This window comes from Marinobacter algicola DG893, assembly GCF_000170835.1.
In the GTDB taxonomy this organism is placed as follows: Bacteria; Pseudomonadota; Gammaproteobacteria; order Pseudomonadales; family Oleiphilaceae; genus Marinobacter; species Marinobacter algicola.
Map to the genome: position 1 here is coordinate 57,672 of NZ_ABCP01000007.1, position 57,671 is coordinate 115,342.

A 57,671-nucleotide genomic window follows, 5' to 3' on the forward strand; every position below is an offset into this window, starting at 1 on the left:
GCTTCAACCCACGTTATCGCGGACCCGACCCGAACACGCAAATTGCTACTGCACGCCAAGGAAATTGCCAAAATCGTTGGCAAGGTTAACCAGGCGGGCCACACCTGCATCCCCCTGGCCATGTACTGGAAGAAGAACAAGGTGAAGTGCGAAATTGCCCTGGTGAAAGGCAAGAAACTCTTCGACAAACGCGCCACCGAGAAAGAACGGGACTGGAACCGCCAGAAACAACGCATCCTCCGCGAAACCAACGTCTGATCCGCTGGCCGGGCCCCGCGCCCGGCATCCTCTCCCCGCAACTTATGTCGCATCTGCATCCTCTTTTAGCCCCTCCCTGATCGGCCTATACTCGATCCTTTACCCCAATCCGCAAACGGACAGCGGCTACCCAGGGACAGACGGGAACCAAAGGGAGCAAGTGATGACACGCCGACAAACACCCATGTCCGCAGTAGATCGCTCGTGGCTACGCATGGAATGCCCCGAGAACCCCATGATGATTTCAGCGGTGCTGGTGTTTGATCAGCCCATCGCCCTCAAGCGCCTCAAACGTACGCTCGACGAACGCTTTCTCACCTTCCGGCGCTTTCGACAGCGCGTCGTCACCGAAGGTGACCGCGCGTACTGGCAGGACGACCCGCTCTTTCATATCGACAACCATATTCATGTTCTTGCCTTGCCCGGCGATGGTGGCAAACAGGAACTGCAAACACTGACCAGCGACCTGACCAGTACCTCACTGGATTTCCGGCGCCCGCTCTGGCAAATCCACTACATCGAGAACTATCAGGGTGGCTGCGCCCTTCTGGTTCGCATCCATCACTGCATTGCCGACGGCATTTCACTGGTGCGTGTGCTGCTCTCACTGACCGACAATTCACCGGAACCAAGGCTCAGCCGTGTATCAACATCCAGCCATACCAAGTCCCACGCGCCTCAGGGCCTACGCCAGCTCGCCAGCCGGGCTTTGCACAATGGACAAACCGCCATCGACCAGGCAGGGCTGTTTCTCAAGTCCATCCGCAACGACCCGGGCTACCCGTTCAAACTGGCCACCACCGCTGGCAACATCACCGTTGACCTGCTCAAGCTCGGCCTGGCCCCAGCGGAACCAGACACCTGCCTGAAAACACCCCTGAGCGGTCGCAAGCATGTCGCCTGGGCCGATCCCCTAAGCCTGGCCGAAGTAAAGGTATGTGCCAGGGCTCTGCGCGGCACTGCCAACGATGTGCTGTTGTGTGCCGCAGCCGGGGCCTTACAAAGGCACTTTATCGCCACGGGAGAAGCCACACCGGAGTGCGGCATTCGCGTGGCCGTGCCGTTCAACCTGCGCCCGATGCGGCAACCCATCGAAACCCTGGGCAATCAGTTCGGGCTGGTACTGGTCACCCTGCCCGTGGAAGAAACCGACCCGATCATGCGGTTCCGCCAGGTTCAGGAAAACATGAACCGCCTCAAACGCTCCTACCAGGCCCAGGTAACCTACAGCCTGCTGGATCTGTTCGGGCGCGGCCCGGATGTCCTTGAGCGACGGGCTCTCTCCATGCTCAGCAACAAAGCCTCTGCGGTACTCACTAACGTGCCGGGCCCAAAAAAACCTGTATATTTGGCGGGAGCAAAGCTCACCCAACCCATGTTCTGGGTGCCCCAGAGCGGCAATATCGGCATCGGTTTGAGCATTTTCAGCTACGCCGGCACGGTGCAGTTTGGCATCACCATCGACAAGAACATCAAGGCCGACCCCGCAAACGTGATGGGGCATTTTCGCGAAAGCTTTGCCGAACTCCTGGACGCTGCGTTGCACAACAACGAACAGAACACCGCCCGGGCCGCCAGTTGATAGGTACAACTGACCACCTGACACCACAAAACAAAACCAGGAAAACCTTGAAGTTGGCGGAACCAGCCACATATACTGTCGGTAAGGGGACGACATGGCTTCGACGCCGGTGGCGAACCCTTGGGTGCATGTCGAGATGGCAGCCAATCTCGTTAATCCAAAGCTGCAACGCAATAGTCGCAAACGACGAAAACTACGCACTAGCAGCGTAAGCTGCTAGTCGTCCTGACCGGGTCGCCCGTAGCCCGGAAGCAACATCTCAGGACGTCATCGCTTACGGGATGCTCCGTTTTCCAGAGTTCACTGGCTAACGGCTAAGATTTAAAGAACTCGGTTCTTGCACCCTGGCTCTCGGGTCGCTTGAACTTAAATCAATAGAGAGACGCTAAACATGTAGACCTCAAGGCTGAGTACTGGCGGACGCGGGTTCAATTCCCGCCGTCTCCACCAAATGCTTTACTGTCAATGAGTTAGCACACCAAGGCCAGTTTGGTACATCAATCTGGTACAAGGTCCTAACTCATGGCAGCCTCCCAACTCTCTTCTTACGTACTTCAACGACCCTCAGGCTTTTACTTCCGCAAGGCAGTTCCTTATCCTTGGCGCGCAATCTTGGGCAGAGAAATCAAGCGCCCGTTGCACGTAGATAGTCAACAATCCGCGATCAGAACAGCTCGTTCTCTTGAGGCTCGTCTGCGAAGAATGCTGAGCCCTGCAACACTCAGGAGTCTCCAATTGTCACTCAGCCATAACCAAATCAAGACTCTGGTTAAAAACTGGATTACGAGAGAGCTAGAAGAGTTCGAGAATGACCTCATTTCAACTGGGGCAATGACTCGCGATGATCTCGTCGACGCACTCGACAACCAAGGCAACTTCCTGATCGAAGCTCGTGAGAGGTTAGGATACCGTGACACCCAAAGAGCCAGAGAAAAGGCTCAAGAGGCCCTCAGAGCAGAGAGCATGGACCTATCCCACGCCACAGAGCCTCAGGTCTTGAACGCTTTCCTGCATGGGGAGGTCGAGCTGTGTGAGTTATCCGAGAAGCTTCTACGCTCTGGAACAACAGGAGGGGAGATTAAACGAGTTGGTCCAATTGAAGATCAAGTCTTCGATACAAAACCAACCATGGAACGTATCGCTACCCAATCGTTGCCCGAACTTATTTCACGCTTCATGAATGAACAAAGGGCAGAGCTACGGGACAGAACCATTCGAGAGTATGAGACATCTCTGAACGTGCTGAATGAGCTCTGGGACTATGGGCCGTTAACATCAATTTCCCGCGACACCGCCATACAGCTTCGAGACTCTATCCTTGAGTATCCAGTGAACCGACTAAAGGGCCGGAACGCTCAGCTCAGCATCACAGAAATCAAAAAGAAAGACTGGAAGCCAATCAGTAAGACTACGGCAAACAAGCACTACACCCGCTGGTCACACTTCATGTCCTGGTGTGTCGAGTGCGAGATCATCACCAAGAATCATCTTCAAGGTAAAGCACCCAAGGCCTCTCGAAGCACCCGACGCTCTTGGGAACCCCAGGAACTAAGCAAACTCTTTGGACACCTCGCTAATCAAACATATAGAGAAAGTCAGTCATGGAAGTATTGGTTACCCGTCTTGGGTCTTTCAACAGGCGCTCGCATTGAAGAGCTGTGTGGCATCGAAAGCCGAGACGTAAAGACTGATGGATCGAACCATTGGTACTTAAATATTGTTGATAGTGAAGTCAGAAGACTGAAAAACGAGACCAGTATCCGCAAGGTTCCCATACATGAGCAGGTCATAGAGCTAGGTTTCTTGGAATTTGCCCAGAGGAGGCACGAGGGGCTCTTGTTCCCAGAGCTTGAGCAATATTCCTCAGACTCTCTTAGCCATGAGCCCTCCAAGTGGTTCGGTCGCCTGAAGTCAAAACTCGGCTTTGGGAGAGAACTCGTGTTCCACTCTTTTCGCCACCTCGTCCGAGAGCTGCTGCATGAGGCGAATACCCCCGACTCCTGCATTAAGGAAATCCTTGGCCACGACCAGAATGACGTCACATTCGGCACTTACGGAAAGATTAAACCAGACACTCTAAAGCGGCATATCGACGCGCTACCTTTGGAGCCGTACCTAGCCGAAACAAGGGGTTATCAATCGCGGAGTTGAAATCAAAAGGACAGGGAAGGAAGAGACAAGCCCGCTATGAGACTTGCCGATCCTATCCCCTGGGGTTCCTACAGATTAGGTGCCCCGTTATTGACGGTAGGTTATGTGACCTGCACCCAACTTTCTAATCCATCCTGATCTTAGTAATGTTCATCACCAGAGAGGACGATGAACATGAAGAAGCGATTCACCGAAGAACAGATCATTCCCATTCTCAAGGAAGCCGAGGCCGGCCTTCCGGTCAAAGAGCTGTGCCGGAAGTACAACATCTCGGATGCCACCTTCTACACCTGGCGCAAGAAGTATGGCGGCCTGGAAGTCTCAGAAGCCCGTCGCCTGAAAGCCCTTGAGGAAGAGAACGCCCGGCTCAAGAAGTTGCTGGCCGAGTCCATGCTGGATACAGAAGCCCTGAAGGCCGCCCTCAACCGAAAGTACTAACCGTCGGGAACAAGCGCGAGGCTGTGCGCACCATGCTGTCGGAGACGACGATATCCGAGCGCAAAGCCTGTTCACTCGTCGGGTTATCCCGCGCAACGATGCGATATCAGTCTCAGCGCTCTCCAGAGGAGCGTGAGCTGACAGAGCGCATCAAAGCCATTGCGTTCGAGCGCCGCCGGTTCGGGTACCGGCGTGTTCACCAGTTGCTGCGTCGTGAGGGTGCTGAGGTGAATCACAAGAAGGTTTATCGACTTTACCGAGAGGCCGGCCTGGCCGTCCGCAAACGCAAGCGCCGTAAAGGTGTGATGGTCGAACGGCAGCCATTGGTGTTGCCTGGTGCGCCGAACCACACGTGGTCCATGGACTTTGTGATGGATTCCTTGGCCAACGGCCGCAGGATCAAATGCCTGACGATTGTGGATGACTTCACGAAGGAGTGCCTCGACATTCCCGTGGCCATGGGCATTTCAGGTGAACAGGTCGCCCGCACCTTGGATGGTATAGCGGCCTTCCGAGGCTACCCGAAGGCCGTTAGAACCGACCAGGGGCCGGAATTCACTGGCAGAGCGCTCGATCAATGGGCATACCGCCATGGCGTTGAACTGAAGCTGATTCAGCCCGGAAAGCCGATGCAGAATGGTTACGTCGAGAGCTTTAACGGAAAATTCCGGGATGAGTGCCTGAATGAACACTGGTTCCGGGACCTTGCTCATGCCCGGGAGAAAATCAGTAACTGGCGATTGGACTACAATGAGCAGCGTCCGCATTCATCCCTGGGGTATCAGACACCCCTGGAATTTGCCTCCGCTCTCCGACTTGGAAAAACAGATTCAAAAGTAACGGACATTACTAGGGAGCAGTTGGATTAAACACTGGGGGCAGGTCATGTCCACACAGGAAAACCGAGCGAACAAATTTAGAACGGTCATATTCGGGGAGAGCATGAGTCCCGAAGCGCACTTGGTCAGAACAGCATGGTTTCGAGCAGCCATAGTAGTGCCACTTACCTTGGCCGCGATAGTGGCATGGATTTTCACTTCAGATTCCAAACTATTCTGGAGCTTCACGCCCGATGGAATGAATCATTTTCTCAATCTATTCAAGCTTCCAATTGGCATAGCCAGCCTAGCCCTACCTATAACCGCCGTTGTGGCCGCAAATCATCGATCCATGCAAACAGCAAAACAGATTCAAGAGCAGAACTCCCAGAATATTTTCTCAAATCATCTAGAACATAGGCGATTCTTCGGAAGATTTATAGAAGAGAGGAAACCGTTTGGAAATGAGAACATAGAGGTTGCCACCCTATATGAAAGACTTTTCCCGGAGGCTTCAGAAGGTAACCTGAAGCCCGATAATCCGCTGCTAGATGACATCTTCCAGAAAGTTGACGAAGCAGTATGTGAAGCTATGGAAGCATCAATAGACGAGTTTTCGACAACGAACTTCAAGATATCGCGAAATCGGCTGCTAAAGCTGACCAAGATGGCAGCCCAGGCGGACCAAGTCATAGCGGGTTTTCTAACACCTTGGAAACGTATCGACGTGACAGACGAATCAGATGACCACCTAGGAGTTGTTGGAGAAATTAATACCAAGTATGCCGCTGTAGCGATTGGTCTGGAAAAATGTGCCAACTTCCATAGATATCACTACGAATCCAAGAATTTTGAGAGAATTTCAATAAACTCCAAAGCGATAACAGCTCAGTACCAAGAACTCATAAATGTACATGTTCTGTTCAAAGATCTCATGAGGATAATAAATGAATATCTGGGCGAATCAGGTTCGTTGAAAAACCCAAATCCGAATAATAGAGAAAGGTTTCAGGAGAGGCTAAAGCAGCTGGATCATAGCATGAACATTAACAATCAAGATTTATCTCACATGGCTTTAATACTAAACAATCATCTAACACAAGCTCATGCTCTAGAGATTTTTCGACACGCGCCAGAGAGCTGGCAACAAGAGATCGCCTTGGTATAGACACCGTTAGAATTAGTGCACGCATAGAGTTAGAACCTGGGGCCTTTCTCGCATTCGATATTGAGGTGTGCATCCGATAAATGGGCATATCTCATTGTCATGCCTATGGAAGAGTGGCCGAGTATCTTTTGCAGTGATGAACATTACTAATGATCGCGATGGATTAGAAAGTTGGGGGCAGGTCAAGTTTACTGTTCCAGGTGATGGTTTTCAGAGGACTTGCCTTAAGGTCATCTGACAGAAAACCTACACGACGGTTGCTGATTACGTCTGGTCCGCTACGATCTTTTCACCCTCCCCCGCTTTCTCTAGGTTCGCTGGTGACTTTATTGGTTCTACTGACAATGGTTCCCTGATGCTGGTTTTCAGCAGGTATTGGAGTGGGCTAATCTCCAACTTCCGCTCCCTCTTCCCAAGAAGCAATCTCTGCATCCCACGAGCGCATTGTCCTTGCGAAGTGCCAAATGCTAAATACGACGGAAATCAAGAGAACAATGGTCAATACGCGACTAAAACCCCAAAGAATAAAGAGAAATCCAACTATGGTTAGAGTTATCGCTAATCCAGCAACTCCTTCAGTCCTCTTGTAGTGGTCAACTAATCCCGGACAGTATTTTAAGGTTTTCCTCAGCGGCAACGGGCGAAATGCCGTCGTTGAATACGTGAGGTCGCTGCCGGTTGTAGTAGTCCATCAGATAGCCACCCACATCTTTTTTGGCCTCGGGCAGGTTCCGATATCCGAGAGCCGGTATCCATTCAGATTTCAGGCTCCGGAACAGTCTTTCCATCGGTGCGTTGTCCCAGCAGTTCCCACGTCGGCTCATGCTTTGTGTCATTCGATAGCGCCAGAGCGTCTGACGGAACTTACGGCTGGCATACTGACTTCCTTGATCTGAGTGGAACATGACCTTTTCTGGTTGACCACGCTGTTCCCAGGCGTGATCCAGCGCTTTGACCACCAAATCGGCATCGGGACTGGATGACATCGCCCAACCAACGACGCGTCGGGCATACAAATCCAGGACGACAGCCAGATAGCTCCACCGCTGGCCGCTCCATACATAGGTGATGTCACCACACCACGCCTGATTCGGCCGATCTACCGTAAACTCACGAGCCAGATGGTTCGGGATATCCGGTCGCTCAACAGTCGCCTGCTTGTAGGCGTGAGGACCCGGCTGCTTACAGATCAGCCCCAGCTCACTCATCAATCGTCGAACCTTGAAGCGCCCGATGACAACGCCGTCGTCATTGAGCATGCCCTTGATCGTTCTACTGCCGGCAGAGCTACGACTCTTGGTGAATAGACGGTTTACCTGAGTCTTCAGGGCCAGACGCTCAACATCCACGTGCTTCCGCCGTTGGCGGTACTCGTAATAGCTGGAACGGCCGATATCAAACGCATTGCAGACCATTTCAACAGGCATTTGCTCACTCAACTGGTCTATCAGCGCGTACGATTCATGTCGTCCGACATCAAGAGAGCGGTAGCCTTTTTTAGTATGTCTTTCTCCTGTTCAAGGCGCTTGCAGCGGGCTTCCAGCTCCTGAATACGGCGCTGCTCCGGGGTTAACGCCTTGCCCTTCGGGGTGACACCGTCACGCTCCTCGGTCAGCTGGTTAACCCAGCGCCGGATAGCGCTTTCACCAATTCCCAGGGACACGCTCGCCTGGGGAATCGTGTAACCCTGGTCCAGCACCAGGCTGGCTGCTTCCTGTTTGAACTCAGGAGAAAAAGAACGTCGCTTTCTGGTCATCAGACACCTCGTTTATGGTGGCGATATTACCACCTACGTTGGTGTCCGGAATCATTGAACCACTACATCTGATACCCAACGATGGGCACACGCTCAGTGTCAAGGATCCTGATTGAAAGTAGGTAACCAACGATTCCAACAGGTATAGAGGATGCCAGCATACTTAAGCCAAATAAACTCCAGACGGTTACGGACTTTATACTGCCTTGAATAACTAGGATAAGGATGGCAATTGCAAAAGCTACACAGCCAGTTAACACGTTCTTTTGCTCTTGCTGAATGGATTTATTAAGCGGTTTATACATCTCGCTTTTTTTCATGAACGTCTTCCAACCATTAGCTTCGAATACGCGTTGGGGCCAAGTTGCTCGGCTTTAGATCCCTACCGCAAGCCAACCAACCTAACCGTTCGCCCTTTTCCCTTCACCACTCCCGGGATCATGGTGGTTATCATCGTCCAGAGCCCGCATGTCTGCAGACTTCTCACGCAGAATGCGGCGCTTTTCAGCATCCGCAAAGCGCTTGAGAACCTGTCGGATCAGTGGCTGATAACCAATGCCGTTGATTTCCGCGATCATCTTGAAGTCTTCGATGAGTGACTTTTGCAGCCGGATTGAAATAGGCTGCAGTCCGGCTGCATCATTCAACGCGGCATCATCGACCTCTTTTGAAACCCGAACAAACTCTTCATCTTGCCCCAGTGAACCGTCTTCCCAGGCTTCCGGAGCTCCTACTATTTTCCCTGCCATGCTGCATGCTCCACGTCGCACTCGCTCTTCTGATTCTTTCTCTGCGATTCTGTTCAATTAAAATGCGTATTTGCGATAGATAGCGTCTTCTTTCTGATTGGGGCCATATGCGGTTTTCAGCAATATGTCTCCATTCTTGAGAATGAAGACCACCTTAAGACGACGCCCATAATCGGTTTCAGCAATGAACCATTGAGAAGGCGGATCTGTCTTGTGGTCTTCCCTAGCATCTTCCAGCAGACCGCCCTCACGGTTCGCAAAACACTGCTGAACCTCTTCCAGGCTGACACCATGCTTCTCAGCCAATTTCTGCTTCACTGCAGATGAATATTTCAGAGTCATCGCATCCCTCGAGACTTTTGTATATACAAAGTATATACGCTGACAAGCGTCTCATCAATTGACGAACCGATTCCTTGAGCTCAGGGGCTTTTTTCGTTATCAGACTCTCGAACTTCCACAGGCTTGGTCGCATGCCCATCTTCAACCACAGGCTCACCGGTCACCGACCGCACCAGCCTTCCCATGTAGCGCAGCGTGAAGAAGTTCAGGGCACTCAGGGCTATGGCAATCTCGAGGTGATGGTAGGCCACTGCCACGCCGATGGCGCCGCAGTTCCAGATGCTGGCGGCGGTGGCGGTGCCGATTACACGGCTGTCGTCCTTGAGGATGGCGCCGCCGCCAATGAAGCCGATGCCAGTGACGATGCCTTGCAATACGCGGCCCTGTTCGCCCGGGGAGTCGATAACGGCGCGGCCAACGAGCATAAAGCCGCATGAGACCACGGCCACCAGCGGAAAGGTTCTCAGGCCAATCCTCGGGCCTTGCTCTTCCCGGTCGAAACCGATGGGGAACGCCAGCAAGTAGGCAATGGCCATCAACAGCAGGTGGTTGAGGGTGAGCATCCAGTCAACGTTGAGCAAGTCTGCCATGGGGATTTCCGAGTGTTGAAGTTTTTGTTATCGCTTGATCGAGATTAGTACTGGTCTGTAAAGGCTTCAATCCTTTCCGCTGCTGTTCGGCCACAATCGCTGTTTTCCGACTAGTGGGAATGGTAGGTTTTAAAGGCCGGATTTGGCAGACGTTACCCTGATTCGAGGAAGAGCCCTATCTATGCGCAATAATGGCGATCCTACCAACATGCAACAACTGCTGGAGCAGATTCGTGAGTCGGCGGCCGGGGCCACGCGAGTGTCGGTGCACGATATCCTCAATGGTGTGGGGGAACGTTCGTTCGGACCCGTAGTGCTCGTCGCTGGGCTGATCACCCTGGCGCCATTGATTGGCGACATTCCCGGTGTTCCAACCATTCTGGGGCTGGTGGTTCTGCTGACACTGGGGCAACTGTTGTTCCACAGACGCACCATCTGGATACCCTCATGGATTTCCCAGCGCTCCGTACCTCAGGACAAGCTCTTGAAAGGGCTGGACTGGCTGCAAAAACCGGCTCGCTTTCTGGATCGCTGGACCGGACCGCGCCTGGTGTTTCTGGCGGACGGGCCAGGGCTCTATATGATGGCCATTATCTGCATGCTGGTGGCTCTGGCCATGCCGGCGATGGAGGTGGTGCCCTTTAGCGCCAATGGCGGCGGCGCTGCGTTGACGGCCTTCGGGCTGGCAATCGTCGCGAGGGACGGGTTGTTGGCGATAGTCGCAACGTCGCTCACGCTGGTGACCGGCTGGCTTGTGGTTACCGGGCTGGCAGGGTAATGCTGGAGGCGTAAAAAGGAGCCGTCCGTTGGCCCAAAGATGCAGTGGAGCAGGAGCTCCTATAGTCGCTTTCAGGGACTAACACATCTTCAGTACACCAGATCAATATGACAGTTCTATGACCTTGGGTTATCACTCACTTCCATGAAGTTCTTCAAAAAATGCCCGGGTACGCTCCGTGATTTCCTCCAGTTTGGCGTCCCAAGTGCGCTTGTAGCTTTTGAAGGTATCGTCACTCAGGCGCGAGAAACGCGCTCCCGCCTCGGCTAAAGCGCGAGAACTGTCGGCAAAGGCATCGAAGTCCGGCTTATCCAGCCTGTCGCTGCTTCGATTGAGGTCCGCCGCGGTTCGCTGCAGGGCACCTCGCTCTCTCTCCGGTGCCTGCTGGTTGTCTTCCAGCGCCTCTTCGATGGATTTCTCCAACTCTTCCATCAGCCCCTGCAGGGCTTGGCCGTATTTTTCCATGGCCTGCTCTGCCCGGCGTTGGGTCTGGTCAGAATACGCCTCAAATTCGCGGGCAATGGCGTCCATCTGGCGAGAGAGGTCGTCGGAGGACTGTCCGAAGCTGGCCGTCAAGCGCTCGCCCAGACGGTTCATTTCTCCGATTAGACCTGCAAACGGAGACGGATTCATAATCGCCTCCCCGGTGCGGTCGTAGTCCACCAGCCAGTCGCCACCCCGCTCCACGAGGTAGGTATTTACTTCCCGGCGCTCGCCGGGGACACCGTCTTCAACGGGCAAGCGGGTTACAATCGTCGCTTCGCGATCGTCAATGACCACCCGACCAAAATCGGGAACGATGTCAGACCAGTCCTGGGCATAGCTATCGAAGTCAGAGACGGCGGCCAGCGTCGATAGCTCGACAACGGTATCAGCGTCTTTCTCGGACATGGCCTGCCAGAATTCGGCAGCCACTTCCTGCGGTGTTTCCGGCTTGCTGCACCCGGTCACCACAACGACTGCCAGCGTTAGTGCCACCACTCTGAACCACGAGTAACTCATTCGCCCATCCTCAATCAATGTTCAATATTTGGCGAATGATACTATAGGCCTCAGAGGTTACAGGTCAGGTTTACCAATTCTTCATCAAACACACGGCGGTTTTCGCTGTAGTCCACGGGTACGTCGATCAAGTGTACACCCCCCGAGGTCAGTGCGTTTTTAAGCGTCGGCCGAAGGTCTTCGGTGCGAGTGATTCGATGGCCGGCGGCACCGTAGGCATCGGCGTATTTCACGAAGTCCGGGTTGTTGTAATCCAGCCCGAAGTTCTCGAAGCCTTCCTGGGCCTGCTTCCATTTGATCATGCCATAGGCATTGTCGTTGATGATAAGTATCACCAGATTCAGCTTCAGCCGCACAGCGGTTTCCAGCTCCTGGCTGTTCATCATGAAGCCACCATCGCCGCACACCGCCATCACCTTGAGGTGCGGGTATAGCATGGCCGCCATCATGGCGCTGGGCAGGCCTGCGCCCATGGAGGCCAGGGCATTGTCGAGCAGTACGGTGTTGTTGTCGTAAGCCGGGTAGTTGCGGGCAAACCAGAGTTTGTACATGCCATTGTCGAGCGCGATGATGCCGTCGTCCGGCATGACTTGGCGTACGTCGTTGACGATGCGCTGGGGAATGACCGGGAAACGGCCATCGTCTGCTTTGTCGGCCATATGGCGGTCCACAGAAGCCTTCACTTCCATAAACCGGCGGAAGTCGTGTGAAGAGCACTGGCCACATTGTTCAGCCAGGTATTCGACACTGTTGGCAATGTCGCCCACCACTTCGTGCTGGGGAAAATAGACCGGGTCCACATCGGCGGCACTGAAGTTCACGTGGATAACCTGTTTGCCGCCGGGATGCATGAAAAAGGGTGGCTTCTCAACCACATCGTGCCCGACGTTGATCACCAGGTCAGCGTGGTCAATGGCGCAGTGCACAAAGTCACCGGCCGAGAGTGCCGCATTCCCCAGGTAGCGGGTGTGGCGTTCATCCACTACGCCCTTGCCCATCTGGGTGGTGAAGAAGGGAATGCCGGTCACGTTGACCAGGTGGATCAGGGCCTGGGAAACCCGTTTTCGGTTAGCACCGGCGCCAATCATGATCAGCGGATACCTGGCTTTACTGATCATGTCGCAGGCAATGTCCAGGCTCTTGGTACTGGCAGTGGGCCGGCGGGCGTCACTGGGTTGGAAGATATGGGTGTCGCTCTCCGCCACCTCGGAGGCGATGTCTTCAGGCAATTCCAGATGGACGGCACCCGGGCGCTCTTCCGAGGCCAACCGGAAGGCTTCCCTCACTTTGGCGGGGATCGTATTGGCGTTGCTGATCTGGCGGGTGTACTTGGTGAGCGGCCGCATCAGATCCACCACGTCCAGAATCTGAAACAGTCCCTGCTTGGAGGATTTAATGGGTTTCTGCCCGGAAATCATCATCATTGGCATGCCGCCAAGCTGAGCATAGGCGGCGGCTGTTACCAGATTGGTGGCACCGGGGCCCAGGGTCGACAGGCAAACGCCCACGCGACCTGTCAGGCGCCCGTAGGTCGCAGCCATAAAGCCCGCTGCCTGCTCGTGGCGGTTGAGCACCAACTCAATGCTGGATTCGCGCAAGGCCTCCAGGAGATCCAGATTTTCTTCACCCGGTACCGCAAAGATGTACCGAACACCTTCGTTTTCCAGGGCGCGAACAAACAGCTCGGCGCCGTTTCGGCAATTACTGGCCTCAGCGGTCATCATCTCTCCTGTTCTGCTTTGGTTGGATCTACCCGTCCTGCGGGGGCTCTGCCTGCAGTGCCTCAGCCGGTAAGCGGTCTCGGCCCCAACTGCGGTGAACGCGGCTGATCACCCGCTCCAATTCCTCCTCGCCCACGTCTGCGGGCTCACCGCGTTCGAGGGGGTCGTAGTGAAATATGTAAAGCCTCGAGGCAAACTGCTCAAAAGGCAGGGATGCCTCACCGAACCGTTCACCTTTCCTGGAGGTACTGACCACCACGTCATCCCCCCAATTCTGACCACTGTCGTTATTGGGATTGAAGAAATACACCCGCATGACGTCTTCCGGGTCCAGGGTCACACGGAGGATGGTGATGGCGTGCCAGCCAATGAATCTCGCAGCACTGTCGGTAACCGCTACGCCAGCGGGCTGCGGGTGGATCAGGGGCTGATTACCATTGTAGTAAGGGTGGTAGCTGGCATAGAAATGCCGAAGGAACGTGTCCAGGTCTTCCAGGTCCCCGGTTGCAACATCCACGTTAATGCGGAATCCACGGCCGGCGGACCAACCATGGAATTCGGGGTTAACCCACTGGTGGGGGTCGCCCTGACGGTCCATACACAGGCGGCCCATTTCCGCGTATATCCGGTCAAGGTGCGGCACTACCACCAGCGAAACCGGATCCAGATCAAGCGTTACTTCGGAGGCCACGCCGCCCTGGCTGCTGGAGGAAGAAACCGGAATGCCCTCGAAGTGCATGATGATTTCGTTGTCGCGGGCAGCCCAGGCCACCATCTGTAGCAGATAGTCTGGATCGTTGTACGCCCACATGGACAGCGCCCGCGCTGACTGGCAGGTAGGGTTGTTTCCCTGCCCTACGCCAAGGGGCTGGCCCAGCATGTTAAGTACACCCTGCAACAGCCACGCTTTCGGCTGTGGCTGGTAGCCGTACGCTAACTGAATGCGCTCCCGGGCGTGCGGGCAGATAGACAGCCTGGCCTGACGCCACAGCGCGGGCGCAAGCGGCGGCTGATAGAGAATGCCTCGCTCCAGCATTAACGCAAGGCCGTACAGGCCTTGTGCGGTTTCCGGGTAGACACCTTCGTTGATCAACTCGTGCACCAGGTCCTTGTAGCACAGTAGGCAGTCACGGCCGGTACTGGACAGGCCCAGGGCTTCCGTCAGCAGCGCATCCTGCCGCTCCAGGATATGGCGAACAAACGTGGCGTGATAGGGAGATACCAGACCGGTGTCGTGCATGGAACGGGCAAAACCGGTCGCCTCGCCTTGCAGGGCCACAGCGTCCATGGACTGCAATCGTTCCTGGTAGATCGGAATGCCAGGGTCTTCACGACACGCCTGAGTCGGTCCGTAAAGGCTTGAAATCAGACGTTCGGCACCCTGGCCAGCACCACCGAGATCCACATTCGGATCAATCCGGCACAGTGCAATCTGGGTAATCATCTGCCGCACACTGCTGACCTGTATTGGCCGTTGCTGCAGGATCCTCCAGATTTCTTCGATGAGCTGATCGATCACATGCTCATAGCCGATCTGGGTGGCAACATGCTTTACCACCGCGCGGCTGACCAGTGCCAACTTGCCTTGCTCTCGCTCGGCCTCGCCTGTTTCACCAAACAGCATGTTCAGGTTGATGGCCAATACCTGGGTCAGGTAGTGATGCGCCTGTTCCGCCGACATAGACTCGTGCAGGTACTGACCACGCGCGACCGCTAGCAGACGCAGTTCGCTGAGCGCTTCGATGATGACCGTGTCGGCCTGCGGGCTTTGCAAGGAGAAGGTGGTCAACGATGGCAATAGAATGGAGGGGTCTGCCCAGTCGGTTCCCAGGAACACCCCGGCTTTTTCAAGCCGTTCGGCTCGCTGTTCAATGGCAAGGCAGCCCTCCGGCTGCAGAAGCACCCGTCGCACGATGTCGAACAACCGGGGCAACTTGCCAAGTTTGGCGAAATCGCGGCTCTCATCGAGAGCCGCAATGGCATCGTCCAGTCGCTGAACCAGCTTATCGAAATTGACGACAGGTGCCGGCTTTCCAGCGTCGGAGTTGCTCAAACTGTGTTCCTCAGAGTCTGGACCAGACCCGTTGTTGATAATTCCTTAAGGAATTATACATAGAAATCCAGCTCTTCCTGATGTTTCAGTAAATCCCGCATCACATAAGGGTCTTCACCGAAGAAGTAAACCAGGCCCCAATGCGTGCCAAAGGCGGTACGCTTGGTAACCGTCTCTTCCAGCGGCGGCGTGAGTTCGTGAGACTCGAAGTAATCGTGGTTCTCGGTCTCTTCCGGCATTTCCAGCTGGCTGACCACCCGGCGGCGTGGATAAACGCCGAAACAGCCGGCATAACCCTTGGCATCCACCACTTCTTTCGGGAAGAAGGCTTTCACCTCTTCGGCGGTGGTTTTCGGGTCAAAGGTCATAATCAATGCCTGATAGGCATTGAAGCCGTAGGCACGCTCAAGCAGCTCGAACACCTTGAAGCCCGGCGGCCGATACGCTACCTCGCCAAAGTACATGGTACTGTCGCTGGTCACGAAGTACTCGGGGTGAATAAACCCGAACTCGATATCGAACGTTTTGATCAGCTTTTCGATCTCGCGGGTAATCTGTTCCCGGTATTTCTCCAGGTCCGGCGTGGCCGGCACAAACACCGAGTAACCCAGGGTCACATACTCCGAGATGTTCAGGAATGCGATCTTGCCGTTGTGAATCCAGGCTTCGACGGCAAATTCCCAACCGTCCAGATGAGATTCCATCAGCACCGGGAATTCTTCCTCGGGAATAGTGTCCACTTCATCCGGGGTACGAATCACTCGATGGCCCAGACAACCGGCTTTGTCGAATGCTTTGAGGTGAATCGGGTCGTTCGGGTCACCGTCCAGTTTCAGCAGGGTCTGGTTGACCCGCTTGAGGAAACGGATGACGTCGTCCCGGTCGTGGGCTTCTTCGAAGATCCCCACGCGAATGCCACCCAGCTGCGCACGGCGCTTCATCAGGGCCTTGTCCCGCAGCAGCATGGACTGGCCGAACAGCTTTGGCTGATCCATAAGAACCGAGTTGATAGCGCCAGCCCATTCCACGGTTTCCTCAAACAATGGAATAGCCACGTTGACACCCATTTCTTTGAGTGTCTGAGCAATTTCAACCGATCGGTCGTTCAGACGTTCGAAGTTCCACGGCACATAGGGAATGTCATGTTCCTTGCAGTAAGCCTCAGCCCAATCCGGCGCAACCACCACATATCGTCGATCAAATTTGTCGGCGGCTTCCACCGCGTTCAGGCTCCATCCCAGGAGTGCGATATAGCCTTTATTCGGATCGAATTCTTGCTCGCTCATGTTCGTTCTCCTTGGTGGTGTTTTCTTCTAACCTAACGTTTCACGCGCAAATCGCAACCGGGCCTGGCGCCCAAAAAACAAAAAGCGCCGGCAGCCCCAGCTCTTAAGCAAGGACTGCCAGCGCTTCCGCCAGTGTTAGATCGTTTGGGAATATCAGCTCAATTTCAGGGTTGAGAGCGTTCGTTCCCGCACTTTGTTGAGTAATTGCTCATCGTCTACCAGCGATTGACCGTAGGAAGGCACCATCACCTTCATGCGCTCCTGCCATTCTGCGGAATCCATACGTTCCGGGAAACAGCGTTGGATCACATCAATCATGGCCTGGACAGCCGTCGAAGCCCCCGGCGATGCGCCAAGCAAAGCGGCCAGGGTGCCGTCTTTCGCCGCTACAATTTCGGTACCGAATTCCAGTTTACCGCCGCCTTCCGGCGACTTCTTGATGATCTGCACGCGCTGGCCAGCGTCCTGCAGGCGCCAGTCTTCTTCGCGGGCATCCGGGAAATAATTGCGCAGGGAAGCCACACGGTCGCTGTGTGATTGGAACACTTCACCAATGAGGTAGCGGGTCAGATCCATGTTGGTGCGACTCACCGACAGCATGGGACGAAGATTCGCTGAGCGGACCGAACCGAACAGATCGAATACCGAGCCCTGCTTGAGAAAGCGGGTGGTGAAGCCAGCAAACGGGCCGAATAGAAGCGCCGGTTCTCCATTGATAATACGGGTGTCCAGATGCGGGACCGACATCGGCGGTGCACCGATCGGCGCCTTGCCGTACACCTTGGAGTGATGTTGCTCGACGATGTCTGGCTTCTGACAAACCAGCCACTGACCGCTGACTGGGAAACCACCGTAGCCTTTGGATTCGTCAATGTTGGACTTCTGCAACATCGGCAGCGCGCCACCGCCGGCACCCAGGAAGACAAACCCGGCCTCAAGTTTCGTCAGCTCGCCGGTTTTTTGGTTTTTCACCCGTACCTTCCAGCGGCCATTGTCGCGCTTGGCCAGGTAATGCACGGGGCTGCTCAACATCAGCTCAAAGTTCGGCGTGGTTTCCAGGAACTCCACCATGCTGCGGGTGAGAGAGCCAAAGTCCACGTCTGAACCATGCTTGATACGTGTGGCAGCCACTTTCTGCATCGGGTCGCGGTTATTCACCACCAGAGGCATCCACTCTTCCAGCTCCCGCGGGGACTCGGTGTACTCCATTTCGCGGAACAGGTGGTGGGCGCTGAGCTTTTCGTGGCGACGCTTGAGGAACTTCACACCATCCTCGCCCCATACAAAGCTCTGGTGAGGGGTTCGGTTGATGAAGCTTTTGGGCTCCGGCAGCATGCCCTGCTCAACCAGATGGGACCAGAACTGCAACGACACTTCGAACGAAGCGTTGATCTTCAACGCCCGTTCTATCGCAACATCGCCATCGTCGGTTTCGGGGGTGTAATTGAGTTCGCAGTAGCCGGCATGGCCGGTCCCTGCATTGTTCCATCCGTCGGTGCTTTCATGGGCTACGTGATCAAGACGTTCAACCATGACGATGTCCAGGGATGGGTCAAGCTGCCTGAGCATCATGCCGAGGGTGGCGCTCATGACGCCCCCGCCGACCAGCACTACATCTGCCTGTCTAACGGCCATTGGTTATCACCCTAGCTAGTTTAAAGCCTGTTGCCCGCCCACGATCAGCAGGGGGCTTTGAAGTTGTGGCGCGATTATCCCGTTTTTTGATCGGATAATAAATTGCGATTATCAACTGACTCTTGGTCGAGGCCGCCTGGGACTGGTTACGCCAACATATCTGACAAGGGCCAACGTCCTGATTTATTTACCAACGGTGGCCGTGTGTAGGTCAAACGTTTAAAATGCGCACGCCGGGCGCTCTTTGTTACATTCTCGCGTCTGTGCTCAACGATATCACCGCCACTTTAGTCTCATACCGTGCGGCTTACACCAACAGGGCATCCTTTATGCTATTGGCAATCGCAGCAATCATCGCTGGCCTGGTTTTACTTGTCTGGAGCGCAGACCGCTTCATTGAAGGCGCGGCGGCTACCGCCAAACACCTCGGTATGCCATCGCTGCTGATTGGTATGGTGATTATCGGATTCGGCACCTCCGCGCCTGAGCTGGCAGTCTCAGCCATGGCCGCACTCGATGGCAATCCCGGGTTAGCCCTCGGCAATGCCTATGGATCGAACATCACCAACATCGCCGTCATCGTTGGTGTGACTGCGGTGATTGCACCGATTGCAGTGCACTCCCAGGTAATACGCAAGGAACTTCCACTACTACTGGTTCTGACGGCCATCGCCGGTTACCAGTTGATTGATGGCAACCTGACCCGGCTCGATGGCTGGGTACTGCTTGGCGTGTTCGCCGTCGTTATGGGCTGGTCCATCTATCAAGGCATCCAGGGCAAAGGAGACTCGCTGATCGGCGAGACCGACTCCGAACTGGCTGCCCATCCGATGCCACTTAAAATAGCCGTGATGTGGCTGGTTGTCGGCCTGGTACTTCTGCTGGTGAGCTCGCGCATGCTGGTCTGGGGCGCAGTATTCATTGCCCAAAGCCTGGGTGTCAGTGACCTGATCATCGGCCTGACGATCGTCGCCATCGGCACCTCTCTGCCGGAACTGGCCTCTGCGTTGGCAGCCGTCAAGAAAAACGAGCACGATCTGATACTCGGCAACATCGTGGGGTCTGGCATTTTCAACACTCTGGCCGTGGTTGGCCTGGCTGCGACCATTGAGCCCCTGGCCGTGGACATGGAAGTGCTTTACCGCGACTGGACACTGATGACAGCCCTCACCGTCGGGCTTCTGGTGATGAGCTTTGGGCTGACCGGCAAGTCGCGGACTATCGGGCGACCGGACGGTCTGTTGCTATTGATTGTATACGTCTGCTACACCAGCTATCTGGTGTCAACCGTGATCCGCTGACCAGGCCCGTCAGGCCTGGTTCTCCCTGAATACCATCGCCACCGAATTCAGGCAGTAGCGCTGGCCGGTTGGTGGCGGGCCATCCGGAAACACGTGCCCAAGGTGGCTATCACACCGCGGGCAGCGGATTTCCGTGCGAGCCATGCCCATGCTGTTGTCTTCAATGTAGCGGATGTGGTCGGTGTCAAAGGGCTGAAAAAAGCTCGGCCAACCAGTACCGGAATCGAACTTGGAATCGGAACTGAACAGCGGCAGTTCGCACAACCGGCAGTCGTAGACACCTGCGTTCTTGTTATCCAGCAAGGTGCCGCAAAATGGCCGCTCGGTGCCATGATCCAGCAACACGCGGCGCTCCTCGTCCGTCAGGCTCGCAGCCTTTTCGTCCACTTGTTGTGGCGTTAGCGGGGTCAGGTCATAACCTGCAGCAGAAACGCTCATAGCAGCCTCCTCAGGCAATGTTGTTGTCGGTGAAACCAGGCTTGAGCTTGTCACCGAACGTGTCCACAAGCTTTTCCATCTTTGGTGCCGCAACAGCCATGATGTAGGGCTGATATGGATTCCGTGCGGCAAAATTCTGGTGATAGTCTTCCGCCGGATAAAAGGCATCCAACGGCTCCAGGGTCGTCACCAGGGGGTTATCATAAACGCCCGCGGAATTCAGTTGGCGGATGTAGGCTTCCGCCACCTGTTTCTGTTCGTCATTCTCGTAAAAAATAGCGGAACGGTATTGGGTACCACGATCGTTTCCCTGGCGGTTAAGCTGGGTTGGGTCGTGAGCTACCGAGAAAAACACCTTCAGGATTTCCCCGAAGCTGACGGTCTGCGGGTCGTAATGAACATCCACCACTTCGGCGTGTCCGGTCTGGCCGCCACACACCGCCTCATAGTTGGCGGTTTCCGATTTGCCACCGGCATAGCCGGATTCCACCCGGCTAACACCGTTCACCGCCAGGAAAACGGCTTCCACACACCAGAAACAACCACCGCCAAGCACTACTCTCTGCTCACGGTCGTCTCCGGTTGGCAAATCGCTTTCAGGTTCCGGAAAGCGACTCTTTGGTACGTTCAGGCCCGGAATCGTGCAGGATGTGGACATAATCAGCCTCTGCGTCTAAGTCATTACCGTTTGTTCGATCTTCCAATCTCCAAGTGTGGCCTCCCTGATCGGTTTTAGCTACCCCACTTTGGGGGCATCAAAAAACCAGCAAGCCCAACAGCGCACTGCCGAGTGCCAGTATCCACACCGGCACCCTCCATATCACCAGGGAAACCCAGGCTAACAGGACAAACGCAATCCCGCCTGCATCATGTACGGCAGAGGTCCAGACCGGATCATAGAGGGCCGCCAGCAACAACCCGACAACTCCGGCATTCACCCCGGCCAGTGCCGATCTTGCAGCGGCATGGCTACGAATGTACGACCACAGGGGTAGACCGGCAAATACCAGCAGGGTTCCCGGCAGGAAAACAGCGACCACAGCAACAGCAGCACCGGCCCAACCGGCCTCTATGCCACCCAGAAACGCTGAAAAGGTAAACAGCGGGCCAGGCATGGCCTGGGCCATGCCGTAACCGGCCAGAAAAGTATCCGCCGACAGGTGCCCTGGTACCACAAAGCTTCCTTGCAGCCAGGGCAGTACCACATGACCACCCCCGAATACCAACGCCCCTGCACGATAGAGTTCCGAACCGATCCAGGCCAGGGAGCCGTCTGCCAACGGTAAAAAAGCCAACAGCAGTAACGCGGCAAATACCACCAGAAATACCATCGGGCGACGGGGCTGAACCGGTATGGTTAATGCCTCTTCCACTCGCTTTTGCGGCAGTCGCATCACAGCACCCATAGCGCCGGCTGCGAGCAGGACAAGTATCTGCATCCAGGCTGCGCCCGCTATCAACAGAACAACCGCGACCACCACGGCAATCGACAGCCGCGGAGCATCCGTGCACAGGGTTTTGCCCATCTGCCATACCGCCTGGGCAACCACGGCGACCACGAATAGCTTAAGACCCGTTATCCAGCCACCCTGCCCTGCATCCGGCCACAGGCCAAGGCCGAGTGCAAACAGCGTCATTAATACTGCCGACGGCAGGGTAAAACCAAGCCAGGCCGCGGCAGCGCCACGATAGCCGCGCTGAAGGAACCCCAGGGTTAATCCCACCTGGCTGGAAGCGGGGCCGGGTAATAACTGGCACAGTGCCACCACCTCGCCATAGGCCGCGGCCGACAACCAGCGCCGGCGCTTAACGAATTCGTCGTGGAAGAACCCCAGATGGGCCGCCGGACCGCCGAAAGATGTCAGTCCCAGACGCAGAAACAACAGAAAAATGTGCCAGGCTGGCAGGGCCCCGGCATATGCCGCCTTGGTGACGTTATCCTTGGTCATGGAACACTCTGATCGTGGCAACGTGTGTTAAGAAAGATGAACATTATGACGCTCCGGTTGCATCACTCCCAGTCCCGACCATAATGAAGGGACGGGTTGACCGGATCGTGACAGGTAACGTTTCCAACAACCAACAGGAACAGCAATGACCGCCCGGGCCCATACACCAGACAATCAGGATGACCTCCTGGAGTATCGCCTGAGCCTCCGTCTTGGCCCAGTACATGCGCGCCAGCGCCTGGGCATCGAGCGGGAAGCGGAAGCTCGTGTGTTCGGCCCGGACCGCCATTCATTCCATATTGAGAACATCACCTCCGCCCCAGGCTTCATCAGTATTTGTCTGAAACTGGCCGGTTTGTTCCGGCGAGGACAGCACAACAGTCGTCGGCTGGACACGGCCCACAACCAGTTCCACATCCCTGGCCTGCCCCAAGCTTTCGAGGGCTTCCGCATACTGCACCTTACCGACCTCCACGTGGATATGGATGAGGCCAACCTCCAGGCCGTAATCCGTCAAATCGAGCCTCTCGAGTATGATGTGTGTGTGCTCACCGGGGATTACCGGCGCCTCACCTGGGGCCCGATTGAGGGTGCCATGGAGGGTATGGCGAGACTGCGGAGTGCCATTCACGGCAAAGCCTACGCTGTACTGGGCAATCACGACAGCGTACGCATGGTTCCTGGCCTTGAGGATATGGGCTATCACTTGCTGATGAATGAGCATGCCGTGCTGCAGCGGGGAGAGGATAAGCTTTATCTGGCGGGCGTGGACGATGCCCATTTCTACAAGGTCCATAACCTGCACCGGGCAGGAGACGAGATTCCCCCGGGTGGTATCAGCGTTCTACTGAGTCACACACCTGAAATCTGGCGCGAGGCCGCCCATGCGGGCTACGACATTTTTCTGTGCGGTCATACTCACGGCGGTCAGATCTGCCTGCCCGGTGGCATCCCCGTGACGCTGGATTCCGACTGTCCCAGAGAACTCGGCCGTGGTTACTGGCGCCGCAACGGCATGCAGGGCTATACCTCCCCGGGTGCTGGCACGTCGGTGGTCAACGTGAGACTGAATTGCCCGCCGGAAGTGACAGTACACACCCTCAGACGCGGGGCCCCGGCTGAAGCCCGGGCTCAATGCGGCTGATGGCGTATACCCAGGCGGTACAGTACGGGCGATAGCAGGATATTCGACACGGTAAACAGCACCACGACAACCACCACAGTGAACCAGCCCAGCCCCAGCCAAAACCACGCCAGGATCATTGGTAGCAAGGCTTCAGGAACCTGGTCAAGCCCAACCGCCCGGGCACTGGAGGCAAGACCGGCACGGCGCTTGATGAAACTGCTGATGATATCGCCAGCCAACCCCAGCAACCCGAAAACCAGACCAAATACGACGCCTATCCCGGTGACCCACGCAAACAGGCAACACGCCAGCGCACCGGATACAATACCGCGCCAGGTTTTGCTTCGTCCCAGCACCGGCTGCCCATCCCGCCATAGCCTGCCACCATCAACAGGGGCCGACCATCGCCGGCCAAACAGCCGGGCGGCCAGTACCGGTGCGCCATTTGCCAGCACCAGCATCACAAAGAGCTCGATAGAAATCAGCAACCGGCTCAGTCTCCGTCAGGGCCGCCCATTCGGCGGTTACTATCAGGCAAGCCCGCCCTTGGTCAGTTTCAGCGGGTCCATCAGTTCCTCCAGCCGGTTGCGATCCAGGCCGCTGCGCTCTTCCGCCACGTCAATCACCGGTCGTCCGGTCTGGTAGGCTTCCTTGGCAATATCAGACGCAAGGCTATAACCAATTTCGGGGTTGAGCGCGGTGACCAGCACCGGGTTCTTTCCGACGGCCGCGTCCAGATGATCGGTATTCACCGTGAAATCCCGAATCGCCTTATCACCGAGCATGGTTGAGGCGTTGGTCAGAAGTTCGATCATGTCCAACAGGTTGGCGCCGACCAGCGGTAACATCACATTTAACTGGAAGTTGCCCGACTGTCCTGCCATGGCAACTGTGCTGTCCAGCCCCATGACCTGGGCCCCGACCATGGCCACCGACTCCGGAATCACCGGGTTGACCTTGCCCGGCATGATGCTGCTGCCCGGCTGTAGGGCCGGCAGGCTGATTTCCGCCAGGCCGTGAATTGGCCCGCTGTTCATCCAGCGCAGGTCGTTGGCGATCTTGGTCAGTACGATGGCCAGCCCCCGCAACTGGGACGACAGGGCCACGGGAGCATCGATGGCACTCTGCCCCACGAATTTATGCTCCAGAGAGCGGAAATGGTAACCCGTATTGGATGAGAGAAATTTGACGAACTGCCCTGGAAATTCTTCCAGCGCATTCACTCCGGTTCCTACGGCTGTGCCCCCCTGGGGTACCGCCAGCAAGTCTTCGGCGGCCACCTCAAGCCGTTTTTCCGCGGCGAGTAGTTGCTCCCGCCAGGTTCTCAGCTCCTGGCCCAGGGTGACCGGCATGGCATCCATCAAGTGAGTACGGCCAGTCTTCACCTGATTCGCGAACAACGCCTCACGCTCATAGATAACCCCACACAGGTGGGTCAACGCGGGAATCAGGCGCTCGTATATACCCGCAACAGCACTGACATGAATGGCGGTCGGGATCACGTCGTTGGAGCTCTGGCTCATGTTGACGTGATCGTTTGGGTGAATCTCAACATCCTCCCGCGCCGCCAGGGCGGCGATAACTTCATTCACATTCATGTTGGTGCTGGTGCCAGACCCTGTCTGGTAACGATCAATAGGGAACTGGTCAGCAAATTCACCGTTTACCAGGCGATCACCGGCCGCGACAATCGCATCGCGCAGATCGTTATTCAGTAAACCCAGGCTGGCGTTGGCATCTGCGGCGGCCTGTTTCACTCTTACTACCGCCGCGATGAACGCCGGCGGCATTGGCTGGCCACTTACCGGAAAATTCTCTATGGCCCTCTGGGTCTGTGCGCCCCAGAGAGCCTCTTCGGGAACGCGCACTTCGCCCAGGCTGTCTTTTTCAGTCCTGAAATTCGTCATGACATCCTCCTCTGTTCACAGGCATTGGGGCTCAGCCGTTTGGCGGTGACTTAAGTCTGACATGGTCGCAAATGCCGGTAACCTGATCAAAATTCAGGATCAGGGTATGAACCGTGTTGGTATAGGTATCATGCAGGTGGAACTTGAAACGGTGTTGCTTCTCCCCCTGGAGGAAGCCGTCGTACTCACGCACGAGTTCCCGAACATCGCCACCTTCGTCCCTCGACCAGGTGGCATTGAAGGGCCCAAGGACGGCGCCGCCAGTCAGGCAAACAGTCACTTCGTGATTGGTAAGGGCGTTTTCCGGAACGGACATGGCACACTCTCCTGACAAAACAATTATTGACAGAATAAAGTGTAGACCGTCATTGCGATTCTGAGTTCAGGGAAGCGGCCAGACTGGAGACAAGCGCCCGAAGCCGGTTGGGCTTCACAGGTTTGTTGAGAATCGGCAGGTCATGGGCACTGATGAGACGGCGAGTTTCATCGCTGCGATCAGCGGTAATGATGGCAGCCGGGATATCACGACCAAAATGACGACGAACCGCGTAGACCGCCTGACAACCAGTCAGGTTCTCGTCCAGGTGGAAATCGGCCAGGATGATATCGGAGCCATCAAACTGCGCTACCGCCTCAACCGCGCTACCCGCTGTGGCAACCCTACACCCCCAACGCTCCAGCAGGGCCCGCATACTTTCCTGCACCGGCTCTTCGTTGTCGATCACCAGAACACGTAGCCCGTCGAAGAACGCGGGCGCTAGAGCCAAAGGTTCCGCTTTCTGGCCGTCGGCAGCCGCTTCGGTGAAGCGGGCCAAGGGAATGAGGATGCTGAAACAGGAGCCTTTGCCGTGGCGCGAATCCACCCGGATGTCGCAGGCCAGCACCCTTGCCATTCGTTCCACAATCGCCAATCCCAGGCCCACACCCTGGCGACCTCCACCCTTGGGTAGTATCTGGTGAAACTCGCGGAAAATGTCCTCGAGCTTTTCCTGCTCAATGCCCACACCGGTGTCCCACACCCCTATTTCCAGGTTTGGGCCGCGCTTGCGGGCTGCAAACAGCACACCACCTTCACGGGTATAACGAAACGCGTTGCTTAACAGGTTGCGGAGTATCCGAGTGAGCATTCGCGGGTCCGTACGCACGCGACCTGAACCCAAGCGAACCCGAAAATGCAGCTCTGCGTTCTCCGCCACCGGTTCAAATTCCTGCGCCAGCCCCCGCATCAGTTCGCCAATATCGGCATTGACAATATCTGGCCGCATGGCCTTTTGATCCAGCTTGGAGATATCCAGCAAATCAGCCAGCAGGTCTTCAGCGCTCTCAAGGGACCGCTGCACACGCTGGACAAGGCGATTCTCATCCGCAGGCAGCTGGCTGTCGATCAATGCGGATACCAGCAATCTCGCGGCGTTCAGAGGTTGCAGCAGGTCGTGGCTGGCTGCGGCCAGGTATTTGTCTTTACTTTCGTTGGCCTCCCGAGCCGCATCCACGGCCACCACCAATTCCCGCTCCACCTTTTCCCGCTGCTCGATCTGGTAGCGGAGAACCACGTTGGCGTTCTGCAGCTCGTCGGTGCGCTCCTCCACCCGGCGTTCCAGATCCGCATTGAGCTGGCGCAGCTTTTCCCGCGCCTGGTGGCGCTCGGTGATGTCCGCCACAAACGCTTCAACCACTTCGGGGCCCAAATCAGGCCGCCGCAACAGGGTTATCGCAACTTGCACCGGTGTATTGTCCGCCCGTCTGAGCCGAGCCTCCCTCGCACTAAGGCTGCCGTTGTCCAGTAATTCCTGGCGGATAGCATCAAACTCCCCGGAACTGCAGAACAACTGCTCGCGCAGGCGGATAACCCCCGTGATCAGAGCCTCGGCACTGTCGTAACCGCAGATACGGGCCATGGCGGGGTTGGCGGCCACAAAACCGCCCCTGAGGTTGGCCTGGAAAATGCCATGAAGGGCATTCTCGAAAAGCCACTTGTAGCGGTTGCGTTCCTTCTCCAGTTCGTCGATCCGCTCCTGCAGCGCCGGGTAATAGTTCTTTCTTACCGACTGGCTGCCAAGGCCAAGCAGGTCGCCGATGTCATAGTCGGCATCACTGGGGTCAGAGGGCTTCTTCATAGACCACTTCAACGTCACGGCGGGAGGACTTGCGGGGATTGGTCAGGATGCATGGGTCCTGCAGCGCGAAGCCCGACAGGTAAGGGATATCGGATGTAGTCACGCCCAGTTTGCCCAGCTTGGCCTCCAATCCCACGGCCTGTTTCAATGTGATGATTCGCCCCATCAGGCGCTGTTTGATGACTGGTTTCGACATACCGCGGGTGTCGATGTCCATGGCCTCCGCCACCCGCCGGAAGCGATCCTCTGCCGAGGTGTAGTTGTAGGCCACAACGTGTTCAAGCAGCAAGGCGTTGCAAAGGCCATGGGGCAAATCCAGATAGCCACCCAGGCTGTGGGACATGGCATGCACAGCCCCCAGGATGGCATTGGAAAACGCCAGGCCGGCCTGCATGGAAGCCAGCATGATCTGCTCACGCAACTGCACGTTGGCGGTATTCAGTACCAGCGGTTCCAGGTGGCGATTGATCAGCCGGATGGCTTCCAGGGCGTTGGTGTCCGTCAGCGGCCCGCTACCGGTGGAGACGTACGCCTCAATGGCGTGCACCATGGCGTCCACCCCGGTACAGGCCGTCAGGTATGGGTCCATGGTTTCCGTTACTTCCGGATCAATCAGCGACACATCCGGCACCACCGCCTTGCTGATGATGGAAAACTTGAAGCGCCGGTTGGGGTCGGAAATGATCGCGAACTGGGAGACATCGGCGGAGGTGCCTGCCGTGGTGGGGATCAGAATCATCGGGGGCGACGGCGAGGTAATGGTGTCCACACCTTCAAATTCAAGGATGTTCCGGCCATGGGCGCTGACGATGCCGATACCCTTGGCGCAGTCCATGGGGCTGCCGCCACCGATGGCGACAACCACGTCACATTGGCTGGACTTGTACAACTCAGCCCCGGCCATGACTTCGTCCACTTTCGGATTGGCAGAAACACCGGTAAAAACAGTGACACGAAGACCCGCTGTCACCAGAATGTCCATGATTTCCGTAACCCAGCCGGCCTTTTCCACACCGGGGTCGGACACCAGGAACACGTGGCGAGCACCAAAGTTACTGGCAAAGTTGGCGACTGCCTTGCGAGAGCCCGCACCAAAGACGATTTCAGGGGACACAAACTTGCGCAGGGCGGAAATATCGTAGCTCATGGGCGCTCTCTTCAGTGTTACTGTTGTTATTGTATAGACCCTGAGTTTACCTTAACCATTACCCACCATCATTGCACTTTCGGCTATGTTGATCGTAGAAAGCGAGCAGGTTTTCCAGCAGGGCCACCTGGTTTTTCCGCTGCCGGAAACCGTGCCCTTCGTCCTCAAACCACCAGAGTTCCGCTGACTGACCGTTCTGCTCCAGCACCCGCACCATTTGCCGGGTCTGCTCAGGCACAACCACACGATCCTGGCCACCCTGAAAAAAGATCATCGGCCGGCGTATGCAATGCGCCTGCTGAACGGGTGTGCGCTCATGCCAGCGCTCGGGATAATCACTTGGCGCTCCCAACAGCCAGTCCAGGTAGCCTGACTCGAATCGGTGCGTCACCTCCCTCAAACGGGCCGGGTCGCTGACACCAAACAGACTTGCACCAGCCCGGAACCGTGTGCCGCGAGTCATCGCCATCAACGCCGTATAACCGCCAGAGCTACGGCCCTGAATAAACAGCCGGCTAACGTCTGCCCGGCCAGTGGCCACCAAGTGATCCGCTGCCCGCTCCATGTCTTCCACATCGGACTGGCCCCAGTTGCCAGCGAGTGCCATGCGACAGCGGCGGCCAAATCCCGCGCTGCCGCGATAATTGACATCGGCGACCGCAAAACCATGGTGGCACCAGAACTGGACCTGCGGATTGAAGACCGGCCAGGCCATCGACGTGGGCCCACCGTGAGCGATCAGGATCAATGGCGGCGGATTGTTGTCCGTCGAACCATCAACGGGTGGATACCAGAACCCGGCCACCTCTTCCGTCACCCCATTCGATGGCGGCACCTGGAAGGGTTCAGGCGAAACAATTGGCGCATCGGAAAACGGCGCCTCGTCCCCGGCCAGTAGGCGGGCCCGGTTGGTTGCCAGGTCCACCGCCAATACCGAGTCGAGACGGGTAGCCGATCGGGCAATACAATAAAGCTGGCCATCAAAGACCGTTATATGCCGGAAGTCATTGAAGCCCGGCGCAACCTTTGCGGACGATGAACCGGTGGAGCGCTTCAGCCATAGCTCCCCAACTCCGTTTACGTAGCGTACCCAGACCCAACCACCCTGGCCCAACGGGCAAAAATGGCGTTCGCCCAATTGCCAGGGGGAGCTTGCGTGATCCGCGGCGGTCGAGTCCAGGCAAGTCCACCTGGCCTGTTCATCCGGCCAGGAAACGCACCAGATCTGCCACCATCCTTCGTGGTCCGACAGCACGTGCAACGTTTCACCATCGAACACCGGCTGCTGCACGCTGCCTTCCCCTGGCGTTGGCCAACAACGGGCGCGAATCAACGCTCCGTCTTCGCCAACCTCAGCAGTCCATAGAACGGACCTCACCCAGGGCATATCCGGCAACGACCAACAAATCCAGGCTATGCGTTCACCGCTGGCGGATAGCGCCGGAGCGCTATAAAAATCTTCGCTGTCGTGCAGGGGCACAACCTCGTTGTAGTCTCGAACCGCCACCAACTGCTGACACCCCGAACGTTCACGTACGGCCAGGGTGCGGTGATGAAACGGGTCCCATACCAGCCCGCCGAAGCTGGCGTCCGCATCCTGTGTTATGGCGCTTGTCGCGCCCGTAGCAGCATCGATACGGTGAATCTGCTGCTGGGATGCCTCAACGGCGTAAACCGCGTCGCGTCCTGCACACAGCGCCCCTCCGCCGTAACCATTGACCTCGCTGCGAATATCAATAGTCGGGGGTGTACCCCATTGAGGGCTCTCACCACTTACTTTTCGGAGCAGGTTGTGACCGCTGTCAGGGTCAAACTCCAGCCAGAATACGCCGGCTTGGCCCGCCGTCACCCACCCCCGCTGGATAAACGCCGAAGACGCCTGTTCGGCAGACAGCGACGGAGATCGGGGCGGATTCCAGGCATCAGCCCCGGAAGAACAGCCGGGAGTTGTTGGCGTTGCGATAGGTCAGCTCCTCCAGCCCGGCTGTGGCGTGATCCGCAGCCTTGCGGGCGGCGAGGATGCGGTCGTGATGGGGTGATTTGCTGCAAACCGGGTCGGCGTTATCGGCATGACCGGTTAGAAGATAGGCCTGGCATCGGCATCCGCCGAAGTCCTTCCCTTTTTCGTCGCAGGACCGGCACGGCTCCGGCATCCAGCTGTCACCCCGGTAATGGTTGAAACCCGGGCTGTCATACCAGATCGAGTGTAGCGAGGAATTCCGTACATTGGGAAACTCAATGGGCAACAGGCGGGCGCTGTGGCAGGGTAAGGCGGTGCCATCCGGCGCCACGGTGAGGAACAGGCTGCCCCACCCGTTCATACAGGCCTTTGGCCGTTCCTCGTAATAGTCCGGGGTGACAAAGATCAGCCTCATCGCTGAGCCGTCGTCTGCCAGACGTTGGCGATAGGTGTTTACATCGGCCTCTGCCTTTTCCAGCTGAGCCCTGGAGGGCATCAACCCCTCGCGGTTTTCGAACGCCCAGCCGTAATACTGGCAGGTGGCCAGCTCCACGTAATCCGCACCCAATCGCTCACACAAGCTGATGATGTCATTCATCTGATGGATATTGTGCCGATGGATCACGAAGTTGAGCACCATCGGGTAGCCCGCCTCTTTTACCGCGCGGGCCATAGCCAGTTTCTGGTCGAACGCCTTGCGGGAACCGGCGACAGCGTTGTTCAGTTCCGGGTCCGAAGCCTGGAAACTGACCTGGATATGGTCCAGTCCGGCGTCGCGGAAGGCATTTACTTTGGCCTCGGTGAGCCCCAGGCCGGAGGTGATCAGGTTGGTGTAATAGCCCAGTTGCCTGGCCTCTGCGATCAACTCCGGCAGGTCCTGACGCACCAGTGGCTCGCCGCCGGAAAAGCCCAGTTGGGCCGCCCCCATCTCACGGCCCTGGCGCAGCACCCTGGTCCACTCTTCGGTGGTCAGTTCCTGCTGGGTCTGTGCGAAATCCAGTGGATTGGAACAGTAGGGGCACTGCAGTGGGCAGCGGTAGGTCAATTCCGCCAGCAGCCATAGGGGCGGGCCAATACCGGGCCGATCACCTGCCGGCATGGTGTCGTGCCGATTCATGGAAACAGTATCCAGTGCTGCTGCTCGGCTTCCTTGAGAAACTCGCTGACATCATCTGCCAGGGACCCTGCGTCGGGAAACTGCTGCTCCAGGATGGCGACAATGTCAGCCACGGTGCGCTGGCCGTTCACTTCCTTCAGCACCGCCCCGGCACTGTCGTTCAGCCGCACCATGCCTTCGGGATACAACAGCACATGGGCCTTCTGGGCTGGCTCCCACTGGAAGCGGAAGCCCGGGCGCAGTCTCGGTGTGCGCTCCATGGGCGTGGCCACTACAGCCCCCGGTGCCAGACCGGCTGACCGGTTACGGTGTGGTACGGCGGCGTGCGGTGCTGATAAGCCATAGTCAGGGCATCCAACATAGACCATAAGATATCCAGTTTGAATTGAAGGATTTCCAGGGCACGGGCCTGCTGTGCCGCGGTGGTAAAGTGATCCAGGGTAATGGTCAGGCCATGTTCCACATCGCGGCGCGCTTCCGACAACCGCTTGCGGAAATAGGCGTATCCATCGGTCTGGATCCAGGGATAATGCTGGGGCCAGCTATCGAGCCGGGACTGGTGAATTTCCGGCGCAAACAGTTCTGTCAGGGAGGAACAGGCCGCTTCCTGCCAAGTCGCCCGGCGGGCAAAGTTCAGGTAGGCGTCTACGGCAAACCGTACACCCGGCAGCACATGGCGCTGGTCGGTGACCTCGTCCCGGGTTAGCCCGACCGCTTCCGCCAAGCTCAACCAGGCCTCGATACCGCCTTCGTCGTCAATGTGGCCATCGTGATCCAACACTCGTTGGAGCCACAACCGGCGGACCGAGGCATCCGGGCAGTTAGCCATGATCGCCGCATCCTTGCGGGGTATGTTGATCTGGTAGTAGTACCGGTTAGCGACCCAGCCACGAATCTGCTCAGGAGTGCAGTCACCGCCATACATGGCTTTATGGTAGGGATGGTGAATGTGGTAGTACTGGCCTTTTGCACGCAGGGCCTGCTCGAAATCCCCACGATTCATCACAGGTGTCGCGATTGCGTTCACAATGGTACCCCCATATCCAGATGCATTCCGTCAAAAGACACCTCGATGCCATGCCTGGTCAGCACGGCCCGTTCCGGTGAATCCTCGTCCAGAATGGGGTTGGTGTTATTGATATGGATAAGAACTTTTCGGCGCGCTGGCATGGTATCCAGCACCTCGATCATGCCGCCGGGGCCACTCTGGGCCAAGTGGCCCATTTCCTGACCGGTGCGCGTGCCCACCTCGCAGCGCAGCATTTCGTCGTCGTGCCACACCGTACCATCCACCAGCAGGGTGTCGGCCTTGCGCATCCACTGCAGGATTTGTTCGTCGGGCTGGCCGAGCCCCGGTGCATACATAACCGTTTCACCGCTGCGGGTGTCCTCTATGAACAGCCCGATGTTGTCACCAGGGTGGGGGTTGTTCCTGCGCGGCGAGTACGGCGGCGCATTGCTCAGCAACGGAATGGCCGTCAGTCGCAATGACGGGGCGCAGGGAATGGAAAAAGACTGTTGGTCGGTACAGGGTACTTCATGCCACTGGGGACCACCGTTCCAGTGGGTGAGCATGCGAAACAATGGGAAACCGCTGCTCAGATCCTCGTGAACCTGGGCCGTGCACCACACGTCCAAGGGCAACCCCTCGCGCAACATCAGCAAACCGGTGGTGTGATCCACCTGACTGTCACACAGCAACACAGCGTTAATCCCGGTATCGCGAAGCGCACGCGCCGGCTGCATGGCATCAAAGCCTGCCAACTGAGCGCGGATATCGGGAGAGGCGTTGCAAAGAATCCAGTGCACACCGTCTTCGCTGACGGCAATGGAAGACTGGGTGCGCGCACTGGCATTCAGGGTACCTTTGCGGAAACCGTCACAGTTGGCGCAATTGCAGTTCCACTGGGGAAACCCTCCGCCGGCGGCGGAACCGAGGATACGAATCTGCATAACGGAAACTCCGGAAGCAAAATGGCCAGCGCAGTCGGCTGGCCATCACTACTCAGCGGTTGGCGAAGTACATGGTGACTTCGAAGCCGATCCGCAGGTCTTCATAGGCTGGCTTGGTCCACATAACGCTTACCTCTTGTGATGATTGTTGTGGCATTGAGGATCCGTTAACCGGTTGTCCGGTAACTCACCTTCAATCCTACCCAGTCCATGAAAAGGCAAATATGGTACTTTGGCACTGATTTCCGGCCGATCCGTGCCCGGAAACTCATCCTTTCGACCCATTCCGGTTAACGCCGGCGCAGACACAAAAAAAGGCCCTGGGAAGGACCTAAAAATGGCAGGAAGACCCATCCACCCCTACCAGTCAATTGCAACCCGGCAGAGATGCGCCCCGGCCAGACGCCGGGGAGGAATGTGCACATCCATGTGCTGACTCGCCACCGGGCCTGTGTGGGTAGGCCCGGGCACAACAGTCGTTAGCGGACTCAGAAGAAGCCCAGCGGGTTAATGTCGTAGCTGACCAGCAGGTTCTTGGTCTGCTGGTAGTGGTCCAGCGCCATCTTGTGGTTCTCGCGGCCAACACCGGACTTCTTGTAACCACCGAAGGCAGCGTGCGCCGGGTACTGGTGGTAACAGTTGGTCCACACTCGGCCTGCCTGGATAGCGCGACCCATGCGATAGGCACGATTGATGTCGCGAGTCCAGAGGCCGGCACCCAGACCGAACTCGGTGTCGTTGGCGATGGCCAGGGCTTCTTCCTCGTCCTTGAAGGTGGTTACACCCACCACCGGGCCAAAGATTTCCTCCTGGAACACACGCATGTTGTTCTTACCCTTGAACAACGTGGGCTGAACGTAGAAGCCATTGTTGTAGGCATCGTCCATTTCCTCACGGCCACCGCCGGTCAGCACTTCCGCACCTTCCTGTTTGCCGATTTCGAGGTAGGACATGATCTTGTCGAACTGTTCCTTGCTGGCCTGGGCGCCAACCTGTACGTCGGTATCCAGCGGGTTACCACGCTTGATCGACTTGGTACGCTCGATGACCTTGGCCATGAACTCTTCGTACATGTCTTCCTGCACCAGCGCGCGGGATGGGCAGGTACAGACTTCACCCTGATTGAAGAACGCCAGCACCAGACCTTCCACACATTTGTCGATGAACTCAGGCTCGGCCTGCATCACGTCTGAGAAGTAGATGTTGGGGGACTTGCCACCCAGCTCCACGGTGGATGGAATGATGTTCTCAGCAGCGCACTTGAGGATGTGGGCGCCTACCGGGGTTGAGCCAGTAAATGCAATCTTGGCGATGCGCTTGCTGGTAGCCAGCGCCTGGCCGGCTTCAATGCCGTAGCCGTTAACGATGTTGACCACGCCCGGCGGCAACAGATCACCAATCAGGTCCATCAGAATCAGAATACTGGCCGGTGTCTGCTCCGCGGGCTTCATCACCGTACAGTTACCGGCCGCCAAACAGGGGGCAAGCTTCCACACGGCCATCAGCAACGGGAAGTTCCAGGGAATGATCTGGCCCACAACACCCAGCGGTTCATGGTAATGATAGGCCACGGTATTGTTGTCGATCGCGCTGGACGTGTCTTCCTGGGCGCGGATACAGCCTGCGAAATAACGGAAGTGATCTACCGCCAGCGGCAGGTCGGCATTGATGGTTTCACGGACGGCTTTACCGTTGTCCCAGGTTTCAGCAACCGAGAGCATCTCGATATTCTGTTCGATGCGGTCGGCAATTTTCAGCAGAATGTTCGAGCGTTCGGTGGTGGAGGTCTTGCCCCACGCCGGGGCAGCCTTGTGGGCAGCATCCAGGGCCAGCTCAACATCTTCTGCCTGGGAGCGCGGAATTTCGCAGATCACATCGCCGGTCACTGGCGTGATGTTTTCAAAATACTGACCTTTGACAGGGGCGACCCACTCGCCGCCGATGTAATTCTCGTAACGGGGTTTGAAGGAGACGACAGAGCCTTCCTTACCGGGTTGTGCGTAGATCATGGTCTCGACCTCTTGTTGTGTTTGTCGCAGGACAACGCGGCCTTGCGCGTTTACCCATTCAATGTAGACCCCGACACCCATTAGGTGAATGATTCGATGGAGGTGAAAAACTCATCCCTTGGTAGTAAACGCCAGGGCATGGAGGTGGGAAATCACCACCTGCTCGACCGTGTCCACGACCTCAGGAGGGAATTCGCCCTCCAGTCCAAGCCTGCGCAGCAACGGGAATCGACCTACGAGGAAAAAGACGATCTGCCCCATGATTGTATGGGCTTCGATGATAACCCGGTGCTCGTCGGGTGACCGGTCCATCACAACCGCAATCAGGCGGGTCAGGTGCACATGGACGCGTTCGAAGGTTTCTTCGTAGAGGATATCAAACGCCTCGGAGGGGTTGGCCTGCTCCCGAATCACCAGCATAAGCCAGCGGCGGGCTTCCGGAGCCTGTGCGAACTGGCGCACCATGCGCCTCACGATGAGTTCGAGCTGGGCCAGAGCCTGATCGCGATCACTGGCCTCGGTGGGCGGTCGTTCGTCGTTAAAGCCGAAAACGTCTCTCATGCGCTGGGCAATGTGACGGGCAATCGCGTGGTAAAGGCCGGTTTTGTTGTCAAAGTAATATGCAATGGAGCCAATGTTGGAATCGGCGGCTTCGGCAATCATTCGAGTGGTGGTGCCTTTGAACCCATACTGGCCAAACAACTCCATGCCCGCCAGCATCAGTTTGTGGGCGGTTTCGTCTTCAGCTCTGTCCGGCTCGTTTGCCACAGCTATCTCCCCCAGTGCGTTACGGTGCCTCGGTTGCATGGGGCATCTTCCCTGATTCGCGAGCAAAAAAGTAGGTGTACAGCACGGGAACGACGCCCAGGCTCATCAGGGTTCCCAGGCCCAAGCCAAAGGCCATGGCGCTGGCCATGGCATAGAACAGCGGGTCTTTACCGACAATCAGCGGCAGCAATCCAAGGATGGTAGTGGCTGCCGACATGACAATAGGCCGTAGCCGTCGAACTGACGCCCGGATGACGGCTTCCTGCAGCGCGCGCCCCTCAACGCCGCGTTCCCGGTCGATTCGTTCAATCAGTACGATGGCATTATTGATGATGATGCCCGCCAAGCTGTAAATCCCCAGCAGCACCATAAACCCGAAGTCCGCCCGCAAGGCTAACAGCCCCAACGATACACCCAGTATGACCAGCGGAATGGTGACCACAATCAGCAATGGGCGTTTGTAGGAATTGAACTGCGCCACCAGCAGGATCAGGATCAGCCCCAGGCACAACGGCAGATTGGCCTGCATCGCGGCCTGCCCCTCGGCGGACTGAACCACAACACCGTTGAACTCGATCCAGTGACCGGGCGGCAAAGAGGCCTCCAGGGACGCCAGTGCCGGGGCAATGCGAGGCACCATGTCCTCCGCCGTCAAAGTATTGTTTCGTCCTTCGATGGTAATGGCGCGAACCAGATTGTGCCGGTCGATCCGGTAGTAGCCATCGTCCAGCTCGATTGTCGACACCTGGTTCAGGGGAACACCCTTACCGGGACCATTCAGTGGGTAGACCACCAGCGATTTCAGGCGCTCCACTCGGGACCTCACCTCATGCGGGTAACGCAACAAAATGGGCACCAGAGTGTCACCCTGGCGTAACTGGCTAAGATGATAGCCATCAATGGCGCCTTTCAATGAGTTGGCGATGTCGGCAGATGTCACGCCGGCGCGATCAGCCTGTGCCTGATTCACCTGGATGTTCAATGACGGTATCCGGGCTTCCCAACTCTGGCGCACGTCCCTGGAGCCCTGCATTGCACGAAGCTCTTCCGCCACCTTCGCAGCGGTGCCGTACAACACCTCTCGGTCCGGCCCCTTGACCAGGATCTCCAGCAGATTGGAATCCGAAGGCCCCAAGAACATCCGGGTGATCTGAGAGGACATCCGGGGAAATTCCTGCGCCAGCAGCTGCCGCGCTGCTGCTATCACCGGCGCCACCTGATCCATCGTTGCCACATTCAATACCAGGAAGCCTTTGTTCGGCGATGGATCGATCGGCGTCAACGACAACACAAACCTGGGGCCGCCGAATCCGGCGTAGGCTGCGACACCGGTCACTTGGTCACCCAGGGCTTCGGTGAGGGCCCGGCTGACCGCCTGTACCTGCTGGTCGGTTGAGGAAGGTGCACTGTCTGATGGCAGGTCCAGATAGACCAATACCTGCTGCCGGTCTGAATCGGGAAAGAACTTTTTAGGCACCACCTGCATCAATCCAATACCCAGTACCAGCAAAGCCACCACGGCTATCAGGAATAGCGGGCGATGACGCAGGCAGCGCCTGAGCACTACTTCATACCCACTGGACATAGCCCGGAACAGGCGCTCGGAAAATGCCGCCGGCCCGGCGTGTCGCGGGTGTGCACTGCTACCGGAATCCTCTGCGGGGCGCTGCATGAAGCGATGACACCATATAGGCACCACTGTCATCGACAGCAGCCAGGACGTCAGCAGCGACAGGGCAATGACGATTGATATGGACCGCGTATATTCGCCCGAGACGTGTTCCGCCAACATCAGTGGCAGGAAGACCAGAATAGTGGTCAGCGTGGAGGACAGCAGGGGCATGGCCAGCTCACCCCCAGTCTGTTTCAGCGCCAAGTCACGAGACTTACCCTCGGCCAGGCGGACTTTGAAGTCCTCCGCCACCACGATAGCGTTGTCCACCAGCAGCCCCAACGCGATGACGAGGGTTGCAAGGCTCATGCGCTGCAATGTCATGTCAAAGAGGCCCATCAATGCCAGAGTCACGAGCATGACTGCCGGTACCGTTGAGCCTACGATCAAGCCAGTGCGAATACCGAGAAACAGAACCACGACCGCCAGAACGATGGCTAGGGTCTGTATCACACTGAGGCTGACGCCATAGACCGCGTTGGCCACCTGGTCCGCCTGGAAGGTCATGATGTCCAGATTGAAGCCCGCCGGCAGGCTGGCCCCGATGTGGTTCAGGCGAGCCTTTACGGCTGCGCCGTAATCCAGAACGCTATAGCCTTCAGACATGGAGACAGCAAACACAATCGCACGCTTGCTGTTGTGGTAAGCGGTGTTGGCAGGGGGATCCAGATATCCTCGAGTGACCGTTCCAAGGTCCGCCAGTCGCAGGGAGCCACCATTGGGCAACCGGATGTCTGATGCCCGCAGGGCTTCCAAATCCGGAAATGCGCCCGACACCTGCAGTGCCAGCCGCTGTTCGCCGGATTCCATAACGCCCGCCGGCGAGATTACGTTTCGGTCACTGAGCTGTGAGGCCAACTGAACCGGCGTCAGCCCAAGATTGGCAAGGCGGGATTCACTGACATCAATGTAGATGCGTTCCGGCTGTACACCGTACAACTCCACCTTGCGGGTGCCCTCCACACCATACAGACGGGCGCGCACATGCTCGGCAATCTGCAGTTGTTCGGCCTGGGTGAACTGATCTGAGGTGAGCGCAGCCGTGACCACGGCCACATTGCCGAAATCATCATTGACGACCGGTGGTTCAGTCCCATCCGGTAATTGGCTGCGGGCACTCTCCACCTTCTGGCGCACGTCATCCCAGATTTGTGCCAGATCGAAGTAGCGATCCTGAATCTCGACATGAATCAGTGACTGCCCCCGCATTGAGGTGGACCGGATATGCTCCACTTCGGCAACCTGGCGAATCCGGGTTTCCAGTGGTTTGGTGATCCATTCCTCGACCTGCTCGGCGGGTAAGCCAGCGAAACGGGTACTGACCACTGCCTCGCGGACGGTAATACTGGGGTCTTCCCTCGTGGGAAGCGAGACGTAACTGAAAGCACCGAAAAGCATCGCGGCCATTGTGAACAGCAAGACCACCGGACGATAACGGAATGCGAGCTGGGAGAGGTTCATGGCCATCTCAGTGAAACCGTTCAGGACTCTCGCCCAGGACACTGACGCGGTCACCCACCGAGACAAACTCGACGCCTCGCGCGACGACTCTCTGCCCAACCTGCAGATTCCCGGTAACCACCGCCTCACCGCCTGCTACCGAGAGTACTTTCACCGGCACGGAGGTCAGTTGGCTGACATCATCAAGCCGCAGAACCCGGGGGGCGCCTTGGACCGGGTATAGCAGGGATGTCAGGGGCACACGAAAGGAGTCAACCGGTGCGGACGCGCTATCGGCGCGTATCTCGAAGAGAATTTCAGCGGTCATACCAGAACGAAGACCTGCCATGGGCCCGACAATGCGAAGTATCACCGGGTAATCATTCCCGTCAGCGGCGTGGCTACCAATGTGTGTTACCCGCGCGATTGCCTGTGCGCTATCCAGTGCGGGCACTGACACCAGCTGAACGCTTTCTGCTAGAACCCGCCCGATCATGTTCTCTGGCACCCAGATCAACACGTCAAAACCGTCGCCGTTTGAAACAAGGTCGAAGACGGCCTGATTGGCCGCCACTCTTTGCCCGGGTTCTGTATACCTGCGTGCCACGGTGCCATAGAACGGCGCCTGCAGGTTCGTCTGTTCCAGATCCCGGGCAGCCAGCTTCCGGGATGCTACGGCGGAGTCCACCCGGGCCCTGGCGCCGATCACGACCGCCTCTGCGTTTTCCAGCGTCGCTTCGCTGGTATGCCCGCCCTGACGCAGCCTTTTCAGGCGCTTCAACTCGCGCTGTGCGTCAGCAAGGTCGGACCTGGCTTCCACCTCCGACGCCTGGCTGCGCTCATACGCCAGTTGGTAGCGCTCGCCATTCAACTTCGCAAGGGTATCGCCACGCTGAAAGGCGTCGCCAACGTCCAGGGCCAGGTCTCCCACCTGACCAGGCACTTCAAAACTCAGCGTGGTTTTCCGGCTTGATTCCACGCGGCCCGGCAGAGTGATCCGGGATACCGCTTCAGCCGGCTCAACGCTTGCAACGTCCACTACCCGTGGCGGAGCGGTGGTATCCGTTGGCTCAAAGCCCGGCGAGCATCCGGCCAGGATCAACACGGTAAAAAGGGTTACCAAAACCACGGGGAACTCCACTTTTAATCACTTGATTAACTCATCGTATAATCATTTGATTAAAAATGAAAGTCTGTGCCATAAAAAAGGGCCGCCTTTCGGCAGCCCTCTTTAGACTCGATAACGAGTCGGCAAAAGCCAGGGATCAGTTGCTCGCAACACGATCCTTCGGCAACTTGAACGTCCAGACCATACCGCCCTGGTTGAAGTCCTTCACCACCTTCGCGACTTCACCACCCCAGAGTGGCACCGCACCACCCCAACCAGACGCAACGGAGACATACTGCTCGCCGTCCATGGTCCAGGTGACCGGGGTGCCAACAACGCCAGAACCGGTGTTGAACTTGTACAGCTCTTCGCCGGTCTTGGCGTCAAAAGCCTTCAGGTAACCTTCAGGCGTACCAGTGAAGACAAGATTGCCAGCGGTTGTCATCACACCACCCCACAGCGGAGCGGTGTTTTCATAACGCCAGACTTCCTTGCCGGTTTTCGGATCCATGGCGCGGAGTACGCCGATGTAATCGTCGTTGGCAGGCTTGATGGTAAAGCCTGCACCCAGGAAGGCCGCGCCTTTCTTATAGGACACCGGTTCGTTCCAGATATCCATGGACCACTCATTCGACGGCACATAGAACAGGCCGGTATCCTGGCTGTAGGCCATCGGCATCCAGTTTTTGCCACCCAGGAACGCTGGCTGGGCAACAACCACCTCACCTTTACTTCCGTCCATTGCCGAGGGATCACCCGGTCGGCCACCTTCCGTGTAGATCGGACGACCCGTTTTCGGGTCAAGCCCCTCAGCCCAGGTAATTTTGTCCACGAAGGGGAAGCCGCGAATGAAGTCGCCGTTCTCGCGATTGAGAACGTAGAAGAAACCGTTACGGTCGGCCGTAGCTGCCGCTTTCACGGTTTTTCCTTTGTCTTTGTAATCGAACGAAATCAGCTCGTTGACACCATCGTAGTCCCAGCCATCGTGGGGCGTGGTCTGGAAGTGCCACTTGATACTGCCGTCGTCCGGATTGATCGCCACCCGTGATGAGGAGAACAGGTTGTCGCCGGGGCGCAGGTGTGAGTTCCACGGGGCGGGGTTACCGGTTCCGAAGAACAGGGAATTGGTATCAGGGTCATAGGTGCCGCCCAGCCAGGTCGCAGCACCGCCGTTCTTCCACATGTCCCCCGGCCAGGTCTGTCCGGCTTTACCACCGGAAATACCATTTTCAACGGCTTTGCCCTCTTCGTAGACATAGCCCATATGCCCCTCGACGGTCGGGCGCATCCACACCAGCTCACCGGTGTTGGCGTCGTAGGCTTCCACCTTGCCGACAATACCGAACTCGCCACCGGACACACCGGTAATCACCTTGCCCTTGACGACCAGAGGTGCAGCCGTAATGGCGTAACCGGCCTGATAGTCAGCGACCTTCTTGATCCACATTGGCTTGCCGGTGTCTTTGTTCAACGCCACAAGCTTGGCATCCAGGGTGCCGAAAATGACCTTGTCGTCGTAGAGGGCAACACCACGGTTAACGACGTCACAACAGGGCATGATGCCGTCGGGCAAACGTGCGTCGTACTGCCAGATTTCCTCGCCGGTTTTGGCATCAATGGCGTATACGCGGGAGTAGGAGGCGGTCACATACATGACACCATCCTTGATCAGCGGTTGCGATTCCTGGCCGCGCATTTTCTCGCTGCCGAAGGAAAAAGCCCACACCGGCTGAAGATGCTTCACGTTGTTAGTGTTGAGATCTTCAATAATGCTGTATCGCTGGCCCTGGGTGCCCATGCCGTAACTGACAATATCACCGGGCGTTTTGTGATCGTTCATGATGTCTTCGTCGGTGACCGCATGGGCCCCGTACGATACCGCCAGCGCCAAGGCACTGGTCGCAATGCGAATCCCGAACTTGTTCGATATCATGGTTGCGCTCTCCAATTCTCTTGTTTTCGGTGCAATCGTTTTTTGTTTCAGGATGAACCGGGAACTTTTCCCGCCTCTGAAGAGATTCTTCGCTTCGGGAACAAAACCAACAATTACCCCCCGGCACTGGTTTTCTCATCACTTGGTATTACTACCTCCATAAAACAAAGCCCGCGAGGGCGTCGCGGGCTTTTTGCTGCACTCTTTCGGCTGAACCGGGAATCTGATCAAGGCCGGCCTTCGGCTTTCGCTAACGCCTCCTCGCTGAGAAACTCCCGGTAATATTGGGGAACGCTGTACCGCAGCCCGAGCTCCGCAAACAACGACTGCATATCACCGGATTTCACCAGGTCGCCGATGATGGCTTCGATCGCATAACCGAGCTGGCGATGGGTGTGCTTGATGGCCATGCCCACGTCCCAGACCTGCTTGCCAATGCCTGGAAACCCATTGCCAGCAAACTGGAACTCGTTATTCTCCGGGCGGCCCAGCTCATGGTCGATCTCGGCTCGCATTCCCATAACGGCACTCACCGCCCCATCCTGCATGGCGCCGAAGGCCTCGCGAACGTTTGGATAATGCCTGACCTGATCCCGCATGCGCCCCTGCAGACCGGAGCTCAAATAGAAATCCGGAAGGGTGTCGATCTCCACGCCGATGGGGTGGTACTGGAACTTGGCAACGGTGTCGACGCCATCAATTTTTTCCGGATTGAAGGCAATCTGCCAGGTTTCCTGCTGGTAAGGGCCGAACAACACCACCTGTTCATTGATGTATTCCCCCGTGGAGTCCTGCATGTAGGCATACTGCTTGTCATAGGGTACCCGCATCATCACGTCTGCCAGCCGGCGCTTGGCGAGGTAGTGCCCTTTCCAGACGTTGTTTCTGAGGTCATCCCCCAGGTTTTCATCAGGCACAATCCAGTGCACCTTGAATTCAACGCCCATTGCCTCGGCAATCTGCTTGCCCACTTCCACGTCAATGCCACGGGGTTCTCCGTTTACCTCGTAGGAGTACGGTGGGAAGTTTTCGTAAACACCGACTTTCAGATAACCGGATTCGAGAATGATGTCGTAGGTTCGGTCCGCAGGCCGGTTCAGTAACGGATCGCCGTCGTCCATTTCCTGCGCAGGGACCACCTGGAAAAACAGCATCAGTACGATAATACGGGACAGTGTTTTCATTGTTTTCTCCCCAACGACGTCAGGCCGGCACAGGGCCGGCCTGAGTACAGGCTTTGTGTGAAGATCCGTGAGGCGATCATTCCGGCTTCGGCAGAGACTCCACATACGTCCGAATCGCCCATATGGCGTTCTGGTCCAAGGTCTTCTTCCACGCGGGCATGCCGCGGTCAGTACCATTGAGAACCCGGGTAACGTAGTACTCGTCATCCCACTCGGTCAGCTCCCTCAGATCGGGCGTCAGGCCACCTGACATGGCGCGGATGCCGTGGCAACCAGCGCAGTTGCCGGCATAGGCACTCTCACCCACGGCCACAGCCTGGGCATTGTGCTTGCCATACTCATTACCTTCCCGAAACGGGTTCTGCGATCGCACTTCGTCTCCGAGTTCAGGCAGGTCACCTGTGTCCACCTCTTGCGGAGTCACATTGCCGTGCGCCATTACCAGGCCAGCAGCCCCCAAAAGAATGGTTGCCAACAGCGTGTGAAGTGAAAAGGACGTGGTCATTGTTGCTACCTCTGCTATTTGATTCTTCATCCATTGGCTGTGGCTTATATCAGACGCCAATGTGCTTGCTAACAGTCTAGAAATCGCACCGCTTAATCCGAATGCCACTTTGGAGGTTTTGGTCTAGTTCCTTGGTAGTAGATGCAAGGCACTGCAGCAAAAATCTCATCCTTTAGTACCGGTAGATTCCTACTTTCTGAATATTTCTGGGACTTTTCCGCTTCTCTAAGCTGGAGGAACAACAACAAACCGGAGAATGTCATGTCTCTTTTGTTCAGGACTGCAGCCGTATTACTGGCAGCGACCTTCGGCATGGCCCCGCTGAAGGCCGATTCTCTGGAAGTACATGTCGGGTATGTGCAATGGGTGCCAGACCAGGGGCCGGTTCTGTCCAATGTTATTCCGGAACCGGAGGATGCCGGTCTCAAAGGCGCTGAACTGGGGTTGCAGGACAACAGCACCACCGGGAAGTTTCTCGGCCAGACCTACACCCTGAAAAGTACCGTTGCCGACTCGGAAGCCGAGGCGATCGCCGCTATCGAACAACTGCGCAAATCCGGTATCGAGCTGTTTGTGGTCAACGCTCCGGAACAGACACTCAAGAGCATGATCGCAAAGGCGGGCGCAGACACACTCCTGTTTAACGCCGGTTCAAAAGCGGATGGGCTTCGAACCACCGAATGCAACGCCAACCTGCTCCACACCATGCCCAGTTACGCCATGCTGACCGACGCACTGGCACAGTGGCTGAACCAGCGTCGCTGGGACGAGATTTTCATGATTACCGGGCCCACTGACGACGATAAAGACTGGGCCAATGCCTTCCGCCGCTCCGCCAAACGATTCGGCCTGGAGATTATTGAAGACAAGCCATGGACCTTTGACGCCGACCTTCGCCGCACCGCCTCCAAGGAGCTGCCGTTGTTTACCCAGGCCAGCGATTACGATGCCGTGGTGGTGGCCGATGTCCGGGGTGATTTCGGCGAGTACGTGCCGTTCAATACCTGGCTGCCGCGCCCCGTCGTCGGTACCCAGGGAATGTCCCCCGTGACCTGGCACCGGGTGGTGGAAAGCTGGGGTGCCGCTCAGCTGCAGAATCGTTTCCGGGACCTGGCTGGCCGCGACATGAACGGCGAAGACTATGCCGCCTGGGCGGCCATTCGTTCCATCGGCACGGCGGTAACAAGCCTGGGTAGCGCGGAGCCAGCTGATGTTCGGCGCTTCCTGTTCAGCGATACATTCCAGCTCGCCGCGTTCAAGGGCCGCAAGCTGACTTATCGCAACTGGAACGGCCAGCTCCGCCAGCCGATTCCCCTGGTTCATCCCAGGGGCCTGGTCGCCCGGGCACCGTTCGAGGGCTTCCTGCATCCCCACACGGAAATGGACACGCTCGGTTTTGACAAACCAGAGAGTAAATGCCGGATCAACGGCTGATTGCCTCGATGCCAGCGCACCCACAACCAACAAGGAGCTACACCATGATGTCTCTGTTCAAACACACCGCCCTGGCTGCCATGATCGGCCTCTCCACGCCAGCATTCGCCAGCCTTGCTTACGTGTCCAATGAGAAAGACGACACCCTTTCCATTATCGATACAGAGTCCATGGAGGTGATCGACACCATTGAGGTCGGCGCCCGCCCGCGGGGCATTCTGCTGTCCAAGGACCATACCAAGCTCTATATCTGTGCCAGCGACGACGACACCGTTCAGGTGCTGGATCTGGCCACCCGCAAGATCGTCGACACTCTGCCCTCCGGTGAGGATCCGGAACAGTTTGCCCTACATCCCAACAACCGGCATCTCTACATCTCCAATGAAGATGACGCCATCGTGACCGTGGTGGATGTCTCCAATAAGGACGTGTTGGCCCAGATCGACGTCGGCATCGAGCCGGAGGGCATGGCGGTGAGCCCGGATGGCAAGTGGGCGGTCAACACCAGTGAAACCACCAGCATGCTGCACTGGATCAACACCGAAACCTTCGAAATCGAAAAGAATATTGTGGTGGGCCAGCGCCCCCGCCATGTGGAGTTCACAAAGGACAGCAAAATCGCCTGGGCGTCTGCCGAAATCGGCGGAACGGTGCACATTATCGATGTGGACAATCTGGAGCAGATCCATGAGATGTCTTTCAAAGTTCCAGGTGTTAACCAGGACCGTGTACAGCCTGTGGGTATCGAGCTGACGGACGACGGCAAGTACGCCTTCGTGGCCCTCGGCCCGTCCAATCACGTCGCCGTAGTGGATGCACAAACCTATGAAGTGCTGGACTACCTGCTGGTCGGCAGCCGAGTCTGGCAACTGGTTCTGGACAAGGACCAGAAGCACTTGTACACCACCAACGGCGTTTCCGGAGACGTTTCGGTGATCGATGTCGAAGATTTGAAGGTCATCAAATCCATCAAGGTCGGCCGCTACCCCTGGGGTGTGGTCATTGATCCGTCTTCCTGAACCACCATGACCATTGAAGCCAGCCATATCAGCTTTCGCTACGGCGACACGCCCGTGCTCAAGGAGGTCAGCTTCGCGCTGACCTCTGGTCGGTTCCACGCCCTTCTGGGCCCGAACGGCGCCGGCAAGTCGACACTGTTTGGTTTGCTGACCCGGCTTCTCGCGCTCCAACAGGGCGAACTCCTGCTGGCAGGCCAATCGTTGAAAAAGCAGCCCTCCGAAGCCATGCGCCAGATTGGTGTGGTGTTCCAGCAAAACGCTCTGGATCTGGACCTGACAGTGCGCCAGAACCTGCAGTATCACGCCGCGCTGCACGGCTTATCCCGCAAGGAGGCCCGGTATCGAGGCGACCGGGAACTGGAACGATTCGAGCTGCTCGCGCGGGCGAACGAGCCGGTACGGAAGCTCAATGGCGGCCACCGCCGACGCGTGGAAATAGCCCGCGCCTTGCTTCATGAACCCACTCTGCTGCTGCTTGATGAACCCACCGTCGGCCTGGATGTGGCAAGTCGCAGAGCACTCAACGAACATGTGCGCATTCTCTGCGCCGAGGCCGGCCTGACCGTGCTGTGGGCGACGCATCTGATCGAGGAGGTGCAACAGGACGACCGGGTATTGATCCTGCACCAGGGCCAACTGCTGGCCGACGGCGCCGGCCACGACATTTGCGAAGCCGAAGGCACCCGGGACCTGGCGGAAACCTTCCATACCCTGACTGGAGCCGGATAATCATGAAAGCGGCCCATTACTGGCACTGTTTTGTCGGCATCCAGACCCGGGAGTGGTTGCGCTTCTGGCAGCAACGCACCCGTTTCGCCAGCGCCCTGGTTCGGCCGCTTCTGTGGCTGGTGGTGTTCGCCGCCGGCTTCCGGGCGGTGCTGGGCATTTCCATTATTCCGCCCTATCAGACCTACATCACCTACGAGACCTACATCGCCCCCGGGCTGTGCGGGATGATCATCCTGTTCAACAGCATGCAAGGGGCGCTTTCCATGGTGTATGACCGGGAGCTTGGCAGCATGCGGGTGTTATTGATGAGCCCTCTGCCACGGCCCTTCCTGCTGGTGACCAAGTTGCTGGCGATGGGGGTGGTGTCGGTTGGGCAGGTGTATGTGTTCCTGCTTCTGGCCCTGTTGGTGGATGTAGAGCCACCGTTGTGGGGGTATCTGGCCGTCTTGCCAGCCCTGATACTAACCAGTCTGATGCTGGGGGCACTGGGCCTGCTGATCGCCACCTGGATCAAACAACTGGAAAACTTCGCGGGGGTCATGAACTTTGTCATTTTCCCGATGTTTTTCATGTCTTCGGCACTGTATCCCCTCTGGAAGATGAACGAAGCCAGCCCCTGGCTGTACTGGATCTGCCAGTTCAATCCGTTCACACACGCCGTGGAGGCGATCCGGTTTTCGCTGTATCTGGAGTGGAACCCGACAGCCTATGGCATCACCGCAGGTGTGACGATTGTGCTGGCCCTACTCGCCACGGCCGGGTTTCGGCCTCAACGAACGAAGATACTGGGGACAAAGCCTGCCTGACCGAAAGGCACTCGGCAGGCAGGATAACTGCTTACCAACCTTCCGTTGGTATGCCGTGTTCTTTGAGGTAATCGCCGTGCTCTTCCAGATAGTTTCGGGTTCCTACCTCAAAATCATCTGGGTCACCCGGCACTTCGGTCGCCTTCATTCGCATTACTTCTATCTCGTTGCCTATCTGGTTCGAGATCCAAACCACTACAGTGCCGCCAGGAGCCAAGCCAATGATCATGGTGTCTCGTGGACCAGAACGCACATCAACCTGGGTTACGTAGGATGCAGGTTTCCGCATGCGTTCCAACAGATTCGTCGGCACTTCGATCAGCTTGACGTAATACTTCTGCTCGGCAAATGAGAACCATCGTATCCAAATCAGTTCTGGAAACGGATCAACCCTAGATCCCGGGCCAGTTGGGCCATTAGGCCCCTCCCAGCAGCAACCTACGTAGCCGACGGGCTGACGCCAACTCTGCTCGCCAGTCTTCTCTAAAAACATTTCTACCCCCCAAACATCATAGTGTTTGGGAGCAGCCACATCGATATACCAAATGAGATCACTATCTTGCGAAAAAGCGCAGCCACTGACCAATACAGCTATCACTAACACCCAAGCGACCGAGATCTTCCTAACCATTATTCGCCTTCCATCTGTGGATAAACCAAACGCTCTCTGGAGGGCGCTGGCGAGTTGGGGTAAACCCCCTCAATTGTCACTGTTTCACCCGCAACCTGAGTCGTGACACGGTTATAGTGCGAGGAGTGATGGATATACCGCTGAAGCAACAAGTTCAAATCTTTTGGTGCAAGTGAAGGCGAGTCATTACCCACGCCAACCTGATCGACAAGTTCTGAGAAAATGGGCTCCAGTTCTTCTGGTAGCGCGTTATCACTTTTTTTCGCGTCGAAGACATTGAACGGCACCTTAGCCTCTCTCGCCAAATAGTGCATCAACCGCATAGCAATTCTCGAATACTCCCCTCGGACCTGGCGCTGCATCCGCAACACTAGATCGACTCGGCCATCTGGGGCAGGATGGTCGTATCGTCGGCTGATGATCTCGAGTCGCGCGGGTTCTCCAGAACCCGGATCGACTGGCCAATTCTGAGCGTGGCCTGATCGCTGCACAGGCAGGTTATGGGGACCAACCCACCCTTCCGCCGCAATTTGCTGTCTTTGAACCTCCAAATCGTCCCATTGCATGGTTTTCTCTGGCCAGCGCAGCCGGTTTTGTGGCACGTGTAGAATCGGACTCAGTAACACCTCTTCTCTCTGGTTGTCGCTGTAGCCACCACCTATATCAGAATGGACACCCGGCAGGTTTATTTCCCGGAAGTTGGCAGGCAAGCTGCCATCGCGACTTCTTAGACTGTTCAGGGCGAAATTTTTACGGTGCTCGTGAGCAGCAGTCAGATGTACCGCCCTACCTACCTTGTCCGAATCCAGATACAGCCTTACAGGATGATTGCGTTCATTGTGAGCCGAAAAGTCTCCAGCTGCAGGATTGACAATTGCTGCCACGGAGTCGAACAGACCCACAAAACGGATCTCTAGTTGCTTTGGCCAAGATATACCGTTCTCGAAAAAGATCTTGGCTAGGAGACCGCTCTCTCCTTTGTTGATCTCATGAACAGCATGGCGGGCAGCGGACGCACCCCGACTGAAGCCAAACAAGTCGAGGGTTAATCTCTCAAAAGGTCTATTTAGCTGCTCAACAGATAACGTTTGTAGAATTTCCTTCACCTCTCGAGCCAGATCCACAAACACGCCCCTCACCTGCTGGACAACACCAAACTCTCCCATACCAGTTAACGCCCCATATAAAACATCGTCACCTCCGGTCTTGGTGCCTACACCGGGAGCATACAATTTGCGCCTATACGTAACGGCATCATCCAGTTCGTTAAGATCTTCTACATACAAGTCCCATAATTTAGCCACATTACTAAGGCCATTGGCGTAACTATCCCCCATAATCAAGCGAATTCGCCACTCACACTCCTCCCGACTTATTTCATCGTTTTCATAGGGAGTGAGACAATCTCGCTCCAACTGCTCAGCAAACGAGCGTGCATTGGCGGCGTTGTTCATGGTGCCGTCGGTAAATATTCCAACCTCAAGGTGCACTTTGGGGTGTGCAGCCTTGGTATCTGCCGTCGCTAGTGCCGCAGCACTCAGCGGCGCCACCAATGCGGCAGCTCCCAGTGGCAGGCTTAGGCGATGGTTCTCGGTCTCTTCTTGCGACTCCTTCTCAGATCTCTGCCATTGACGATAATTCGCCGAGAACAACCCTACACCCAGCCCACCGATGCCCTGGGGATGATACTGGCCCAGCTGTTCAGGGGTGATATCGCAGGCGTTCAGCTCTGCGACGCCTTTTTTGATGGCGTAAGGTGCGCTCCTTCCACTGCCGCTTAAGCGCCAGAGCCCTCCCACCGGCAGGCTGTCGTCTGGCCGCCAGATCACTACGGGGGAAAGGGGCCTACCAGACCCGGTGTAGACCAGCATCAGTCTGCTTTCGCCGACTGCACGGCGGACGGTCTCGGCCAGATCATGGCCGCCACGGGTGTGGGGCCCAAATGCCGACTCCATGCGTGCGCGGACCCTGCCATCGTTCTGGATAAGGCGCCCGGCCATACTGGCGGCGATAAAGGGGGATTCAATGCGGGGAAGGTGGTAGGCCTTCAGGTCCCACACCGGGACCAGGTCCATAAAGCCCATCGTCAGCACTCCTTGTTGACGGTAAAAGACAAGCTGGCCATGTTAGCCGATGTTTCACGAAGGCAACAATTCGGGTGTCACGTTTCTGTCACTAAACCAGGTCTACGCCCTCGACATCTCGCAACTTCCCAAGAAGATCGCTGATCAAGCTGGGCTCCCCAACCGCATCGTCCCACTGCAACTGCGCCGGTTTGCCATCCAGGTACCATAGACGGTTCGCCAGGGTCTCAGCATCGCGACCATCATGGGTCACGCAAATCATGGCCATGCTGGCGCTTGCGTCCATGATGCCAGCAATCAGTGTTTTCAGTTCACCCGCCATAACCGGATCAAGCGACGCGAAGGGTTCATCCAGCAGCAACAGGTCCGGCTTAACCGCCAGACAGCGTGCGAGGGCCGCCCGCCGCGCCATGCCAAGAGAGAGCTGGTCTGGCAGGTAATGCCCGTATCCGGCGAGACCAACCTGGCCCAGGACGCTGTCAGCCTGCTCATCACTTGCACCGACAAGCTTGAGGTTGGCATGCAGGGTCCGCCAGGGCAGCAACCGATGCTCCTGGAACAGGTAGCCAACCCGCAGTGTGTCACGACGAATAATGGAACCCGGAGGGAGCGCCTTGTCGAGCCCGGCGATGGCGTTCAACAAGGTGGTTTTGCCGATGCCAGACGGTCCCAACAGACAAATGCGATCGCCTCGCTCAATGGTGGCGAAAACCTCGCCCAACACAGGTTTGCCAAAACTGCGCCCGGCAATCCGTAGCTCAAGCATGGGCGGCCTCCGGCTGACGCCAGCGGCTTGAGCGGCGTTCAAGGGGCTGCAGAATGGCCAGTTCAATGAGTTGCACAACAGCAATAAAAGCCAGACTGTAGGCAAGGATGGTCGCCACATCGAACACCTGAAAAGCCATGTGCAACTGGAACCCAACGCCACTGGAACGACCCAACAGTTCAACCACCAGAACGATTTTCCAGATCAGCGCCAGGCCGCCGCGCGTAGCCGCCATCAGATAGGGAAACAATTGTGGCACCCAGACCTCGCGAAACCGTTGCCATTGGGTGAACTCGTATACGGTGGCCATTTCCTCAAGGCGGTGATCCAGGCTGCGGGCCCCTTCCCGAACCGTCACCGCTACATTGGGCACTTTGTTGATCACCACCGCCATCACCGCCGCCACTTCCACCAGGCCAAACCAGACATACATCAGGATAATGGTCACCAACGCGGGCAGGTTGAGAAGCAGGACCAGCAAGGGATCAAACAGGGCATTGGTGGTTTGGGAGCGCCCCATAACGATGCCGATCCCGGTACCAAGCAGCATGGCCAGTGCAAAGGCCACCACCACACGGCCCAGGGTGACCCCAAGGTGATGCCACAGGGCTCCGGATGCGGACTCCTGCATCAGGGTATCCAGAACGTCGAGGGGCGTCGGCAGCAGCGGTGATTTAATCAACCAGGCAATTGCCGCCCAGAAAAGGACGAACAACGGCAACACCACCCAGTAACTCCAAGCTGGAGGGCGGCCTGGGAAGTCGCTCACGGCTGGCTCCGATAGAACAGGGCCGCTGGCATCAACTTGTCGCTATCGGCACCGGTATGTGTCAGCAGCCAATGTAGATCTGCAATGCGCTGATCCGTTAGCGGTAAAGGTATTCCTGCCACAAATCCTTTCCGCAACTCTTGAAACACGCCGTCGTCCGGGCTTCCCATTAATGGCCGCAGACGCTGCCAGAACATATCGCTATCCGAAAGCTCACTCTTGGCCCGCTGCAAAGATGTGGCGAAACGATCTATCAGCGCGCGATGGTCTTTCGCCCAATCAGCCGGGAAAACATACCCCAAAACCGGCAAATTCCGGTCCAGTTTGATAGCGGCCAGAAGGTCCGACATCCTGAACGCCGAGCGCCAGCCGCCCTCGCCTTTCAGGCGTGCCGCGAAATGCCAGTAGGTAATGATGACATCCACCTGCCCCCGCCTCAAAGCCTGGCTCAGCAGCGGCGGGGCTGCGAACTGCACCTCGGCAGAGTCCGCCAGATCGATACCTTGCTGCTCGGCAACCTTTTGCAACAGTATCCAGCCCTTGCTGTCCGGCCCGCCTGCAACGCCGATACGCTTGCCGGCCAAGTCGGCCACGGAGCCTATATCAGAGTCGTCAGCCACCACGATATCGCCAATCTGCGACGAGAAGGGTACGTACAGGTAAGGCATTCCGTCCTCAAAACGCGCCTGCGCCCAAAGCAGATCGGCCACAGCCCCGTTGACAGACCCACTGGTTACCGCCAGGCGAGACGCTGGCAGATTGGCGACCAGAGTGAGGTCCAACCGGTAGCCATTCTTCCAGTCCAGACCCCGGTGGAGTATATGGTCCAGCTCCCAATGCGCGGTGCCGAACTGCAACACACTGACGGACAACGTCGGCATCGCTGTTTTATCGTTGGCGTAGGCCCCGCTCGACAACATTAAACTGAGCAACAGTGCGGCGCCAGCTACCCACATCGGTCGGAGAATGGCGGAGAGACGTGCAAGGTTGTGCGTTATCAGGATTTGTTGGCTCATGCCTCCACGATACGAAGCCCGCCAGCCATCAAGAATAGTACTTTGGTGCCTGTTTTTTGGTGCGATGGTCGCATTCAACCCAGGGCGAGGATAGCGTGTAATGCAATCATCACAATAATAAACAGAGGATCGAACCCCACAGGGAGATCCCCTGTCCCAGGAGGCCGCCATGCTGAATGAGCCCGATGCCGCATTTGCTCCCGAAAAGCGCTATGATGTTTCGAAAACCATCCCTGATAACGACAACAAACCGGTGGATCCACCCATGGAGCCAACCTACAAAATATTGATCGCCGACGATCATCCTCTGTTTCGTGAGGCCATCAGCAGCGTAATATCAACCGGTTTTGACGGTAGTAAGATCATTGAAACGGCTGACCTGGATAGCGCCCTGGACATCACCCGCGAAAATGACGACCTGGACCTGATCCTGCTGGACTTGAACATGCCGGGAATGCATGGCTTGAACGGCCTGATCACATTGCGGAACGAAGCACCGACCATTCCTGTGGTGATCGTGTCAGCAGAGGAAGACAAACAGGTGGTGTTGCAGGCCATTACCTATGGTGCCTGTGGTTTCATTACCAAGTCGTCGCCCCGTGCCCAGATGACGGATGCCATCCAGCAGATCCTCAACGGCAATGTCTACCTGCCTTCAGACATCATCCGTACTGGCAAGGAAAGCACTCATCGCCGCAGTCGTCATGAGGACAACCCTATTTCCCCTGAGCTGCTGAACTCCCTGACCCGCCGCCAGTTGCTGGTACTGGAGCGCATGTCCAAGGGTGAATCCAATAAGCAGATTGCGTACAACCTGAACATTGCGGAAACCACAGTGAAAGCCCATGTCTCGGCGATTCTGCGCAAGCTGGGCGTTCACAACCGGGTGCAGGCGATCCTGTCGGCCAGTGATGTGGATTTCAGTCAGTATCTGAAACGGTAGGGGATCACCCTCTCAAAAGGTGATTCAGCGCACTGCGCAACTTCAACGGCTTCACTGGCTTGTTCATCAAAACGTGCCCCAACTCACGGATGTGCTGCTTCAACTCGTTGGTGTAATTGGCGGTAATCATGACCACCGGCGCCGGGCAATGGCGACGACCGTTGATCTCGGCCACCACATCTACCCCGTTTTCGTCGTTGTCCAGGTGATAATCCGCCAGGATAAGGTCCACGGGGCTCTTCGCCGGGTCCAACTGTCGCTCAAGATCTTCCAGAGACACCGCTGAAACCACCTGGCAGTCCCAGCCCTCCAGCAACGTCTGCATGCCCTGGCAGATGGCGTGGTCGTTGTCGATCACCCAGATTCTGGCGCCATCCAGGCCGCTGTGGCCCGATATCAGGCGGTCTTCATCCACGGTCGGCCGTTTGGGCAACAACCGCCCGACCGGCACTTTTACACTGAACACCGAGCCTTTCCCCTCTATCGAGGATACCGTCACTTCGTGGCCCAGCATGCGGGAAATCTTATCCACGATTGCCAATCCCAACCCAAGGCCCTTATCCGGCTGCGAGCCTGTGGGGCGAATGCGTTTGAACTCCTGGAAAATCTCGGTCAACTTGTCTTCCGGGATACCGGGGCCGGTGTCCCACACCTGTAGCAATACATGATCCCGATACCGGCGACACCCCAGCAGAATGCGCCCATTACCGGTATAGCGAATGGCGTTGGTGAGGAAGTTACGCAGAATCCGCGCCAGCAGCTGGGAGTCTGATTCCACGACAGCCGACGACGGCACGAAGTCCAGCGTCAGCCCCTCGGCCATCGCCATCTGGCGAAATTCACGGGCGATGTTGTTGAGCAGGTCCCGCAAGTCAAAAGCCATGACGTCCGGTTTGATCACGCCGGCATCCAGTTTGGAGATGTCCACCAAGGTGCCCAGCAGGTTTTCCACATCGTCCAGGGAGGTGCTCACCGAGCGCACCAGTCCCTCGGCTTTGGGCCCGAAGGAATGCTCCAGCAGAGCACTGGTGAACAGGCGGGCAGCATTCAGTGGCTGCAGCAAATCATGGCTGACGGCCGCCAGAAATTTGGTTTTGGACAGATTGGCGCGCTCAGCGTCCATCTTGGCGTCACGCAGCCGGGCTTCCACCGCCGCCCGCTCACTGATTTCCTGTCGCAACTGGCTGTTGAGGCCGGTAAGAGCTGCCGTACGTTCTTTCACCCGCCGTTCCAGATTATCGTACGCCTGCTCCAGTGCCAACGCGGTCTTGCGGCGGTCGGTAATGTCCCGGATCAGCACAAAAAACCCGATGACCTGCCCTTGCTCATCTACGTTGGGCACGTAGGCGCGGAGCATGTAGCGGGTCTCTCCGGTGTCGTTGGTTTCCTCGAATTCGAAGTTAACGCTGTTACCTCTGAGCACGGCCTGCATATGAGGCATTAGCCGATGGTAAAGCTCAGGTTGGTGGATATTCTCCAGGTGTTTACCGAGTGGAGACTCGCCATTGCGGCCATACCAGGCTTCATAAACCTTGTTGCAAAACTGCACGGTCATGTCCGCACCCACGTAGGCGATCAGGGCGGGCACATGGTCCGTCACCACGCGGATCCAGCGCTCACTCTCTTCAAGCGCCTTGATTCGGCGAGCCATTTCACTGTTCTTGACGTCGGTGATATCAGAGTAAAGAACAACCAGCCCGCCCTCGCGGGTATTCCTTTCCGTCATCTGTACCCAGCGGCCATTGGACAGCAGGAACACCGCCCCTTCGGAGGACTCATTCACATGCTCCTCGACCACCAGTCCGGAATTGATCGCCATAGCTTTTACGTCTGCGATTGATGTGCCAGGAGGAGGAACGTCCAGATGGGCATAGGTCCAGTAGCTGCGGAACCGGCTGTTACACTGGATAAGACGGTGCTGATGATCAAACAACACAAAGCCGTCGGCAATGCTTTCGATGGCGTCCGCCAGGCGCTGGCGTGTGGTTTCAGCCTCTTCGCGGGCCCGGTTCAGAGCCTTGTTGCTGTGCTTGAGTTCGTCCATGGTCTGGTTGAGCGCTTCTGTGCGCTCCCGCACCTGCTCCGCCAGAACCACCGAGTGTTCAAACGCCGCATAGGGTTCGGGTTTATGGGCTGAGCCGGATTCAACCCGAACAATCAGGGCGTCCCGTATTTTTCGGAGGCGTTCGTTCTCCGCCTCCAGCTCGGCAATCCGCTGATCCCTGCGGTCGTCGGGATCAGACTCAGCTATGACCGTAACCGGCATCGGGCTGACCAATCACCACCCCCGTAAACGTCTGATTGATATGCATGCCATCGAACTGTTCACCGTAGGTGTTGAATCCGATCACTTTATGGTGGCGCAGGAAGTCCGACACTTCGTCCACCACACCGGTAAATTCAGCCTCCAGGCGACGAAGAAAACAGTCGCAGCCTATGGTGACCAGCGGCGGCCCCACGACCCGCTCGGACGCTTCAATTTGTGTGCGTACACTGTCAAGAAGCGAGCCGGGCTCCATGGCGGTCATCACGATGCCAGTCTCCACCGCGCAGTAGAACGTCAGGCTTTTGTCGGCGTTCACACGCTGTACCGAACGCACAAAATAGTGTCCCCCGATCCGCACACCCATCGGTCTGAGCGCGAACACCTTACGGTCGAGTTCGTCCACCGCCACGCCCACTGCACGGGCGTAGGCTTCCGCTGCCGGTTCCGCGTTCAGCTCATACACTGTCCGGCTCTTCGCATCCGCATGAGTAACCACCAGTTTTTCTTCGCGGGCTTGCATGTGATGCGTGGAAAACACCCGGAAGTCCAACGGCGTGTTGACCAACATCACGGTGGCAGCCCCGGTGTGAAAACGGCCTTCAAAAAATACGTGAGTATTGGCCAGACGCTCGTCATCGCCCGCGGAGCCACCAAATTGCGGAATGGTGCCCAGCGCAGCATTCAGTGTCGCCAGAACCAGCTCTTCCCGGCTCGATAGCCCATCCAGCAGGGTTATGGCAAAGGTATTGCCCTTCACGGACGCCAGATCAGCATCACGGCAAGTGGACAACAGGCCATCGATGACCTCTTGAGCGTCATGAAGGGTGAAGTGCTCAAGCTCACGGATCAGAGCGCATTCAATTGAGAAATACCGTCGGTCAAAACCAATGGCGGTGATACAACCCCGACCGTAACCTTCCGGTGTAATTTCCCCCGCAGACGTACAACCACTGACCCGCACACCGTCAAAGACGTGTTCAAGGGCAATGCCCAGACGGCCAAGATCGTATTCAGCGGAACAGAAAAACAGGACACACCCCAGGTGCTCATGATTGAGCTCGCTGGCAAGATTGGTGGCGGCCAGCATCGGGTCACGAACATGGGAGCTGGCTACCCGAACAGCAGGCAGCGTGGTAACGGGTTTCATGGATACGCGCTCCGAAACCGAGTGGCTTTCACTCGATTCTACGGAATCCGCAAACGGAGCCAATGCGACTTCAGTGCTTTTAATTGGCGCGCCAAAATGA

Annotated in this window: 51 protein-coding genes, 1 other RNA gene and 1 pseudogene (1 of these 53 only partly in view); 14 read left to right on the forward strand and 39 right to left on the reverse strand. The window is 57.0% G+C overall.

Annotation, left to right across the window (positions count from 1 at the left end):
- The 6 genes from smpB to MDG893_RS07420 all read left to right on the forward strand — a co-directional run.
- A protein-coding gene (smpB, locus tag MDG893_RS07395) for an SsrA-binding protein SmpB (RefSeq protein WP_007153125.1) crosses the window boundary here: on the forward strand, nt 1-258 show its 3' portion. 222 nt of this gene lie to the left of the window's left edge; the window shows 258 of its 480 coding nt (coding positions 223-480); the start codon falls outside the window, past its left edge; the stop codon is at nt 256-258.
- A 163-nt stretch (nt 259-421) separates the two neighbouring features.
- Nucleotides 422-1,840, forward strand: coding sequence for a wax ester/triacylglycerol synthase family O-acyltransferase (locus tag MDG893_RS07400; protein ID WP_040474399.1), 1,419 nt, complete (start codon nt 422-424; stop codon nt 1,838-1,840).
- A gap of 85 nt (nt 1,841-1,925) precedes the next feature.
- Nucleotides 1,926-2,290, forward strand: a transfer-messenger RNA (tmRNA) gene (ssrA, locus tag MDG893_RS20660).
- A 285-nt stretch (nt 2,291-2,575) separates the two neighbouring features.
- The gene (locus MDG893_RS20470; protein WP_007153127.1) at nt 2,576-3,991 is read left to right on the forward strand and encodes a site-specific integrase; all 1,416 of its coding nucleotides are present in this window, start codon (nt 2,576-2,578) and stop codon (nt 3,989-3,991) included.
- Between the two features lie 174 nt (nt 3,992-4,165).
- A protein-coding gene (locus MDG893_RS07415) for an IS3 family transposase (protein ID WP_085985277.1) occupies nt 4,166-5,298 on the forward strand; the annotation gives its coding sequence in 2 pieces (ribosomal slippage) (nt 4,166-4,424 and nt 4,424-5,298; 1,134 coding nt in all).
- 16 nt (nt 5,299-5,314) lie between these two features.
- A complete protein-coding gene (locus tag MDG893_RS07420; RefSeq protein ID WP_007153128.1) occupies nt 5,315-6,415 on the forward strand; it encodes a hypothetical protein in 1,101 nt (366 codons plus the stop codon).
- A gap of 29 nt (nt 6,416-6,444) precedes the next feature.
- Here the strand turns inward: MDG893_RS07420 and MDG893_RS21350 are convergent.
- From MDG893_RS21350 to MDG893_RS07450, 6 genes and pseudogenes are all read right to left on the reverse strand, one after another.
- Nucleotides 6,445-6,552 (reverse strand): annotated as a pseudogene (locus MDG893_RS21350) (phage integrase); the annotation flags it as partial.
- A gap of 456 nt (nt 6,553-7,008) precedes the next feature.
- A protein-coding gene (locus MDG893_RS07425) for an IS3 family transposase (RefSeq protein ID WP_085985281.1) occupies nt 7,009-8,171 on the reverse strand; the annotation gives its coding sequence in 2 pieces (ribosomal slippage) (nt 7,009-7,916 and nt 7,916-8,171; 1,164 coding nt in all).
- Between the two features lie 62 nt (nt 8,172-8,233).
- Nucleotides 8,234-8,491, reverse strand: coding sequence for a hypothetical protein (locus tag MDG893_RS07435; RefSeq protein ID WP_007153132.1), 258 nt, complete (start codon nt 8,489-8,491; stop codon nt 8,234-8,236).
- An 81-nt stretch (nt 8,492-8,572) separates the two neighbouring features.
- Nucleotides 8,573-8,920, reverse strand: coding sequence for a hypothetical protein (locus tag MDG893_RS07440; RefSeq protein WP_007153133.1), 348 nt, complete (start codon nt 8,918-8,920; stop codon nt 8,573-8,575).
- A gap of 57 nt (nt 8,921-8,977) precedes the next feature.
- Entirely contained in the window at nt 8,978-9,262 is a 285-nt protein-coding gene (locus MDG893_RS07445) for a BrnT family toxin (protein WP_007153134.1), read from the reverse strand.
- An 80-nt stretch (nt 9,263-9,342) separates the two neighbouring features.
- Nucleotides 9,343-9,852 (reverse strand): MgtC/SapB family protein, encoded by a 510-nt coding sequence (locus MDG893_RS07450; RefSeq protein WP_007153135.1) that lies wholly within the window; start codon nt 9,850-9,852, stop codon nt 9,343-9,345.
- 181 nt (nt 9,853-10,033) lie between these two features.
- On the opposite strand from MDG893_RS07450, the gene MDG893_RS07455 reads away from it, so the two are divergent.
- Nucleotides 10,034-10,630 carry an exopolysaccharide biosynthesis protein gene (locus tag MDG893_RS07455; RefSeq protein ID WP_007153136.1) on the forward strand — a complete coding sequence of 199 codons (597 nt, stop codon included), beginning with the start codon at nt 10,034-10,036 and terminating at the stop codon, nt 10,628-10,630.
- 132 nt (nt 10,631-10,762) lie between these two features.
- Here the strand turns inward: MDG893_RS07455 and MDG893_RS07460 are convergent, their stop codons facing one another.
- The 5 genes from MDG893_RS07460 to mqo all read right to left on the reverse strand — a co-directional run bounded on the left by MDG893_RS07460 (nt 10,763) and on the right by mqo (nt 18,327).
- Nucleotides 10,763-11,632: a hypothetical protein gene (locus MDG893_RS07460; protein ID WP_007153137.1), complete on the reverse strand. Its 870-nt coding sequence runs from the start codon at nt 11,630-11,632 to the stop codon at nt 10,763-10,765.
- Between the two features lie 50 nt (nt 11,633-11,682).
- Nucleotides 11,683-13,353: an acetolactate synthase large subunit gene (locus MDG893_RS07465; RefSeq protein WP_007153138.1), complete on the reverse strand. Its 1,671-nt coding sequence runs from the start codon at nt 13,351-13,353 to the stop codon at nt 11,683-11,685.
- A gap of 28 nt (nt 13,354-13,381) precedes the next feature.
- Complete coding sequence (locus MDG893_RS07470) at nt 13,382-15,406, reverse strand: hypothetical protein (RefSeq protein ID WP_007153139.1); 2,025 nt, start codon at nt 15,404-15,406, stop codon at nt 13,382-13,384.
- A 53-nt stretch (nt 15,407-15,459) separates the two neighbouring features.
- Nucleotides 15,460-16,692, reverse strand: coding sequence for an ATP-grasp domain-containing protein (locus MDG893_RS07475; RefSeq protein WP_007153140.1), 1,233 nt, complete (start codon nt 16,690-16,692; stop codon nt 15,460-15,462).
- 153 nt (nt 16,693-16,845) lie between these two features.
- The gene (gene mqo / locus MDG893_RS07480) at nt 16,846-18,327 is read right to left on the reverse strand and encodes a malate dehydrogenase (quinone) (RefSeq protein WP_007153141.1); all 1,482 of its coding nucleotides are present in this window, start codon (nt 18,325-18,327) and stop codon (nt 16,846-16,848) included.
- 329 nt (nt 18,328-18,656) lie between these two features.
- Between mqo and MDG893_RS07485 the strand changes: the two genes are divergently transcribed.
- Entirely contained in the window at nt 18,657-19,628 is a 972-nt protein-coding gene (locus MDG893_RS07485; RefSeq protein ID WP_007153142.1) for a calcium/sodium antiporter, read from the forward strand.
- A gap of 9 nt (nt 19,629-19,637) precedes the next feature.
- On the opposite strand, the gene msrB is transcribed toward MDG893_RS07485, so the two are convergent.
- The 3 genes from msrB to chrA form a co-directional block, all read right to left on the reverse strand.
- On the reverse strand, nt 19,638-20,066 hold the full coding sequence (gene msrB, locus MDG893_RS07490; RefSeq protein ID WP_007153143.1) for a peptide-methionine (R)-S-oxide reductase MsrB: 429 nt from the start codon (nt 20,064-20,066) through the stop codon (nt 19,638-19,640).
- 10 nt (nt 20,067-20,076) lie between these two features.
- On the reverse strand, nt 20,077-20,724 hold the full coding sequence (gene msrA / locus MDG893_RS07495; RefSeq protein WP_007153144.1) for a peptide-methionine (S)-S-oxide reductase MsrA: 648 nt from the start codon (nt 20,722-20,724) through the stop codon (nt 20,077-20,079).
- A 97-nt stretch (nt 20,725-20,821) separates the two neighbouring features.
- Nucleotides 20,822-22,015: a chromate efflux transporter gene (chrA, locus tag MDG893_RS07500; RefSeq protein ID WP_007153145.1), complete on the reverse strand. Its 1,194-nt coding sequence runs from the start codon at nt 22,013-22,015 to the stop codon at nt 20,822-20,824.
- Nucleotides 22,016-22,160: 145 nt separating this feature from the next.
- Between chrA and MDG893_RS07505 the strand changes: the two genes are divergently transcribed.
- The gene (locus MDG893_RS07505) at nt 22,161-23,159 is read left to right on the forward strand and encodes a metallophosphoesterase (protein ID WP_007153146.1); all 999 of its coding nucleotides are present in this window, start codon (nt 22,161-22,163) and stop codon (nt 23,157-23,159) included.
- Here MDG893_RS07505 and MDG893_RS07510 read toward each other — a convergent pair.
- The 18 genes from MDG893_RS07510 to pedF form a co-directional block, all read right to left on the reverse strand.
- Nucleotides 23,147-23,629, reverse strand: coding sequence for a CDP-archaeol synthase (locus MDG893_RS07510; RefSeq protein ID WP_007153147.1), 483 nt, complete (start codon nt 23,627-23,629; stop codon nt 23,147-23,149). The genes MDG893_RS07505 and MDG893_RS07510 overlap by 13 nt on opposite strands.
- A 42-nt stretch (nt 23,630-23,671) precedes the next feature.
- A complete protein-coding gene (locus MDG893_RS07515) occupies nt 23,672-25,048 on the reverse strand; it encodes a class II fumarate hydratase (RefSeq protein WP_007153148.1) in 1,377 nt (458 codons plus the stop codon).
- 31 nt (nt 25,049-25,079) lie between these two features.
- Complete coding sequence (locus tag MDG893_RS07520) at nt 25,080-25,364, reverse strand: hypothetical protein (protein WP_007153149.1); 285 nt, start codon at nt 25,362-25,364, stop codon at nt 25,080-25,082.
- Between the two features lie 49 nt (nt 25,365-25,413).
- Nucleotides 25,414-27,165: a PAS domain-containing hybrid sensor histidine kinase/response regulator gene (locus tag MDG893_RS07525; protein WP_007153150.1), complete on the reverse strand. Its 1,752-nt coding sequence runs from the start codon at nt 27,163-27,165 to the stop codon at nt 25,414-25,416.
- Nucleotides 27,149-28,312: an alcohol dehydrogenase-like regulatory protein ErcA gene (gene ercA, locus MDG893_RS07530; protein ID WP_007153151.1), complete on the reverse strand. Its 1,164-nt coding sequence runs from the start codon at nt 28,310-28,312 to the stop codon at nt 27,149-27,151. Before ercA ends, MDG893_RS07525 begins: the two co-directional genes overlap by 17 nt.
- 58 nt (nt 28,313-28,370) lie before the next feature.
- The gene (locus tag MDG893_RS07535) at nt 28,371-30,161 is read right to left on the reverse strand and encodes a S9 family peptidase (protein WP_007153152.1); all 1,791 of its coding nucleotides are present in this window, start codon (nt 30,159-30,161) and stop codon (nt 28,371-28,373) included.
- A gap of 73 nt (nt 30,162-30,234) precedes the next feature.
- Nucleotides 30,235-31,389, reverse strand: a complete 1,155-nt coding sequence (gene pqqE, locus MDG893_RS07540) for a pyrroloquinoline quinone biosynthesis protein PqqE (protein ID WP_007153153.1) — start codon at nt 31,387-31,389, stop codon at nt 30,235-30,237.
- Complete coding sequence (gene pqqD, locus MDG893_RS07545) at nt 31,386-31,649, reverse strand: pyrroloquinoline quinone biosynthesis peptide chaperone PqqD (RefSeq protein ID WP_040474413.1); 264 nt, start codon at nt 31,647-31,649, stop codon at nt 31,386-31,388. Before pqqD ends, pqqE begins: the two co-directional genes overlap by 4 nt.
- 11 nt (nt 31,650-31,660) lie before the next feature.
- Nucleotides 31,661-32,392 (reverse strand): pyrroloquinoline-quinone synthase PqqC, encoded by a 732-nt coding sequence (gene pqqC, locus MDG893_RS07550; protein WP_007153155.1) that lies wholly within the window; start codon nt 32,390-32,392, stop codon nt 31,661-31,663.
- 20 nt (nt 32,393-32,412) lie between these two features.
- Complete coding sequence (pqqB, locus tag MDG893_RS07555; protein ID WP_007153156.1) at nt 32,413-33,342, reverse strand: pyrroloquinoline quinone biosynthesis protein PqqB; 930 nt, start codon at nt 33,340-33,342, stop codon at nt 32,413-32,415.
- 52 nt (nt 33,343-33,394) lie between these two features.
- Entirely contained in the window at nt 33,395-33,466 is a 72-nt protein-coding gene (pqqA, locus tag MDG893_RS07560; protein WP_007153157.1) for a pyrroloquinoline quinone precursor peptide PqqA, read from the reverse strand.
- 364 nt (nt 33,467-33,830) lie between these two features.
- Complete coding sequence (gene exaC, locus MDG893_RS07565; RefSeq protein WP_007153158.1) at nt 33,831-35,351, reverse strand: acetaldehyde dehydrogenase ExaC; 1,521 nt, start codon at nt 35,349-35,351, stop codon at nt 33,831-33,833.
- 111 nt (nt 35,352-35,462) lie between these two features.
- The gene (locus MDG893_RS07570) at nt 35,463-36,119 is read right to left on the reverse strand and encodes a CerR family C-terminal domain-containing protein (RefSeq protein ID WP_244264399.1); all 657 of its coding nucleotides are present in this window, start codon (nt 36,117-36,119) and stop codon (nt 35,463-35,465) included.
- A gap of 19 nt (nt 36,120-36,138) precedes the next feature.
- Nucleotides 36,139-39,252, reverse strand: a complete 3,114-nt coding sequence (locus tag MDG893_RS07575) for an efflux RND transporter permease subunit (RefSeq protein ID WP_040474414.1) — start codon at nt 39,250-39,252, stop codon at nt 36,139-36,141.
- A 7-nt stretch (nt 39,253-39,259) separates the two neighbouring features.
- The gene (locus MDG893_RS07580) at nt 39,260-40,360 is read right to left on the reverse strand and encodes an efflux RND transporter periplasmic adaptor subunit (protein ID WP_050776481.1); all 1,101 of its coding nucleotides are present in this window, start codon (nt 40,358-40,360) and stop codon (nt 39,260-39,262) included.
- A 136-nt stretch (nt 40,361-40,496) separates the two neighbouring features.
- Complete coding sequence (locus MDG893_RS07585; RefSeq protein ID WP_007153162.1) at nt 40,497-42,272, reverse strand: PQQ-dependent methanol/ethanol family dehydrogenase; 1,776 nt, start codon at nt 42,270-42,272, stop codon at nt 40,497-40,499.
- A gap of 227 nt (nt 42,273-42,499) precedes the next feature.
- Entirely contained in the window at nt 42,500-43,456 is a 957-nt protein-coding gene (locus tag MDG893_RS07590; RefSeq protein WP_007153163.1) for a substrate-binding periplasmic protein, read from the reverse strand.
- Nucleotides 43,457-43,532: 76 nt separating this feature from the next.
- Nucleotides 43,533-43,961 (reverse strand): cytochrome c-550 PedF, encoded by a 429-nt coding sequence (pedF, locus tag MDG893_RS07595; RefSeq protein WP_007153164.1) that lies wholly within the window; start codon nt 43,959-43,961, stop codon nt 43,533-43,535.
- A 261-nt stretch (nt 43,962-44,222) separates the two neighbouring features.
- Here pedF and MDG893_RS07600 point away from each other — a divergent pair, with 261 nt between their 5' ends.
- The 4 genes from MDG893_RS07600 to MDG893_RS07615 are packed head-to-tail and all read left to right on the forward strand — an operon-like array spanning nt 44,223 to nt 47,949.
- Nucleotides 44,223-45,395 carry an ABC transporter substrate-binding protein gene (locus tag MDG893_RS07600; protein ID WP_007153165.1) on the forward strand — a complete coding sequence of 391 codons (1,173 nt, stop codon included), beginning with the start codon at nt 44,223-44,225 and terminating at the stop codon, nt 45,393-45,395.
- Nucleotides 45,396-45,439: 44 nt separating this feature from the next.
- Nucleotides 45,440-46,414, forward strand: coding sequence for a YVTN family beta-propeller repeat protein (locus tag MDG893_RS07605; protein WP_007153166.1), 975 nt, complete (start codon nt 45,440-45,442; stop codon nt 46,412-46,414).
- Between the two features lie 6 nt (nt 46,415-46,420).
- Complete coding sequence (locus MDG893_RS07610; protein ID WP_007153167.1) at nt 46,421-47,143, forward strand: ABC transporter ATP-binding protein; 723 nt, start codon at nt 46,421-46,423, stop codon at nt 47,141-47,143.
- Nucleotides 47,144-47,145: 2 nt separating this feature from the next.
- Entirely contained in the window at nt 47,146-47,949 is an 804-nt protein-coding gene (locus MDG893_RS07615; protein WP_007153168.1) for an ABC transporter permease, read from the forward strand.
- A gap of 31 nt (nt 47,950-47,980) precedes the next feature.
- On the opposite strand, the gene MDG893_RS07620 is transcribed toward MDG893_RS07615, so the two are convergent.
- From MDG893_RS07620 to MDG893_RS07640, 5 genes are all read right to left on the reverse strand, one after another.
- Nucleotides 47,981-48,580: a DUF2931 family protein gene (locus MDG893_RS07620; protein WP_007153169.1), complete on the reverse strand. Its 600-nt coding sequence runs from the start codon at nt 48,578-48,580 to the stop codon at nt 47,981-47,983.
- Entirely contained in the window at nt 48,580-50,664 is a 2,085-nt protein-coding gene (locus MDG893_RS07625; RefSeq protein ID WP_007153170.1) for a T6SS phospholipase effector Tle1-like catalytic domain-containing protein, read from the reverse strand. The genes MDG893_RS07620 and MDG893_RS07625 overlap by 1 nt, the downstream gene beginning before the upstream one ends.
- Before the next feature lie 91 nt (nt 50,665-50,755).
- Nucleotides 50,756-51,430: an ATP-binding cassette domain-containing protein gene (locus MDG893_RS07630; RefSeq protein ID WP_007153171.1), complete on the reverse strand. Its 675-nt coding sequence runs from the start codon at nt 51,428-51,430 to the stop codon at nt 50,756-50,758.
- Complete coding sequence (locus MDG893_RS07635; protein ID WP_040474401.1) at nt 51,423-52,199, reverse strand: ABC transporter permease; 777 nt, start codon at nt 52,197-52,199, stop codon at nt 51,423-51,425. Before MDG893_RS07635 ends, MDG893_RS07630 begins: the two co-directional genes overlap by 8 nt.
- A complete protein-coding gene (locus tag MDG893_RS07640) occupies nt 52,196-53,215 on the reverse strand; it encodes an ABC transporter substrate-binding protein (RefSeq protein ID WP_007153173.1) in 1,020 nt (339 codons plus the stop codon). The genes MDG893_RS07635 and MDG893_RS07640 overlap by 4 nt, the downstream gene beginning before the upstream one ends.
- 265 nt (nt 53,216-53,480) lie before the next feature.
- On the opposite strand from MDG893_RS07640, the gene MDG893_RS07645 reads away from it, so the two are divergent.
- Nucleotides 53,481-54,158, forward strand: coding sequence for a response regulator transcription factor (locus MDG893_RS07645; protein ID WP_040474417.1), 678 nt, complete (start codon nt 53,481-53,483; stop codon nt 54,156-54,158).
- Nucleotides 54,159-54,162: 4 nt separating this feature from the next.
- On the opposite strand, the gene MDG893_RS07650 is transcribed toward MDG893_RS07645, so the two are convergent.
- Together MDG893_RS07650 and nosP are read right to left on the reverse strand one after the other, a co-directional pair.
- The gene (locus MDG893_RS07650) at nt 54,163-56,424 is read right to left on the reverse strand and encodes a hybrid sensor histidine kinase/response regulator (protein WP_007153175.1); all 2,262 of its coding nucleotides are present in this window, start codon (nt 56,422-56,424) and stop codon (nt 54,163-54,165) included.
- Complete coding sequence (gene nosP / locus MDG893_RS07655) at nt 56,402-57,571, reverse strand: nitric oxide-sensing protein NosP (protein WP_040474418.1); 1,170 nt, start codon at nt 57,569-57,571, stop codon at nt 56,402-56,404. The genes MDG893_RS07650 and nosP overlap by 23 nt, the downstream gene beginning before the upstream one ends.
- Nucleotides 57,572-57,671: the final 100 nt, after the last annotated feature.

What these genes read in the sequence shown, in the direction of transcription:
- MDG893_RS07640 (WP_007153173.1), bottom strand. Translation starts at nt 53,215, where the DNA reads ATGAGCCAACAAATCCTGATAACGCACAACCTTGCACGTCTCTCCGCC.
- MDG893_RS07630 (WP_007153171.1), bottom strand. Translation starts at nt 51,430, where the DNA reads ATGCTTGAGCTACGGATTGCCGGGCGCAGTTTTGGCAAACCTGTGTTG.
- MDG893_RS07520 (WP_007153149.1), bottom strand. Translation starts at nt 25,364, where the DNA reads ATGTCCGTTCCGGAAAACGCCCTTACCAATCACGAAGTGACTGTTTGC.
- MDG893_RS07435 (WP_007153132.1), bottom strand. Translation starts at nt 8,491, where the DNA reads ATGAAAAAAAGCGAGATGTATAAACCGCTTAATAAATCCATTCAGCAA.
- msrB (WP_007153143.1), bottom strand. Translation starts at nt 20,066, where the DNA reads ATGAGCGTTTCTGCTGCAGGTTATGACCTGACCCCGCTAACGCCACAA.
- MDG893_RS07620 (WP_007153169.1), bottom strand. Translation starts at nt 48,580, where the DNA reads ATGGTTAGGAAGATCTCGGTCGCTTGGGTGTTAGTGATAGCTGTATTG.
- MDG893_RS07585 (WP_007153162.1), bottom strand. Translation starts at nt 42,272, where the DNA reads ATGATATCGAACAAGTTCGGGATTCGCATTGCGACCAGTGCCTTGGCG.
- mqo (WP_007153141.1), bottom strand. Translation starts at nt 18,327, where the DNA reads ATGGCCGTTAGACAGGCAGATGTAGTGCTGGTCGGCGGGGGCGTCATG.
- MDG893_RS07590 (WP_007153163.1), bottom strand. Translation starts at nt 43,456, where the DNA reads ATGAAAACACTGTCCCGTATTATCGTACTGATGCTGTTTTTCCAGGTG.
- MDG893_RS07475 (WP_007153140.1), bottom strand. Translation starts at nt 16,692, where the DNA reads ATGAGCGAGCAAGAATTCGATCCGAATAAAGGCTATATCGCACTCCTG.
- MDG893_RS07445 (WP_007153134.1), bottom strand. Translation starts at nt 9,262, where the DNA reads ATGACTCTGAAATATTCATCTGCAGTGAAGCAGAAATTGGCTGAGAAG.
- pedF (WP_007153164.1), bottom strand. Translation starts at nt 43,961, where the DNA reads ATGACCACGTCCTTTTCACTTCACACGCTGTTGGCAACCATTCTTTTG.
- MDG893_RS07505 (WP_007153146.1), top strand. Translation starts at nt 22,161, where the DNA reads ATGACCGCCCGGGCCCATACACCAGACAATCAGGATGACCTCCTGGAG.
- MDG893_RS07465 (WP_007153138.1), bottom strand. Translation starts at nt 13,353, where the DNA reads ATGACCGCTGAGGCCAGTAATTGCCGAAACGGCGCCGAGCTGTTTGTT.
- MDG893_RS07460 (WP_007153137.1), bottom strand. Translation starts at nt 11,632, where the DNA reads ATGAGTTACTCGTGGTTCAGAGTGGTGGCACTAACGCTGGCAGTCGTT.
- nosP (WP_040474418.1), bottom strand. Translation starts at nt 57,571, where the DNA reads ATGAAACCCGTTACCACGCTGCCTGCTGTTCGGGTAGCCAGCTCCCAT.
- MDG893_RS07455 (WP_007153136.1), top strand. Translation starts at nt 10,034, where the DNA reads ATGCGCAATAATGGCGATCCTACCAACATGCAACAACTGCTGGAGCAG.
- MDG893_RS07610 (WP_007153167.1), top strand. Translation starts at nt 46,421, where the DNA reads ATGACCATTGAAGCCAGCCATATCAGCTTTCGCTACGGCGACACGCCC.
- MDG893_RS07650 (WP_007153175.1), bottom strand. Translation starts at nt 56,424, where the DNA reads ATGCCGGTTACGGTCATAGCTGAGTCTGATCCCGACGACCGCAGGGAT.
- MDG893_RS07515 (WP_007153148.1), bottom strand. Translation starts at nt 25,048, where the DNA reads ATGACGAATTTCAGGACTGAAAAAGACAGCCTGGGCGAAGTGCGCGTT.
- pqqE (WP_007153153.1), bottom strand. Translation starts at nt 31,389, where the DNA reads ATGAATCGGCACGACACCATGCCGGCAGGTGATCGGCCCGGTATTGGC.
- ercA (WP_007153151.1), bottom strand. Translation starts at nt 28,312, where the DNA reads ATGAGCTACGATATTTCCGCCCTGCGCAAGTTTGTGTCCCCTGAAATC.
- MDG893_RS07450 (WP_007153135.1), bottom strand. Translation starts at nt 9,852, where the DNA reads ATGGCAGACTTGCTCAACGTTGACTGGATGCTCACCCTCAACCACCTG.
- exaC (WP_007153158.1), bottom strand. Translation starts at nt 35,351, where the DNA reads ATGATCTACGCACAACCCGGTAAGGAAGGCTCTGTCGTCTCCTTCAAA.
- MDG893_RS07440 (WP_007153133.1), bottom strand. Translation starts at nt 8,920, where the DNA reads ATGGCAGGGAAAATAGTAGGAGCTCCGGAAGCCTGGGAAGACGGTTCA.
- MDG893_RS07525 (WP_007153150.1), bottom strand. Translation starts at nt 27,165, where the DNA reads ATGAAGAAGCCCTCTGACCCCAGTGATGCCGACTATGACATCGGCGAC.
- MDG893_RS07400 (WP_040474399.1), top strand. Translation starts at nt 422, where the DNA reads ATGACACGCCGACAAACACCCATGTCCGCAGTAGATCGCTCGTGGCTA.
- MDG893_RS07625 (WP_007153170.1), bottom strand. Translation starts at nt 50,664, where the DNA reads ATGGGCTTTATGGACCTGGTCCCGGTGTGGGACCTGAAGGCCTACCAC.
- MDG893_RS07605 (WP_007153166.1), top strand. Translation starts at nt 45,440, where the DNA reads ATGATGTCTCTGTTCAAACACACCGCCCTGGCTGCCATGATCGGCCTC.
- MDG893_RS07600 (WP_007153165.1), top strand. Translation starts at nt 44,223, where the DNA reads ATGTCTCTTTTGTTCAGGACTGCAGCCGTATTACTGGCAGCGACCTTC.
- msrA (WP_007153144.1), bottom strand. Translation starts at nt 20,724, where the DNA reads ATGTCCACATCCTGCACGATTCCGGGCCTGAACGTACCAAAGAGTCGC.
- MDG893_RS07575 (WP_040474414.1), bottom strand. Translation starts at nt 39,252, where the DNA reads ATGAACCTCTCCCAGCTCGCATTCCGTTATCGTCCGGTGGTCTTGCTG.
- pqqC (WP_007153155.1), bottom strand. Translation starts at nt 32,392, where the DNA reads ATGAATCGTGGGGATTTCGAGCAGGCCCTGCGTGCAAAAGGCCAGTAC.
- MDG893_RS07645 (WP_040474417.1), top strand. Translation starts at nt 53,481, where the DNA reads ATGGAGCCAACCTACAAAATATTGATCGCCGACGATCATCCTCTGTTT.
- MDG893_RS07615 (WP_007153168.1), top strand. Translation starts at nt 47,146, where the DNA reads ATGAAAGCGGCCCATTACTGGCACTGTTTTGTCGGCATCCAGACCCGG.
- MDG893_RS07420 (WP_007153128.1), top strand. Translation starts at nt 5,315, where the DNA reads ATGTCCACACAGGAAAACCGAGCGAACAAATTTAGAACGGTCATATTC.
- chrA (WP_007153145.1), bottom strand. Translation starts at nt 22,015, where the DNA reads ATGACCAAGGATAACGTCACCAAGGCGGCATATGCCGGGGCCCTGCCA.
- pqqB (WP_007153156.1), bottom strand. Translation starts at nt 33,342, where the DNA reads ATGCAGATTCGTATCCTCGGTTCCGCCGCCGGCGGAGGGTTTCCCCAG.
- pqqD (WP_040474413.1), bottom strand. Translation starts at nt 31,649, where the DNA reads ATGGAGCGCACACCGAGACTGCGCCCGGGCTTCCGCTTCCAGTGGGAG.
- MDG893_RS07485 (WP_007153142.1), top strand. Translation starts at nt 18,657, where the DNA reads ATGCTATTGGCAATCGCAGCAATCATCGCTGGCCTGGTTTTACTTGTC.